Source organism: Mitsuaria sp. RG, assembly GCF_028369275.1.
Taxonomy (GTDB): domain Bacteria; phylum Pseudomonadota; class Gammaproteobacteria; order Pseudomonadales; family Pseudomonadaceae; genus Aquipseudomonas; species Aquipseudomonas peradeniyensis.
In genome coordinates this window covers 1-50,898 of record NZ_JAQMYQ010000040.1, presented here as the reverse complement: position 1 = coordinate 50,898, position 50,898 = coordinate 1, and the positions used below count along the sequence as shown (strand labels likewise).

General features: G+C 65.7%; 45 protein-coding genes and 2 tRNA genes. 26 read left to right on the top strand and 21 right to left on the bottom strand.

Annotated elements, in window-relative coordinates:
* Positions 1 to 30 precede the first annotated feature (30 nt).
* Genes POF53_RS19970 through POF53_RS19960 form a run of 3 tightly spaced genes read right to left on the bottom strand, consistent with a single transcriptional unit; the run spans position 31 to position 2,462 of the window.
* A complete protein-coding gene (locus POF53_RS19970) occupies positions 31 to 723 on the bottom strand; it encodes a pseudouridine synthase (protein WP_498969119.1) in 693 nt (230 codons plus the stop codon).
* 34 nt (positions 724 to 757) lie between these two features.
* On the bottom strand, positions 758 to 979 hold the full coding sequence (locus tag POF53_RS19965; protein WP_203647819.1) for a cysteine-rich CWC family protein: 222 nt from the start codon (positions 977 to 979) through the stop codon (positions 758 to 760).
* The gene (locus POF53_RS19960) at positions 972 to 2,462 is read right to left on the bottom strand and encodes a sensor domain-containing diguanylate cyclase (RefSeq protein ID WP_254464213.1); all 1,491 of its coding nucleotides are present in this window, start codon (positions 2,460 to 2,462) and stop codon (positions 972 to 974) included. Before POF53_RS19960 ends, POF53_RS19965 begins: the two co-directional genes overlap by 8 nt.
* Positions 2,463 to 2,674: 212 nt before the next feature.
* Here POF53_RS19960 and POF53_RS19955 point away from each other — a divergent pair, with 212 nt between their 5' ends.
* Complete coding sequence (locus POF53_RS19955; RefSeq protein WP_232855765.1) at positions 2,675 to 3,112, top strand: hypothetical protein; 438 nt, start codon at positions 2,675 to 2,677, stop codon at positions 3,110 to 3,112.
* Between the two features lie 13 nt (positions 3,113 to 3,125).
* Here the strand turns inward: POF53_RS19955 and dspII are convergent, their stop codons facing one another.
* Entirely contained in the window at positions 3,126 to 4,232 is a 1,107-nt protein-coding gene (gene dspII, locus POF53_RS19950; protein ID WP_498969116.1) for an enoyl-CoA hydratase/isomerase DspII, read from the bottom strand.
* 128 nt (positions 4,233 to 4,360) lie between these two features.
* Between dspII and ung the strand changes: the two genes are divergently transcribed.
* Positions 4,361 to 5,053, top strand: a complete 693-nt coding sequence (gene ung, locus POF53_RS19945; RefSeq protein ID WP_498969114.1) for a uracil-DNA glycosylase — start codon at positions 4,361 to 4,363, stop codon at positions 5,051 to 5,053.
* A 113-nt stretch (positions 5,054 to 5,166) separates the two neighbouring features.
* Here the strand turns inward: ung and POF53_RS19940 are convergent, their stop codons facing one another.
* The 5 genes from POF53_RS19940 to POF53_RS19920 form a co-directional block, all read right to left on the bottom strand.
* Positions 5,167 to 6,195 (bottom strand): AbrB family transcriptional regulator, encoded by a 1,029-nt coding sequence (locus tag POF53_RS19940; protein WP_498969112.1) that lies wholly within the window; start codon positions 6,193 to 6,195, stop codon positions 5,167 to 5,169.
* Positions 6,188 to 7,702 (bottom strand): tripartite tricarboxylate transporter permease, encoded by a 1,515-nt coding sequence (locus POF53_RS19935; RefSeq protein WP_232855768.1) that lies wholly within the window; start codon positions 7,700 to 7,702, stop codon positions 6,188 to 6,190. Before POF53_RS19935 ends, POF53_RS19940 begins: the two co-directional genes overlap by 8 nt.
* A 3-nt stretch (positions 7,703 to 7,705) precedes the next feature.
* Positions 7,706 to 8,164 (bottom strand): tripartite tricarboxylate transporter TctB family protein, encoded by a 459-nt coding sequence (locus tag POF53_RS19930; protein WP_203647814.1) that lies wholly within the window; start codon positions 8,162 to 8,164, stop codon positions 7,706 to 7,708.
* A 176-nt stretch (positions 8,165 to 8,340) separates the two neighbouring features.
* The gene (locus tag POF53_RS19925; protein WP_498969109.1) at positions 8,341 to 9,321 is read right to left on the bottom strand and encodes a Bug family tripartite tricarboxylate transporter substrate binding protein; all 981 of its coding nucleotides are present in this window, start codon (positions 9,319 to 9,321) and stop codon (positions 8,341 to 8,343) included.
* A gap of 31 nt (positions 9,322 to 9,352) precedes the next feature.
* Positions 9,353 to 10,657 carry an OprD family porin gene (locus POF53_RS19920; protein WP_498969108.1) on the bottom strand — a complete coding sequence of 435 codons (1,305 nt, stop codon included), beginning with the start codon at positions 10,655 to 10,657 and terminating at the stop codon, positions 9,353 to 9,355.
* Positions 10,658 to 10,841: 184 nt separating this feature from the next.
* Here POF53_RS19920 and POF53_RS19915 point away from each other — a divergent pair, with 184 nt between their 5' ends.
* The gene (locus POF53_RS19915) at positions 10,842 to 11,513 is read left to right on the top strand and encodes a response regulator (RefSeq protein ID WP_203647812.1); all 672 of its coding nucleotides are present in this window, start codon (positions 10,842 to 10,844) and stop codon (positions 11,511 to 11,513) included.
* Entirely contained in the window at positions 11,506 to 12,885 is a 1,380-nt protein-coding gene (locus POF53_RS19910) for a sensor histidine kinase (RefSeq protein WP_096048587.1), read from the top strand. The genes POF53_RS19915 and POF53_RS19910 overlap by 8 nt, the downstream gene beginning before the upstream one ends.
* Positions 12,886 to 12,992: 107 nt before the next feature.
* Here POF53_RS19910 and POF53_RS19905 read toward each other — a convergent pair whose 3' ends face one another.
* Together POF53_RS19905 and ygfZ are read right to left on the bottom strand one after the other, a co-directional pair.
* A complete protein-coding gene (locus tag POF53_RS19905; protein ID WP_050703963.1) occupies positions 12,993 to 13,799 on the bottom strand; it encodes an HDOD domain-containing protein in 807 nt (268 codons plus the stop codon).
* A 55-nt stretch (positions 13,800 to 13,854) separates the two neighbouring features.
* The gene (gene ygfZ / locus POF53_RS19900; protein WP_475860906.1) at positions 13,855 to 14,796 is read right to left on the bottom strand and encodes a CAF17-like 4Fe-4S cluster assembly/insertion protein YgfZ; all 942 of its coding nucleotides are present in this window, start codon (positions 14,794 to 14,796) and stop codon (positions 13,855 to 13,857) included.
* Positions 14,797 to 14,929: 133 nt separating this feature from the next.
* On the opposite strand from ygfZ, the gene POF53_RS19895 reads away from it, so the two are divergent.
* Positions 14,930 to 15,184, top strand: coding sequence for an FAD assembly factor SdhE (locus tag POF53_RS19895; protein WP_028690159.1), 255 nt, complete (start codon positions 14,930 to 14,932; stop codon positions 15,182 to 15,184).
* The gene (locus POF53_RS19890) at positions 15,168 to 15,620 is read left to right on the top strand and encodes a protein YgfX (RefSeq protein ID WP_203647809.1); all 453 of its coding nucleotides are present in this window, start codon (positions 15,168 to 15,170) and stop codon (positions 15,618 to 15,620) included. The genes POF53_RS19895 and POF53_RS19890 overlap by 17 nt, the downstream gene beginning before the upstream one ends.
* A 3-nt stretch (positions 15,621 to 15,623) precedes the next feature.
* Here POF53_RS19890 and rdgC read toward each other — a convergent pair whose 3' ends face one another.
* Positions 15,624 to 16,544, bottom strand: coding sequence for a recombination-associated protein RdgC (gene rdgC / locus POF53_RS19885; RefSeq protein WP_232855770.1), 921 nt, complete (start codon positions 16,542 to 16,544; stop codon positions 15,624 to 15,626).
* A gap of 216 nt (positions 16,545 to 16,760) precedes the next feature.
* On the opposite strand from rdgC, the gene POF53_RS19880 reads away from it, so the two are divergent.
* The 3 genes from POF53_RS19880 (at position 16,761) to POF53_RS19870 (ending at position 18,790) form a co-directional block, all read left to right on the top strand.
* Positions 16,761 to 16,836, top strand: a tRNA-Val gene (locus POF53_RS19880).
* Positions 16,837 to 16,849: 13 nt separating this feature from the next.
* Positions 16,850 to 16,926: transfer RNA gene (locus POF53_RS19875), tRNA-Asp, on the top strand.
* Positions 16,927 to 17,083: 157 nt separating this feature from the next.
* Complete coding sequence (locus tag POF53_RS19870) at positions 17,084 to 18,790, top strand: molecular chaperone HscC (protein WP_254464211.1); 1,707 nt, start codon at positions 17,084 to 17,086, stop codon at positions 18,788 to 18,790.
* Here POF53_RS19870 and POF53_RS19865 read toward each other — a convergent pair.
* From POF53_RS19865 to pcaQ, 3 genes are all read right to left on the bottom strand, one after another.
* Positions 18,784 to 21,429 carry a hypothetical protein gene (locus POF53_RS19865; RefSeq protein ID WP_498969103.1) on the bottom strand — a complete coding sequence of 882 codons (2,646 nt, stop codon included), beginning with the start codon at positions 21,427 to 21,429 and terminating at the stop codon, positions 18,784 to 18,786. The genes POF53_RS19870 and POF53_RS19865 overlap by 7 nt on opposite strands.
* Positions 21,426 to 22,118, bottom strand: a complete 693-nt coding sequence (locus tag POF53_RS19860) for a DUF1266 domain-containing protein (protein ID WP_203647806.1) — start codon at positions 22,116 to 22,118, stop codon at positions 21,426 to 21,428. The genes POF53_RS19865 and POF53_RS19860 overlap by 4 nt, the downstream gene beginning before the upstream one ends.
* A 63-nt stretch (positions 22,119 to 22,181) precedes the next feature.
* On the bottom strand, positions 22,182 to 23,114 hold the full coding sequence (gene pcaQ, locus POF53_RS19855) for a pca operon transcription factor PcaQ (RefSeq protein ID WP_232855774.1): 933 nt from the start codon (positions 23,112 to 23,114) through the stop codon (positions 22,182 to 22,184).
* A 131-nt stretch (positions 23,115 to 23,245) separates the two neighbouring features.
* Between pcaQ and POF53_RS19850 the strand changes: the two genes are divergently transcribed.
* Both POF53_RS19850 and POF53_RS19845 read left to right on the top strand, forming a co-directional pair.
* Complete coding sequence (locus tag POF53_RS19850; protein WP_234560659.1) at positions 23,246 to 23,671, top strand: DcrB-related protein; 426 nt, start codon at positions 23,246 to 23,248, stop codon at positions 23,669 to 23,671.
* Between the two features lie 24 nt (positions 23,672 to 23,695).
* Entirely contained in the window at positions 23,696 to 24,175 is a 480-nt protein-coding gene (locus POF53_RS19845) for a hypothetical protein (RefSeq protein WP_498969100.1), read from the top strand.
* On the opposite strand, the gene nirD is transcribed toward POF53_RS19845, so the two are convergent.
* The 3 genes from nirD to POF53_RS19830 all read right to left on the bottom strand — a co-directional run bounded on the left by nirD (position 24,168) and on the right by POF53_RS19830 (position 31,329).
* Positions 24,168 to 24,536, bottom strand: coding sequence for a nitrite reductase small subunit NirD (nirD, locus tag POF53_RS19840; RefSeq protein WP_498969098.1), 369 nt, complete (start codon positions 24,534 to 24,536; stop codon positions 24,168 to 24,170). The genes POF53_RS19845 and nirD overlap by 8 nt on opposite strands.
* Complete coding sequence (nirB, locus tag POF53_RS19835; protein ID WP_232855776.1) at positions 24,536 to 27,088, bottom strand: nitrite reductase large subunit NirB; 2,553 nt, start codon at positions 27,086 to 27,088, stop codon at positions 24,536 to 24,538. The genes nirD and nirB overlap by 1 nt, the downstream gene beginning before the upstream one ends.
* A gap of 260 nt (positions 27,089 to 27,348) precedes the next feature.
* On the bottom strand, positions 27,349 to 31,329 hold the full coding sequence (locus POF53_RS19830) for a bifunctional nitrate reductase/sulfite reductase flavoprotein subunit alpha (protein ID WP_498969096.1): 3,981 nt from the start codon (positions 31,327 to 31,329) through the stop codon (positions 27,349 to 27,351).
* A gap of 319 nt (positions 31,330 to 31,648) precedes the next feature.
* Here POF53_RS19830 and POF53_RS19825 point away from each other — a divergent pair, with 319 nt between their 5' ends.
* From POF53_RS19825 to POF53_RS19800, 6 genes are all read left to right on the top strand, one after another.
* The gene (locus tag POF53_RS19825) at positions 31,649 to 31,852 is read left to right on the top strand and encodes a ParD-like family protein (protein ID WP_050703975.1); all 204 of its coding nucleotides are present in this window, start codon (positions 31,649 to 31,651) and stop codon (positions 31,850 to 31,852) included.
* Between the two features lie 8 nt (positions 31,853 to 31,860).
* Positions 31,861 to 32,628 (top strand): type I methionyl aminopeptidase, encoded by a 768-nt coding sequence (map, locus tag POF53_RS19820; RefSeq protein WP_498969121.1) that lies wholly within the window; start codon positions 31,861 to 31,863, stop codon positions 32,626 to 32,628.
* Between the two features lie 192 nt (positions 32,629 to 32,820).
* Positions 32,821 to 33,543 carry a BamJ family beta-barrel-assembly machinery protein gene (gene bamJ / locus POF53_RS19815; protein WP_050703977.1) on the top strand — a complete coding sequence of 241 codons (723 nt, stop codon included), beginning with the start codon at positions 32,821 to 32,823 and terminating at the stop codon, positions 33,541 to 33,543.
* 279 nt (positions 33,544 to 33,822) lie between these two features.
* Positions 33,823 to 34,263 carry a YkvA family protein gene (locus POF53_RS19810; protein ID WP_050703978.1) on the top strand — a complete coding sequence of 147 codons (441 nt, stop codon included), beginning with the start codon at positions 33,823 to 33,825 and terminating at the stop codon, positions 34,261 to 34,263.
* A gap of 90 nt (positions 34,264 to 34,353) precedes the next feature.
* Complete coding sequence (locus POF53_RS19805) at positions 34,354 to 34,698, top strand: helix-turn-helix domain-containing protein (protein WP_203647798.1); 345 nt, start codon at positions 34,354 to 34,356, stop codon at positions 34,696 to 34,698.
* Positions 34,695 to 35,063, top strand: a complete 369-nt coding sequence (locus POF53_RS19800) for a hypothetical protein (protein ID WP_050703980.1) — start codon at positions 34,695 to 34,697, stop codon at positions 35,061 to 35,063. Before POF53_RS19805 ends, POF53_RS19800 begins: the two co-directional genes overlap by 4 nt.
* Positions 35,064 to 35,122: 59 nt before the next feature.
* Here POF53_RS19800 and POF53_RS19795 read toward each other — a convergent pair whose 3' ends face one another.
* Entirely contained in the window at positions 35,123 to 36,880 is a 1,758-nt protein-coding gene (locus POF53_RS19795) for a bifunctional diguanylate cyclase/phosphodiesterase (protein ID WP_498969092.1), read from the bottom strand.
* A gap of 108 nt (positions 36,881 to 36,988) precedes the next feature.
* Positions 36,989 to 39,070, bottom strand: a complete 2,082-nt coding sequence (locus tag POF53_RS19790) for a carboxy terminal-processing peptidase (RefSeq protein ID WP_498969090.1) — start codon at positions 39,068 to 39,070, stop codon at positions 36,989 to 36,991.
* 144 nt (positions 39,071 to 39,214) lie between these two features.
* Here POF53_RS19790 and POF53_RS19785 point away from each other — a divergent pair, with 144 nt between their 5' ends.
* A complete protein-coding gene (locus tag POF53_RS19785) occupies positions 39,215 to 40,177 on the top strand; it encodes an NAD(P)H-quinone oxidoreductase (protein WP_498969088.1) in 963 nt (320 codons plus the stop codon).
* Positions 40,178 to 40,326: 149 nt separating this feature from the next.
* On the opposite strand, the gene nadB is transcribed toward POF53_RS19785, so the two are convergent.
* The gene (nadB, locus tag POF53_RS19780) at positions 40,327 to 41,928 is read right to left on the bottom strand and encodes an L-aspartate oxidase (protein ID WP_203647795.1); all 1,602 of its coding nucleotides are present in this window, start codon (positions 41,926 to 41,928) and stop codon (positions 40,327 to 40,329) included.
* 436 nt (positions 41,929 to 42,364) lie between these two features.
* Between nadB and rpoE the strand changes: the two genes are divergently transcribed.
* From rpoE to era, 8 genes are all read left to right on the top strand, one after another.
* Positions 42,365 to 42,946, top strand: coding sequence for an RNA polymerase sigma factor RpoE/AlgU (gene rpoE / locus POF53_RS19775; protein WP_010220971.1), 582 nt, complete (start codon positions 42,365 to 42,367; stop codon positions 42,944 to 42,946).
* Between the two features lie 31 nt (positions 42,947 to 42,977).
* A complete protein-coding gene (locus POF53_RS19770) occupies positions 42,978 to 43,568 on the top strand; it encodes a sigma-E factor negative regulatory protein (protein WP_203647794.1) in 591 nt (196 codons plus the stop codon).
* A gap of 13 nt (positions 43,569 to 43,581) precedes the next feature.
* Positions 43,582 to 44,547, top strand: a complete 966-nt coding sequence (locus POF53_RS19765) for a MucB/RseB C-terminal domain-containing protein (protein ID WP_232855781.1) — start codon at positions 43,582 to 43,584, stop codon at positions 44,545 to 44,547.
* Positions 44,548 to 44,714: 167 nt separating this feature from the next.
* Positions 44,715 to 46,154 (top strand): DegQ family serine endoprotease, encoded by a 1,440-nt coding sequence (locus tag POF53_RS19760; RefSeq protein WP_232855782.1) that lies wholly within the window; start codon positions 44,715 to 44,717, stop codon positions 46,152 to 46,154.
* Between the two features lie 315 nt (positions 46,155 to 46,469).
* Positions 46,470 to 48,260 carry a translation elongation factor 4 gene (gene lepA / locus POF53_RS19755; RefSeq protein WP_189656960.1) on the top strand — a complete coding sequence of 597 codons (1,791 nt, stop codon included), beginning with the start codon at positions 46,470 to 46,472 and terminating at the stop codon, positions 48,258 to 48,260.
* Between the two features lie 5 nt (positions 48,261 to 48,265).
* The gene (gene lepB, locus POF53_RS19750) at positions 48,266 to 49,120 is read left to right on the top strand and encodes a signal peptidase I (protein ID WP_110739523.1); all 855 of its coding nucleotides are present in this window, start codon (positions 48,266 to 48,268) and stop codon (positions 49,118 to 49,120) included.
* Positions 49,121 to 49,281: 161 nt separating this feature from the next.
* The gene (gene rnc, locus POF53_RS19745; RefSeq protein ID WP_028690123.1) at positions 49,282 to 49,971 is read left to right on the top strand and encodes a ribonuclease III; all 690 of its coding nucleotides are present in this window, start codon (positions 49,282 to 49,284) and stop codon (positions 49,969 to 49,971) included.
* On the top strand, positions 49,964 to 50,866 hold the full coding sequence (era, locus tag POF53_RS19740; protein ID WP_203647791.1) for a GTPase Era: 903 nt from the start codon (positions 49,964 to 49,966) through the stop codon (positions 50,864 to 50,866). Before rnc ends, era begins: the two co-directional genes overlap by 8 nt.
* The last annotated feature ends 32 nt before the right edge of the window (positions 50,867 to 50,898 follow it).

The window sequence follows — 50,898 nt, the reverse complement described above, 5'->3', positions numbered from 1 at the left end:
GGCCGCTCCTACAGGGGCATGCAAATCCGCTCAGACCGAGGCGATTTCCTCGGTGGTCAGCGCCCTGAACGCTCCTGGAAGCAATATCGGGTCCAGTGTGATCGAACCCATGCTTTCCCGATGCAGCCCCACCACCTTGTTCTGGAAGTGCCCGAACATCCGCTTCACCTGGTGATAACGCCCCTCGACGATGACCAGACGTGCGCTGCGCGGGCCGAGGATATCCAGCTGGGCGGGCAGGGTGGTGAGGTCTTCGAAGGCGAAGTAGAACCCTTCGCGGAACCTGTCGACGTAATGTGCGCCGATCTCGTCCTCGGTGTGCACCAGGTAGGTCTTGGGCTGCTTGGTCCGTGGCTGGGTCATGCGTCGCGACCACTGGCCATCGTTGGTCAGGATCATCAGCCCGGTGGTGTTGTAGTCCAGGCGCCCGGCGATGTGCAGGTCATCGCGCAGCTCTGCCGGCAGCAGGTCGAGCACGGTACGGTGCTGCGGGTCCTGGGTGGCGCTGACGCAACCGGTGGGCTTGTGCAGCATCAGGTAGCGCGCCGGACGGCCGGCCTGGAGCACCTGCTCATCGACCTCGACGCGGCTGAATTCACGCACCTCCAGCAACGGGTCGGCGGTCGGCAGGCCATCCACGCGCACGCGCCGCTGCGCCAGCAGCAGGCGTACTTGCTGGCGGTTGTAGCAGGGCAGGTTGCCGAGGAATCGGTCGAGGCGCATGGGGCGGGTCGCTTGCGGGAAATCGGCGCGCAGTCTAGCGGATCGTGTGCACTGGCGCTGCCTTGAGTTGCCCATCGACCTGCGCGCAGCGCGGGCACAGGCAAGCCTTGTCGCGCAGTTCGGTGGGCAAGGCCTCGATCACTGTTGGGTCGATGGCCACTTCGAAGCACCAGCAGCCTTGCGTGGCGTTGCGCGGGTCGGCCAGGCCGCACCGGTTGAGGGCGCCGCAGGCGGGGCAGTGTCGAGGATCAGGCATGGTCGGTTCCGGGCATTTCGCTGCAGACACGGTTGCGTCCGCCTTGTTTGGCACGATAGAGCGCGTGGTCGGCGCGGGTCAGCAGGCTGTGCAGGCTGTCGTCGCGCTGCAGGGCGGACAGGCCGATGCTCACGGTCAGGCGCAGTGGCTGGTCGGCATGGCTGAAGGTCAGTTGCTCGGTGCGCCGGCGGATCTTTTCCGCCACCTCGATGGCCTGGCGACCTTCGGCTTCGCGCAGCAGCACGATGAACTCCTCGCCGCCCCAGCGGCACAGTATATCGGACTGGCGCAGGCTGCCCTGCAGCACATTGGCGAACTGGCGCAGCACTTCGTCGCCGGCCAGGTGGCCGTGGGTGTCGTTGAGGGTCTTGAAGTGGTCGAGGTCGATCAGCAGGGCGACCAGCGGCGCGTTGTCGCGCTGGGCTTCGATAAGGGCCTGGCCGGCCAGCAGGTCGAAGCTGCGGCGATTGGGCAGGCCGGTGAGGCTGTCGAGGGTGGCCAGCGCTTCGGCGTTGTCCTGGTGCCGCTTGACCATGGCATTGAGCAGCGACAGGACCACCAGGGTGATCATGGCGCAGATCGCCAGGTTCAGGTACAGCGACTGGCGGATGCGGTCCAGGGCGCCGGTTTCGCGCTTGTCCACCAACAGGTACCAGTCCAGTTCCGGCAGCAGGCGCACATTGAGGAAGTGACTGTGGCCGTCGTTGTCGGTGTACTCGTGGCTGCCGCTGGCCGGTGTCGGCATGCGTGCCAGCAGGTCCTGCCACTGGCTGCTGTCGGCCAGTTGCTGGCCAGCCCGCAGGCCATGGGGGCCGCCGTCGGAGCCGGTCAGCAGGACCTTGCCCTGGGCATCGGTGAACAGCACCGAGCGCTGGTAGCGCCGTTGGTAGTCGTCGATCAGGCGGACCACCGACTCCACGCTCAAGCCCACGCCGGCGGCGCCGATGAAGCGCTGCTGGTAGTCGAGCACCCGGTGGTTGATGAACACGGTGAGCTTGTCCTGGTTGGCCATGTCCAGGTCGACGTTGATCTCGTAGGGTTTGCTCGACTGGCGCAGGCGAAAATACCAGGCGTCGCGCCAGGCGTCGGCCCGCACCTGCTTGAGCACGCCCTTGGCCTGGTAGTAGGTGAGGCTGCGGTCGGAGACGAAGAAGCTGGTGCAGGTGGCCTGGCTGCCCATCACGGCGCCCAGGTAGCGGGTGATGCGCCCGGTGTCCTGCTCGCCGGCCAGCACCCAGTCGCGCAGGAAGGTATCCTGGGCCATCATCGAGGCGATCAGCACCGGGCGGATCAGGTCCTTCTGGATCTCCGAGTAGACGTTGTCGGAGGTCAGCGGCAGCTCGGTGTTGACGATGCCGTCGCGGATCGCCCCGCGCGAGGCGTAGTAGCCGAGCAGCGAAGTGGCCAGGAAGCCACCGGCCAGCAACAGCAGCAGGGCGAAGATCAGCGAGCGTTGCGAGAACAGGGTGGAAGGCGAGGGCATGATCGTCCCGTGAGGTGTGCCGGTGGCCACATTCTAGAGAGATGACCGAAAAATGACTGCATGTTTTTCGGCGTTACAGGACCTGTTTCAATTTGTTGCGAAAATGGCACTGAACCCGGTTGCCACGGTCTTATCCTGTGTCGACCAACAGCTTGTCGTCGACGCCCGCCAGCGTCGCTGTGCCGGGCATCCCTGCGGTCCAGGAGGCCGCCATGTACCCACGAATCCTGCTCGTCGTCCTGCTCGGACTGCTGACCTCCGCCTGCGCCCCCTATTACGAGAGCGGCGGCTATTACCGCAGCGACTACTACACCAGCGATCGCTACGTTTACCCAGGCTACTACCGCCAGGACCGCTACTACGTGGTGCCGCAGACCCGTTACTACTATCAGCCCGCGCCGCGTTACTACAGGCCGGCGCCGGTGCCGCAATACCGCCCTTATCCGGCGCCCGGCATGCAGCCGCGCTGGCAGGGGAATCCGCGTTACGACTACGGCAACCGCCAGCGCTACGACTACGGGCGGGATCGCGACCGCCACGACTACCGCAATGACGACCGCCGGGGCGATCGCTGGCACTCCAACGGGCAGGGCAACCGTGACCGTCGACCCGATGGGGGCCGGGGTGGCGAGCGGGGCTGGTCGCGGTGACAGGGCACTGACGTCATCCCAGTTCCGCCAACGGATGGCGCCCCTCCCAGGCCTTGCTGAAATGCGCCTCCACCACCGCCGCCGGCACCTGTGCCACATCCGGCCAGTGCCAGTGCGGGGTGTTGTCCTTGTCCAGCAGACGGGCGCGCACTCCTTCGCTGAACTCCGGGTGACGGCAGCAGTTCAGGCTCAGGGTGTATTCCATCTGGAATACCTGGGCCAGCGACAGGTGCCGCGCCCGACGGATCTGCTCCCAGACCAGGTGCGCCGTCAGCGGGCAGCCCTCGCGCAGGCGCTGGCCCGCCGCGGCCAGCAAGGGATCGGTATGGGTGGCCAGGCCGGCCAGGGCCCGCCAGGCCGCCACCGGGTCGGCCACATCGAGTACTTCGTCGATCACGGCGCGGCGTGCCAGCCACTGGCCTTGTGGTAGTTCGGCGCACGCGCGGTGCTGCTCGGCCTTTAGCAGGCTGTTGAGTTGCAGCGCGGTCTGTTCTTGCCAGTTCAATTGCAGCAGTTCCTCGATCAGCGCCTCCTGCTGATGCTCGCCCAGGAAACGATCGGCCAGGTCCAGGTCCAGCGCGTCGCGGGCGTTGAGCGGGGCCCCGGTCAGCCCCAGGAACAGGCCGAGCTTGCCCGGCAGGCGGGCGAGGAACCAGCTGGCGCCGACATCCGGGTACAGGCCGATGCTGATTTCCGGCATGGCCAGGCGGCTGCTGGGGGTGACGATACGTACCGCGGCGCCCTGCAGCAGGCCCATGCCGCCGCCCAGCACATGGCCATGGCCCCAGCACAACAAGGGTTTGGGGTAGGTGTGCAGGCGATGGTCGAGGCGATATTCGCTGGCGAAGAAGGTAGCGGCCAGCGGCGGTACGCTACCGGGGTGTTCGCGGCAGGCCTCGACCAGGGCGCGGACATCGCCACCGGCACAGAAGGCCTTCGGCCCGTTGCCGCGCAGCAGCACGCAGACGATCCCGGGGTCGCTGGCCCAGGCGCGCAGCCGCTCGTCGAGCACTTCGATCATGGGCAGCGTCAGGGCGTTGAGCGCCTTGGGCGCATCCAGGGTGGCGATGCCGATACGGGCGCCGTCGACGCCGGTCAGTACCTCGCATTGAATGGACATGGACTACCTCGCGCAGGTCATCCCCTCAGTATGGCCTGCCGCGGCGAAGCTGCCGGTCGTCGGTCGGATCGATTGACAAGCCGCCCCGGCTTTCCTAGTGTCGCGGCACTTTGCTTTTGGATGCCCCCATGACCGACGACGATCGCATCAAACTCGAACCCAGCTGGAAGGCCGCGCTGCGCGCCGAGTTCGACCAGCCCTACATGCATCAGCTGCGCGAGTTCCTGCGTACGGAATACGCCGCCGGCAAGGAGATCTACCCGCCCGGGCCGCTGATCTTCAACGCCCTGAATTCCACGCCGCTGGAGCAGGTCAAGGTGGTCATCCTCGGCCAGGACCCGTATCACGGCCCCGGCCAGGCCCATGGCCTGTGTTTCTCGGTGCAGCCGGGCATCCCCACGCCGCCGTCGCTGGTCAATATCTACAAGGAGCTGCAGCGCGATCTGAACCTGCCGATCCCCGCGCATGGCTACCTGCAGAGCTGGGCCGAGCAGGGCGTGCTGCTGCTCAACACCACCATGACCGTGGAGCGCGCCAATGCCGCGTCCCACGCGAAGAAAGGCTGGGAGTTCTTTACCGACCGGATCATCCAGGTGGTCAGCGAGCAGTGCCCGAACGTGGTGTTCCTGCTGTGGGGTGCCCATGCCCAGAGCAAGCAGAAACTGATCGATGCCAGCAAGCACCTGGTGCTCAAGTCGGTGCATCCATCGCCATTGTCGGCTTACCGTGGGTTCTTTGGCTGCGGGCATTTCAGCCGTACCAACAGCTTCCTGGAACAACGCGGGATGGCGCCGATCGATTGGGCGTTGCCGCTGCTGTGATTGGCTGAGGGCCTCTTCGCGGGTAAACCCGCTCCCACAGAAAATGTGCTGCCTTTCAGGGGCTGCGCAGTACCTGTGGGAGCGGGTTTACCCGCGAAGAAGCCAGCACATCTCTACTGGCTGGCATTCCAGCGCCGGAACAACGGCTCGGCCAGGAACAGCACGAACAACAGCCGCATCACCTGCATCGCCGTCACCAGCGGCACGGACAGTTGCAGGGTCTCCGCCGTCAGGCTCATCTCGGCGATGCCCCCGGGCATCATCCCCAGCGTCAGCGAGCGCAGGTCCAGGTGCGTCAGCAGGCTCAACGCCCAGGCCGCGCCCGCCGCGATCAGCATGCACAGCGCCGTGGCCAGCAAGGTCCGGCCAAGGAACGACGGCGCCCGGCGGAAGAATGCGCGATTGAAATGACAGGCCAGGCCGCTGCCGATCAGCCACTGGCCGATCTGGCTGGCGCCGTTGGGCAGGCCGATTTGCAGGTTGCCCGCCAGGCTCACGCTGGCTGCCACCAGCAACGGCCCGAACAACCAGGGGTTGGGTTGGCGCAGGCGCTGCCAGAGCAGCGCCACCAGCACCCCCAGCGGCGCGATCAGCGCCAGCCAGCCCCAGCTCACGCTGCCGGCATGGTTCAGCGGCACGCCATCGCCGAGCAAGAACTTGAACAGCGCCGGCACGCACAGCACCACCGCCAGCACCCGCAGGCTCTGCGCCGCGGCCACCTGGCTGAGCACCGCGCCGTTGCGCGCCCCGAGGTTGACCATCTCGCCCGAACCGCCCGGCATGCTGGCGAAGAATGCCGTGGCGCGGTCTTCACCGGTACGCCGCAGCAGCCACACGCTGATCACGCTGGAGAGGGTGGTGAACAACGCGCCGAAGAAGATCAGCGCGAAGTGGCTGGCCACCTGCTCGATCACCGCCGGGGTGAAGTGCAGGCCGATGCCGATGCCGATGATCCATTGCCCGCATTTGCGGCCATTGGGGATTTCGCTGAGCTGCCAGGGGCTCAGGCAACGCACCAGGATGATCGCCAGCAACGAGCCGACCATCCACGGCAAGGGCCAGCCGACCTTGCTGGCGAGAAATCCGCCGGCAAGACCGACCAGCCCGGTGGCCCAGAACAGTGGCAACGACCGATCAGGCATCGGCCATGGCCCGGCGCTGCAGGGCACGTTTGCGCCAGCTGCGCAGCAGCGGCAGGCTCAGCATGCACACCACCAGCACCCAGACGCCCATGCTGATCGGGCTCGACCAGAGGATGCCCAGTTCACCGTTGGAGATCGACAGCGCACGGCGCAGGTTCTGCTCCATCAGCCCGCCGAGGATGAAGCCCAGCAGGATCGGCGACAGCGGGAAGTCCAGCTTGCGCAGGATGTAGCCCATGATGCCGATGCCGACCATCAGGAACAGGTCGAAGGTGGTGGCATGCACTGCGTACACGCCGATCGCGGTAATGATCGCGATTATCGGCACCAGCGCCCAGTTCGGCACGGCGAGGATGCGGGTGAAGACACGGATCATCGGCACGTTGAGGATGATCAGCATCAGGTTGGCGATGAACAGCGAGGCGATCAGGCCCCAGACGATGTCTGGCTGTTGTTCGAACAGCAGCGGGCCGGGGGTGATGTTGTACAGGGTCAGCGCGCCGATCATCACCGCGGTGGTGCCGGAGCCTGGCACACCGAGGGTCAGCATCGGCACCAGGGCGCCGCAGCAGGAGGCGCCGATGGCGGTTTCCGGCGCGGCCAGGCCACGGGCGTCGCCCTTGCCGAACTTGCCTTTGTCGCCGGCGATGCGTTTTTCGGTCATGTAGGCCACGGCACTGGCCAGGGTCGCGCCGGCACCCGGCAACACGCCCATGAAGAAGCCCAGCAGACCGCAACGGATGTTGACGAAGAACACCGACGCCGCTTCCTTGAGGTTGAACAGCATGCGCCCGGTGGCCTTGACCGCTACGTGACCATGGTGGGTTTTTTCCAGCAGCAGGAGGATCTCGCTGATGGAGAACAGGCCCAGCACCAGCACCACGAACTGGATGCCGTCGGCCAGGTGCACGCTGTCGCCGGTGAAGCGGTACACGCCGCTGTTGGCGTCGATGCCCACCGCCGAGAGGAACAGGCCGATCAGCGCGGCGATGAAGGTCTTCAGCGGCTTGTCGCCGGCCATGCCGCCGAGGGCGACGATGGCGAACACCATCAGCACGAAGTACTCCGCCGGCCCAAAGGCGATCGCCCATTTCGCCAGCAGCGGGGCGAACAGCACCATGCCGCAGGTGGCGATGAAGGCGCCGATGAACGAACTCCAGGCCGACAGCGACAGGGCCACGCCGGCCAGGCCCTGGCGGGCCATGGGGTAACCGTCCAGGGTGGTCATCACGGTCGAGGCCTCCCCGGGGATGTTCAGCAGGATCGAACTGATCCGCCCGCCGTATTCACAGCCCAGGTACACCGCGGCCAGCAGGATCAGCGCCGACTCCGGCGGCAGGCCGAGGGCGAAGGCGATGGGGATCAGCAGGGCCACGCCGTTGATCGGGCCCAGGCCCGGCAGCAGGCCGACCACGGTGCCGATCAGGGTGCCGGTCAGGGCGGTGACCAGGTTGTACGGGCTCAGGGCGACGCCGAAGCCCTGGCCCAGGTAGCTCAAGGTATCCATGTGTCAGTTCTCCAGTACGTCGAGCAGGCCGAGGGGCAGGGGCACGTCCATCACGCGGTCGAACAGCCAGTAGAGGAACAGGCTCATGCCGACCACCACCAGGGCACTGTGCAGCCAGCGGCCACCGTACAGGCGGGCCATGGGCACGCCGACCAGGATGGCGCTGAGGATGAAGCCCAGGGTTTCGAAGGTGCTGGCGAAGACGAGCAGCAGGCCGACGCAGGCGGCGATCTTGATCAGGGTCTCGCGGTCCAGTTCCGGTTCGTCGTCCTTGCGCACGATGGGTGTGGGGCGGATCGCCAGGTACAAAAGGCCCAGGCCCATCAGGCCGAGCATCAGCAGCGGGTAGGCGCGCGGGCCCACCGGTTCATAGGAGAAGGCGGCCTGGTAGGGCCAGGCCATCACGGCCAGCACGGCGCACAGCGCCAGCAGGGCCAGGGCGAAGAGGCGTTGCAGGATCATGGAAGAATCCTCGGTAATGTTCGACACGGCGCGGCCCTCTGTAGGAGCGGCCTTGTGCCGCGAAAGGGCTGCACAGCAGCCCCGGCAATTCAAGCTGCGAAGCTGAAATCCTGGGGCCGCTGCGCAGCCCTTTCGCGGCACAAGGCCGCTCCTACAGAGGGAGCTGTGTGAGTGGCTTACTGGATCAGCCCGAACTCACGGGCCAGCGCCTTGTAGTCCGCCACCTGCCTCTTCACATAGCCGTCCAGCTCCTCGCCGGTCATGGCGAACGGGAACAGCTCGCGCTGGTCACGCAGCTTGGCGAAGTCCTCGGAGGCCAGCAGCTTGTCGAACGAAGTCTTCCACCAGGCATAGTCCTCGTCGCTGACCTTCGGCCCCAGGTAGAAGCCGCGCACCACCGGCCAGACGATGTCGTAGCCCTGTTCCTTGGCAGTGGGGATGTCCTTCATTTCCGGCTCGTCCAGGCGCTTGTCGGAGAACACCGCGAGGATGCGCATGTTGCCGCTCTGGATATGCGGCATGGAGTCGGAGATGTCGGTGGAGCCGACCTGGATGTGCCCGCCCAGCAGCGCGGTGGCGATTTCGCCGCCGCCTTCCAGGGCCACGTAGCGCAGGTCGCGCGGGTTGATCCCGGCGGCCTTGGCGATCAGCGCGGTCTGCATCCAGTCCTGGCTGCCGACGGTGCCGCCGGAGCCGATCACCACCTTGCTTGGGTCTTTCTTCAGCGCCGCGACCAGGTCGTCGAGGGTCTTGTAGGGCGAGTCGCTCTTCACCGCGATGGCGCCATAGCTGGTGCCGACGGCCGCCAGCCACTTCACCGCGTTCTCGTCGAAACGGCCGAACTTGCCCTGGGCCAGGTTCAGCAGTGAGCCGCTGGACCAGGCCACCAACGTGCCGGCGTCAGCCGGGCGCTGGGCGACCACCGCGTTGTAGGCCACCGCGCCGACACCGCCGGGCATGTAGGTCACGCGCATGGGCTTGCTGAGGATCTTCTCGTTGACCAGGGCGCTCTGCACCAGCTTGCAGGTCAGGTCGAAACCGCCACCGGGCGAGGCCGGGGCGATGCATTCGGGGCGTTTCGGTTCGGCGGCCAGGGCGTTGCCGGCCAGCAGCAGGCAACCAGTGGCCAGGACGAGGCGGCGCAGTGAAAAGGTCATCGTCTATCTCCGTGAACGTTGTTGTTATGGGTTACCACAGAGCCACGCTGTAGCTCACCAGCAGCCGCACCTCGTCCGCGTCGCGGGTGAAGTTGGAGCGGAAGGTGGCGTTGCGCAGGCGCACGGCGACGTTCTTCAACGGGCCGCTTTGTACCACGTACTTCAGTTCGGTGTTGCGTTCCCACTCCTTGCCCTCGCCACCGGCGGCGCGGCTGACGTTGTCGCCGCTGATGTAGCGGGTCATGAAGGTCAGGCCGGGGATGCCGAGGGCGGCGAAGTTGTAGTCGTAGCGCGCCTGCCAGGAGCGTTCGTCGGCACCGGCGAAGTCGTTGATCTGGACGAAGTTGACCAGGTACGGGTCGGCGCCATCGACGTAGGGGAAGGCGCTGTCGCCGGACAATTGCTGCCAGGCGCCGCTGACCTTGTGCCCGCCCAGGGTGTAGCTGAGCATGCCGTTGACGGTGGTGTTGTCGATCTTGCCGGCCTTGGCCGCGCCGGCGTCGTCGCTGATCGCCAGGCGCAGGTCGGCGCCGAAGGTGCCCGGGCCCCAGGGCTGGGTGGCGAGCAGGCCGATGAAGTGCTGGCGGTAGATGTCGTCGAGCTGGGCGAAGTGGTAGCTGCCGGTGATGCGGTCGGTGAACTGGTAGTCCAGGCCGCCCATGTCGAAGTTGTCGGCACTGAAGGTGCCACCGAAGCGGCCGTTCTTGTTGTTCAGGGCCAGGTCTTCCCAGTTGCTGTCGTCGCGGTCCTTGGCCTTTTCCAGGCGCCCGCCGGTGAAGGTCAGGCCCTTGATCTCCTTCGAGGTGACCAGGCCGCCTTCGAAGGTCTGCGGCAGGATGCGCCCGTCGTTGGGCTGCAGGGTGGGCAGTTCGGGGATCAGCGTGCCGATCTTCAGCTCGGTCTGCGAGACCTTGACCTTGCCGGTGAGGCCCAGCTTGGAGTACTCGTCGGCCGCCTTGCCGTTGTCGTGGGTGGGCAGCAGGCCGGTGCCTGTGCGGTCCTTGCTGGAGTCGAGCTTGACCCCGACCATGCCCAGCGCGTCCAGGCCGAAGCCCACGGTGCCCTCGGTGTAGCCGGACTCGAAATTGAGCATGAACCCCTGGGCCCATTCGTCGCGTTTGGATTGCTGCGCGCTGGTGCCGTCGCGGAAGTCGCGGTTGAAGTACATGTTGCGGGTTTCGAAGGTGGCCGTGCTGTCTTCGAAGAAGGCGGCCTGGCTGATGGGCGCGACACCGGCAAGGGCGACGGCGCTGGCGAGGGCGGAAGGTCGGGCGGCGAATGAACGGATAGGCGCAAACGCCTGCGGCTGCATGGACAGCATCGTCGGTGACTCCATTTATTGTTCTTATGTGTTGCACCTTGCTGGTGCTTTTTGCGGCGCGCGGGGCGACCGTGGTGCGATGCTAGGCAACCAACCTTTCGCTAACCTTTCAGCGTGAAAGGTTTCCGGCGAGGGCTTCACAGCACCCGCCACGGGGTTACACTCCGCGCAAAAAGCCCAGCCGAACAGGGAGAATCCGATGCGTGTGCTGCTGGTCGAAGACCATCTGCAACTGGCCGAAAGCGTGGCCCAGGCCCTCAAGAGCCAGGGCCTGACCGTGGACGTGCTGCATGACGGCGTGGCCGCCGACCTGGCCTTGGCCAGCGAGGACTATGCCGTGGCGGTGCTTGATGTCGGCCTGCCGCGGCTGGACGGTTTCGAGGTGCTGGCGCGGCTGCGCGGGCGCGGCAAGACCTTGCCGGTGCTGATGCTCACCGCCCGCAGCGATGTGAAGGACCGCGTGCACGGCCTGAACCTGGGCGCCGACGACTATCTGGCCAAGCCTTTCGAGCTGACCGAGCTGGAGGCGCGGGTCAAGGCCCTGCTGCGCCGCAGCGTGCTTGGTGGCGAGCGCCAGCAGCGCTGCGGCCCGCTGGTCTACGACCTGGATACCCGGCGCTTCAGCCTGGGCAGCGAGCCGCTGACCCTGACCCAGCGCGAGCAGAGCGTGCTCGAGGCGCTGATCGCCCGCCCTGGCCGGGTGATGAGCAAGGAACAGCTGGCGGCCCAGGTGTTCGGCCTCGACGAGGAGGCCAGCGCCGACGCGATCGAGATCTACATTCATCGCCTGCGCAAGAAGCTCGACGGCCATCCGGTGGCCATCGTCACCTTCCGTGGCCTGGGCTACCTGCTCGAGCACCGCGATGCGTGACAACGGCAGCCTGCGCGGGCGTTTGCTGGGCAACCTGGCGCTGCTGCTGGTGGTGCTGATGCTGGCCAGCGGCCTGAGCGCCTACTGGAACGGTCGCGAGGCCGCCGACACCGCCTATGACCGGACCCTGCTGGCGTCGGCACGGACCATCGCCGCCGGCCTGTCGCAGCGCGACGGCACCCTCAGCGCCGATGTGCCCTACGTGGCCCTGGACACCTTTGCCTACGACAGTGCCGGGCGTATCTACTACCAGGTGCTGGACATCCACCAGAAGCTGATTTCCGGCTACGAGAACCTGCCGCCTCCGCCGCCGGGCACGCCGCGCACCGACGACTATCCGGCGCTGGCGCGCTTCTACAACGCCACCTACCTGGGCCAGGACGTGCGCGTGGTCAGCCTGCTCAAGGCGGTGAGCGAACCGAACATGAACGGCATGGCCGAGATCCGCGTGGCCGAGACCGAGGAGGCACGGGTGCGCATGGCTCGCGGGCTGATGGCCGACACCCTGCTGCGCCTGGGCATGCTGGCCTTCGGCGCGCTGGTGATGGTGTGGTTCGCGGTGAGTGCCGCGCTGCGCCCGCTGGAGCGCTTGCGCACGGCGGTGGAGGAGCGCCAGCCGGACGACCTGCGTGCTCTGCCGGTGGTCCAGGTGCAGCGCGAGCTGGGGCCGCTGGTGCGCGGGCTGAATCACTTCACCGAGCGCTTGCGGGGGCAGTTCGAACGCCAGGCGCAGTTCATCGCCGACGCCGCCCACGAGCTGCGCACGCCGCTGGCGGCGCTCAAGGCGCGTGTCGAACTGGGCCTGCGCTCACGGGAGCCGGATGAATGGCGCAAGACCCTGGAGGCAGCGGCCCAGGGCACCGACCGACTCACCCACCTGGCCAACCAGCTGCTGTCGTTGGCACGGGTGGAGAACGGCGCCCGGGCCATCGCCGAGGGCGGCGCCCAGCGCCTGGACCTGAGCCAGTTGGCCCGCGAACTGGGCATGGCCATGGCGCCCCTGGCCCATGCCCGCGGCGTCGCCCTGGCGCTGGAGGCCGAGGCGCCGGTGTGGCTCAAGGGCGAGCCGACCTTGCTCAACGAACTGCTCAGCAACCTGGTGGACAATGCCCTGGCCCACACCCCGCCCGGTGGCGACGTAGTCCTGCGGGTACTGGCGCCGGCCGTGCTCGAAGTCGAGGACGACGGGCCGGGGATTCCCGAGGACGAGCGTGAGCGGGTGTTCGAGCGCTTCTACCGACGCAGCGCGCAGGGTAGCGGGCTGGGGTTGGCCATCGTCGGCGAGATCTGCCGGGCGCACCTGGCGCAGATCAGCCTGCACGACGGCGAGCGGGGCGGGCTGAAGGTGCGGGTGAGTTTTATCGCGGATTGATGTGTTGTCCCTACAGCCCTATTCGCGGGTAAACCCGCTCCCACAGGGAGGCTGGTGACTGTGGGAGCGGGTTTACCCGCGAAGGGGGCGGCGCATACGGGGCTCGATCAGCGCAGCATGCTGCGCGCATCCAGCAGCTCGGCGATATCCAGCTCGGTGCCATAGGGCAGCCCCAGGTGGCGGTAGGCGGGCAGGGCGGCCAGGGGCCGGCTGCGTTCGCGCTGGCTGATGCAGCGGGCGATCTGCACGATGTCGATGTAGTCGATCTGGTCGGTGCGCCGGTCCAGGTCCTGCACCTGACTGGGCACATTGACCAACTGCTCGGGGAATTCCCAGGCGCTGAGAATCTTGTCGCCCAGCACCGGTTGGATCTGCTCGATCACGAAATGCAGGCAGATCGGGTCGGACAGCAGCTCGTTGTGCTCCTCGGCATAGATCAGCACCGGCAGGGCGCCGATCTGGTGCACCAGGCCGCCGAGGGTGGCCTGGTCGGGCTTGAGCTGGGTGTAGCGTCGGCACAGTTCATAGCTGATGCCTGCGACTTCCAGGCTGTTGGCCCAGATATCCCGCAGCTTGTGTTCCACCGCCGGGGCGCGGGCATGGAAGATCTGCTCGATCACCAGGCCGATGGCCAGGTTGCAGCTGTAGTTGATGCCCAGGCGGGTGATGGCGGTGTGCAGGTCGGTGACTTCGACGGCGGCGCGCATCAGCGGGCTGTTGACCACCTTGATCAGGCGGGCCGACAGCGCGGCGTCGCGGCCGATCACCTTGCTCAGGGCGGAAACGCTGATCTCGCTGTCTTCGGCGGCTTCGCGGATGCTCAGGGCGACTTCCGGCAGCGTCGGCAGGACCAGGTCGTCCCGGTCGATGGCGGCGAGCAGTTGCGCTTGGACCTTCTCGGCCAGCTTGTTCATGGACTTCTCTACGGCAAAGGTGGTGCTGCCCCGGCATAAAGCCGGGGCGGGCTGGTCAGCGCTGGATTTCCCGGTCGCGGTCCAGTTCGTAAGGCAGGTCGAGCAGCGTCAGGCGCGGGCCTTCCAGGCTGCCCAGGTGCAGGTTGTCGTCCGCCACCGCCTCGGCGCTGAGCACGGCCAGCAGTTCGACGGCGCTGCCGGTGCTGGCCCCGATCACCACTTCGCCGACCGACGAGCCGTGGGTCGGCGAGAAGATCTCGGCGCCCGGCTGGGGTACCGCTGTCTCGGCCAGCGCCAGGCGATATTGGCGGCGCTTGAGCTTGCCCAGGTACTGCATGCGGGCGACGATTTCCTGACCGGTGTAGCAGCCTTTCTTGAAGCTCACGCCATCGACGGCCTGCAGGTTGATCATCTGCGGGATGAACAGCTCGCGGGTCGGGCCCATGACCTGGCCGATGCCGGCGCGGACCTGGCCCAGCAGCCAGTCGTTGAGCGTGCCCTCAGGCAGCAAGGCTGCGAGTTTTTCACCAACGGCGGCAGCCTGGTCGGCAGGCGCCCACAGTTCGGCCCGGCCGGCCGAGGCGCGGACGGCGATCAGCCCATCATGTCGGGCGGTCGCGCCGGCCTCGTCCGCCACGGACAGGCCCAGCGCCTGCAGGGCGGCGTCGCCCTGCTGCAGGCCGAAGCGCGTCCAGGCAGCGCTGTCGTCGACCAGCGTGGCCTTGGAGAACACCGCGTACTTCTTCAGGTCGGCAAGCTGTGCCGCGAGCAGTTCGCTGGCCATGGCCAGCAGGTAGCCATTGCCCTCGGGCAGGATACGGAAGCTCGACTGCATGCGCCCCTTGACCATGCAACGGGCGCCAAGGCTCGCGTGCTCGTCGCTGAGGTAACTGATGTTGCAGGTCAGCTGACCTTGCAGGAACTTGCCGGCGTCGGAGCCGCGGACGGCGAGGATGCCCTCATGGGAGAGGGTACAGAAGAAAGCGGAATCGGCCATGGGTCATCGCGGTAGCTAAAGACTGGCGGCCATCATAGAACGCCGGTAACAAAATAGGTAGGTGACTAGACCAACGCCTTGTGCCGCTTTGTCCGCTGCACGGTATACTGCGCGACCACTCGAGGAGGGCCCCATGGTCGAACAAACTGAACTCAACCGGCTTTTCTGGCACAGCCGCCGCGGCATGCTGGAACTGGACGTGCTGCTGGTACCTTTCACCCAGGAGGTCTACCCGAGCCTGAGCGAAGCCGACCGCGAGCTGTATCGTCGCCTGCTGACCTGCGAGGATCAGGACATGTTCGGCTGGTTCATGGAACGCAGCGAGTCCGAAGACCCGGAGCTGCAGCGCATGGTTCGCATCATCCTGGACCGTGTCCAGCCCAAGTGAATGCTTCGAGTGCCGTTGGCAAGGCTCGCGCCTGCTGCTGACGGCCTACCTCGCCAGCCTGGCGCTGGCACTGCTCACCCTCGCGCTGATGGCGCTGCCCGGTTGGCTGCGCGGCCTGCTGGTCGTCGCCTGTCTTGCCCACGCCTGCTGGGCCATTCCCCGGCGAATCCTGCTGATACACCCCGAGGCCATCACCGGCCTGCGCCGTGACCCACGTGGTTGGCTTCTATATAGCCGCGCGCGGGGCTGGCAGTTGGCGCGCCTGTGCAGGGACAGCGTCGCACTGCCCAACCTGGTGGTACTGCGGTTCGTGCCCAAGGGGCACAGGTTCAGCCAGAGCCAGTGCATCCCCAGGGACGCACTGGATCGTGAGGCGCACCGGCGATTGCGGGTGCGCCTGAAGTTCAGCCGGCGCCGCTGGGCCGCGCCGGCCTGACCCTCAGACCCCCTGCGGGATCTCTTCGCCGCCCAGGGCTTCGAACAGCACTGGCAGGAACTCGGTGAAGGTCATCATCATCAGCTGGAAGCTGGCGTCGAACTGTTGCTGGGCCTCGTCGCCGCCATCCTGCTCGGCCTGCTCCTGCAGCAGTTCCTCGAACTTCAGGCGCTTGATCACCATCTTGTCGTCGAGCACGAACGACAGCTTGTCCTGCCAGGCCAGGGCCAGCTGGGTGACCAGCTTGCCAGTGCTCAGGTGCAGCTGGATTTCCTCGCTGGTCAGGTCCTGGCGCTTGCAGCGCACGATGCCGCCGTCCTCGGCGGTGTCGCGCAGTTCGCACTCGTCGAGGACAAAGAAGCCCTCGGCGGCCTTTTGCGACTTGACCCAGTCGGTCATGGTCGCGCTCGGCGCGATCTTCACGGTGGCCGGGCGCACCGGCAGCGAGCCGATCACTTCACGCAGGGTCGACAGCAGGTCTTCAGCGCGCTTGGCGCTGGCCGAGTTGACCAGGATCATGCCCAGGCGCGGGGCGATGGCGGCGAAGATCATCGAGCGGCGGATGAAGGCACGCGGCAGGAAGGCCTGGATGATCTCGTCCTTGATCTGGTCGCGTTCCTTTTTATAGACCTTGCGCATCTGCTCGGTCTCGATCTCCTCGACCTTCTCCTTGACCGCGTCGTTGACCACGCTGCTGGGCAGGATGCGTTCTTCCTTACGGGCGGCGATCAGCATGAACTCGCCACTGACGTGGACCAGGGGGGCATCCTCGCCCTTGCCGAACGGCGCGACGAAACCGTAGGTGGTCAGTTCCTGGCTGGCGCAGGGGCGGGCCGGCTTGCTGGCCAGGGCGGCCTCCAGGGCCTCGGCCTCGAACGGTACTTCCTGGGTCAGGCGATAGGACAGCAGGTTCTTGAACCACATGAGGGGGAATCTCTCCTTAATACATAAGGCGGGCATTATTCTCCGAGCGGCGGTTCCAGGCCAGCCCTGTCAGAGGGCCAGCAGTCTTATATAGAGGAAGAAAATCGCGGCGCGGCTAGGTCTTTGAAAGGCCTGGAAATTTTTTTCAGAAATTTTGAAAAAAGTGCTTGCCAGGGTAGGAGGTCCTCCGTAGAATGCGCGCCACACCGAGACGAAGGGTGATTAGCTCAGCCGGGAGAGCATCTGCCTTACAAGCAGAGGGTCGGCGGTTCGATCCCGTCATCACCCACCACTCGATGTATAGCGCGGCGGTAGTTCAGTCGGTTAGAATACCGGCCTGTCACGCCGGGGGTCGCGGGTTCGAGTCCCGTCCGCCGCGCCATATTTAGCTTCCAGGGCCCACTGAACACCCGGAAGCAACAGAGAAAGCGACCTTAGGGTCGCTTTTTTTGTTTCTGGCATTGCGCCAGAATGCCCCTGTCCGCCGCATGTGGCCAGCAGGCCCCGCGTCGGTTCCTATCGCAAGCCAGAGACCGATCATGCAGGATGCCAGCCTCTCCAACGCCCCCACCCATTCCACGCCACTGCTCGGTATCGACCTCGGCACCACCAACAGCCTGATTGCCGTCTGGCAGGGCGGTGAAGCCCGGCTGATCCCTAATGCCGTGGGTGAAGTGCTCACCCCTTCGGTGGTCAGTGTCGATGACGACGGCTCGATCCTGGTCGGCCAGGCCGCCCGGGCGCGATTGACCACGCACCCCGAGCGCTCCGCGGCGGCGTTCAAGCGCTTCATGGGTAGCGACAAGCGCTACACGCTGGGGGAGCATCGATTCACGCCTGAAGAATTGTCTGCACTGGTGCTGGGTGCGTTGAAACAGGATGCCGAGGCGTACCTGGGCTGCGCGGTCAACGAGGCGGTGATTTCGGTACCGGCGTATTTCAGCGACGAGCAGCGCAAGCGCACGGTGTTCGCGGCTGAATTGGCCGGGCTGAAGGTCCAGCGGCTGATCAACGAGCCGACCGCCGCGGCCATGGCCTATGGCCTGCACGAGCAGAAGTTCGAGCGCACCCTGGTGTTCGACCTGGGCGGCGGCACCTTCGATGTCACCGTGCTGGAGTACGCCTTGCCGCTGATCGAGGTGCATGCCTCCACCGGTGACAATTACCTGGGCGGCGAGGATTTCACCGAAGCGTTGTTGCAGGCCTGCCTGCGCGACTGGAACCTCAAGGTCGAGGAGCTGGCCCCCCAGGCCCTGGCCAGCCTGCATGACGCCATCGAACAGCTCAAGCGCGAGGCGGGCGAGGGCAGCCGCGTGCTGGACTGGCACGATGGCGTGCAGCCCCGCGAGTGGCGGTTGGACGACCTCAAGCTGCAGGCGATCTGGGCGCCTTTGCTGACCCGGGTGCGTGCGCCCATCGAGCAGGCCCTGCGCGATGCCCGGCTGAGCCCACGCGAGCTGGACAGCCTGGTGCTGGTAGGCGGCGCCACGCGCATGCCGCAGGTGCAGCAACTGGTGGCCAAGCTGTTCGGCCGCCTGCCGTACCGGCACCTTGACCCGGACACCATTGTCGCCCTCGGCGCGGCTAGCCAGGCCGCCTGCAAGGCCCGCGACGCGGCCATCGACGAATTGATCCTGACCGATGTCTGCCCCTACACCCTCGGTGTGGCCTCGTCCCGGGGCGAGGACGTCACCGGCGCGTTCTCGCCGATCATCGAGCGCAACACGGTGATCCCCACCTCGAAGGTGCAGCGCTTCTACAGCAGCCACCCGGAGCAGAAGTTCGTGCGCATCGCCGTGTACCAGGGCGAGCGGCCGTGGGTGCGCGACAACATCCTGGTGGACAGTTTCGAGATCCCCTTGCAGTCGACCGGCGAGATCCAGTCGCTGGACGTGCGTTTCAGCTACGACATCAACGGTCTGCTGGAAGTGGATGTGACCTTCCTCGAAAGCGGCCAGAAGCACAGCCACAGCATCGACCGCAGCCCCGCCGGGCTGGATGCCGAGGCGCGCCTGGCCAGCGAGGAGCGCCTGACGCGGCTGAAGATCCACCCGCGCGACACGCTGCCCAACCGGACCCTGCTGGCCCGCCTGGAGCGGGCCTGGATGCAGAGTCTGGGCGACGAGCGCGAGCTGATCGGCAACTGGCTGGACGCCTTCAACGCCGTGCTCGCCGGGCAGCAGGCCGGTGAGATCAGCCGTGAGCGCCAGGCGTTGAGCCAGGCGCTCGACGAGCTGCGCTACTGACCGTTCAGGCGCCGCAGGGTAGCCTGCAGGCTGTCATCGAGCAGCGCCTGCTGGCCCGGTTGCGAGCCGTAGCGGTTCGGCAGCCGGTCACCGGGCAGCCCCAGCAGCAACAGCGGCAATACCGGCAACACCCTGCTCAGCACGAGCAGCAGGATCAGCGCCGGGATACCCTGGCCAAGGTCGCGCAGGCGCCTGAGGAAGGCGCTGATCAACAACAGCACCGTGACCAGCATCATCACCGGCAGTGTGAGCATCATGCTGGCGCAGAGGGCGGCGGCGGCCAGGTTCAAGGCGAATCCTGAGCGGTTCAGGCGGCTATTGAGCTTCCATACGGCCCAGAATTTCGCCGGAGGGTGCTGCAGGGCATTGCGCAGCATGCGCTCGCTCCACGACAGCACGGCCATGATTGCACAACGCAGGCCCGGGTCCTGCTGCGGGTCGTCCTTGATCTTCTGCAAGGCGCGCAGGGCGCGCAGCTTCGGCGGCGCGCAATCGTTGTACAGGCTGTCCAGGGCGTCGAGCACGTCATTGAGCGCACGGCTGTCGACGCCGTGGGCATGGGCGAGTTCGGCCGGTGGATGCTTGGTCTTGCCTTGCAGCAAGCCGTTGCGCAGCGCCTCGAACCATTCGTCCTGCGGGGCCAGCGCTTCCAGGCGCTGGCGCAGACGTTCACGCTGCTCGGTGTCCAGGGAGCGGTCATGGTGCAGCACGGCGCAAAACAGCAGGTAACCCAGAGGATGGTCGTTGCCCAGGCTGCCATCGTCATGCTCCAGGCAGGCCAGCAATTGCGCTGCATCCGGTAGACGTGTGCTGTTCAGGGCTTGATGCAGGGTCAGCAACCGCGCTGAAACCACCGCCTGTACAGGGTCGCGGGTGTCCAGGCTGCCGAGCAGGCCACTGCTGCCGTCGGGGCTGGGCAGCAACTGGCAGAGCAGGGCGTGCAGCGGGGCGAACGGATGCCCGGCCGGGTAGTGCAGCTGGCTCGGCAGGGCCGGGTCGATCAGGGTCAGCCAGCGTGACGGCTGCTCCAGCAGGGCGAGCATGAACAATTGCTGGCGATGCCAGTTCCACAGCGACTCACCTTCAGGCATCGCCGGCAGCAGCACACCGGTCTCGGCGAGGTTGCCCTGCAGTTGCAAGGCGAACGGCGTGGTGAACAGGCGGCGCATGTCGAACCGCACATTCAGGGCATGCAGGGCGTGGGCCGGGTAGACCCGCATGCGCCGCAGCCATTCGCGACAGACCGGGCGGATGGCGTCCTCGGTCAAGGCCTCGGGCAGGGCCGCCACCGGGTCGTCGCTGGCGCAGAAATCCACCAGCGCCTTGACCACCGGGGCCTGTTCAAGCCAGTGCAGTTGCTGGCGGGCCTGGCGCTGGAAGCCTTCGAGGATCAGCGCGTCGAGGGCATCTTCGGCGAGGGGCTGGGCGAGAACCTGGCGCAGCAGGCCGGCTTCCCCGCGTTGTAGCGCCCAGGCCTGCCAGTACAGGCGGTGCAGGTCGTGGTCCTGCGGGTCCTGCAACAGCCAGGCGAGCAGCGGCAGTTCGTCGTCGCCGTCCAGCCGCCAGTCGACAAAGGTCGCGGCGATGCCTTGCAGCTCCAGGCGCGAGGCTTCGGACCAGCGCGCCAGGGTCTGCGGGGATTGCCCGGGGCTGCCCCAGTTCTGCGCGGGGTCGTCCAGCTCGGCGGGCCAGCCGGCCGGGGTGTGCAGGCGGTCGAAGGCCTGGATCAGCAACGGCAGGCGCTGGGGCTGGTGACGGGCGCAGAGGTCGATCAGCCAGCGTTCGGCCTGGGGGTGCTGGTGTTCGCGGTACAGCCGCAGCCAGCAGTCCAGGGCCTGTTGCTCGGCGCCCAGGGCATCGGCCTGGCGGGCCAGCAGGTAGAGCAGGTCGGCATCGTCCGGGGCCTGTTGCTGGCGCGCCTGGAGCAGGTCGTGGAAGGTCCTGCTGGCGATGCCGGCCTGGCAGAATTGCACCAGCAGGCGTTGCACCAGGGCCGGGTCATCCGGCATGGCCAGGCAGGTATGCACGCCGGCGAACTGCTCGTATTCGAACAGTGGGCGCTGCTGGTAGCAGTATTCAAGGCTGCGGAAATACCACAGGCTTTCCATCTGTGCGCTGGCCGGCCAGTCGCGCATGCAGGCGGTGTCGAAGGGGTCGGGCTCTTCCAGGCGGTCGAGGAAAGCTTCCACTTCGTGGCGGTCGTCCAGGCGCAGCAGCTGTTCGGCCCAGCCCAGGCGCCGGGCCAGCAGGCCCGCGCAGTGGTGGGACAGCGGTCCGCAGTCGCGCAGGGTGTGCAGCAGTTGCCAGCCGAGGTCGTCCAGTTCGTCCAGCGGCAACTCGTCCAGTTCGGCGATAAAGCGCTGCCAGGCTTGTGGGTCGAAGCGCAGGGACGGCTCCTCAAGCAGGGTGTGGAACTGCTTGAGTGCTGGATGAGGGGCATTCTCTTCGAGTGTTGGCTCAGCCTCGCTGGGCGCCTGCTCGCGGGCCAGGCGCAGGGCTTCCTCGTAGGCTGCCCGCAGCGCCTGGAAACCTTCGGGGTCGGTTTCCGGGTGGTGCGAGGGCAGGCGGCCGCGATAGGCCAGGCGGATGGTGTCCAGGTCCTGGGTCGGTTCGATCCCCAGGCGAATCCAGCAACTCATGACCAGCAGTCCTCTTCCAGCGTGGTGGGCCGTGCGGGCTCGGGCAGGGGCATGTCCCAGGGCAGCCCGGCCAGCAGGTCATGGGCGCCGAGGCGCAGGTTGAGCACGATGCAGCGATTCCAGTGCTCGCAGCCCTGGCGCTCGAGGTTGGCGGCCAGGGTCTCGTCGCTGCTGTCGCTGGCATTCCACAGCGCCTTGCCGAACAGGTAGCCGGCCAGGTAGCCGTCCCAGCGGTTGTAGTAATGGCGGGCGCGCAGGGCCAGGCGGTAGTGCAGGTAGAGGCTCTCGTCGCGTTCGATCAGGCCTTTCTTGACGCCGGCACGCAACAGGAAACCCATGCGCCCCAGGTCCCAGGCCCGGGTGCCGCCCGGGCCACAGTCGGGGAAGGTGCGGGCGGCGTATTCGTGGCGGATGCGCTCGCGTGGAGACAGGGTGTCGAGCAGGGCTTGCCACTGGCTGGGCAGGCAGCGCTGGTATTGCCAGTAGGCCTCGCTCATCTCGGTGGCGTGGCCGTTGTCGGCCATGCTGAGCATGTCCAGCAACTGGGCGCGGTTGCTGATGCCCCACCAGCGCTCGAGGTCGGTCTGGTCTTCGCCCTCGAAATAGTCGGGGGCGGTGTAGCTGGCGCCGTTGAGGGCGGCCATGGGGGCGGAGAGGGCATGCAGCCAGTGCTGCGCGGTTTCGTCCATGAAAGGGGTCCTGGAGGCGCGGGGAACTGGCGGGGATTGTATAGGAAGATGCCTGCCGGGTTGTCAGGGATAGGTCCCGAGTCGATAGGCCTCGGCCACCTCGCGGAGCACCTCGCACACCCATTGCGCCGGCAGGCTCTGGGGCAGGGCCGCATTGCGGCAGATGCCCACCGACCCGCCCGGTTCGCGCACACCGAGGTCGAGTTCGGCCAACTCACCACGCCCGAAGTCGATCAGCACGGCGTCCCGTGGCGCCACCCAGACCGCCTCGCTGCCCAGCACATAGCGCCTGCTCAGGGCCAGCGACAAGGTTTCCAGGCGCTGTGCCGGCAGCGGGATCGCGCATTGCACGAACAGGCTGTCGGCATGCTGGCGAATGGTCGTCCCCGGTGGTGGCAGCACCAGCGGATAATCACCGACCTGCCTGCGCTCGACGGGCTGCTGCGCCAGCAGTGGATGCCCGGGCCGCACCACCAGGGTCATCGACTCGCTGTACAGGTGCTCGAACGACAGCCCCTGGATCTGCGGGCTGTCGGTCATCCGCCCGACCACCAGTTCCAGCTCCCCCAGGTGCAACTGGCCGAGCAACTGGGCGCTGGCCCCGGTCACCACGCTGATCAGCAACGCCTCGTGACGTTGGTGCAGGCGGCACAGCACCTCGGGCATCAGCAGCCCTTCGACCGTCGACAGCACACCGATGCGCACCTGCGACGGCGCTCGCGCCTCGCCGCGGACACTGCCGACCCCGTCGCGCAACGCCTGCACGCTGGGGCCGGCGTAGCGCATGAAGCGCGTGCCGGCCGGGGTCAGGGTCACGCCGTTGTGGCCGCGCTCGAACAGGCGTGCCTCGAGCAGCTCCTCCAGTTCCTTGAGGGTCTTGGAGATCGCCGGCTGGCTGATCGCAAGCACGTCGGCGGCCCTGGCCAGGCTGCCCTGCCGGGCAATCTCCAGGAAGCACAGCAGGTGCCGGAACTTGATGCGGGTATCGAGGTTCATGCCCGGCAGTGTATCCGTGCGGGCCAGACCTGCAACGTCTGGGTGATCTTCGTCACTGGGCGGCGGTTCCTCCCTTGCAGGCGAAGCCCCGAACCTTTAGCGTGTGCCGCTTCGATGCATGGAGCAGCGCTATGGCCGCCTACCTGACCCAGGACCTGGTCCTTGAACTGGGCGATGAAACGCCCGAAGACACCACCATGAACATGCTGACCTTCCGTCAGCGTGGCACCACCCTGGTGATCGCCCGCAGTCCGCTGGCGGCCGGGCAGACGCTGGAGGCGCTTTACCAGCAGCAACTGGCGCAGTTGCGTGAGCGCCTGGGGGCGGTCATCAGCGAACCACAGCCGGTCAGCGCAGGCGTCGATCATGGCATCCACGGCCTGGAAGTCAGCCTGCAGTTCAAGCGCGGCGAAGTGGTCTCGTACCAGCGTCAGTTGGCCTACGCGCCAAGCGGGCAGGCCCGTTTCGTGGCGGTCAGCTATAGCAAGGAAACACCGCTGGAGGCGGTTGATCTGGCCCATTGGGAAGCCATCAAGGCAGGCTTGCGGCTGAACTGACCCGGGCTGATTCGAGGCTGTAACATGATCGACCTGGAACAAACGCTCGAGCGGATCGGGCAGACTCGATTCTTCGATAATCTGGGCAAGCCCGACATCCACGATCCGCAGGTGATTCTCATCGCCTCGGTCGAGGCGGTGTTCGTGACCCCCTCGGACCAGGCGTTCCAGGGCTTGTACGATGCCACTCAGTGGCTCCCCACCTCGCCGGGCGAAGACGACCCGTACTACCCGCGGCAAGAGTCGCCCAAAGTGCTGAGTGAGCAGCGCATGGCGCTGAACAGGGCAGTGATGGCCGCCACCCGCACGCTCGACAAGGCGCCGTTCACCTGCCGCCCGCACGACTTCAGCGAGGCCGCTCGCGGCGGCGCGGCCTTCGCGTTCCGTCAGTACGCCACCGAGCAGTTCTTCGGTCTGGGCGATCACTGGCGTCGGGTGGTCGACCTGTACCTGGCCGGGCACTGGCCGGTTGGGCATGCCCCCGGCAAACTGATTGTTATCTGAGCCTTTGTCCCAGTTCGACCGTCATCCCACGGATACGCACAGGCCACACCGGCAAGCGCTGTGTCGGATCTTCCAGGCAGTTACCGTTTTGCAGGCAGAAATGTTGCTTGTACAGCGGTGCCGCTACCACCACGGTTGCTCCCAGGCTGCCCACCAGCCCACGCCCGATGATGTTCGCGCCCGAGCGTGGGTCACGGTTGCCGACGGCGTACAGCTCCCGCCCGTGTCCAGGCAGGTAGAACAACGCCACCTGCTTGCCCTCGTGCCACACCACCACCCCGGAGTCGGCGACCAGGTCGCTGGCCTGGCACACCGCCTGCCAGCGGATTTCACTTGCTAAAGCCGTGTTGGACAGGTTCATCACATTGCTTCCTCGTGGGTGGGAATCAGCTGAAGCGGCGCGGCCGGTCGGCGTTGGCCACGCTCGCGCACGAAGTGCACATCCGGATCGGCGCGTTGGTCGTTGACAAAGGTGCGGAAGCGCTTGAGCTTTTCCGGATCGCCCAGGGCGTTGGCCCATTCGCATTCGTAGCGGTCGACCACCAGTTGCATCTGTGCCTCGAGCTCGGCGCCCAGGCCCAGGCTGTCGTCGATCACCACCTGCTTGAGGTAGTCGAGCCCGCCTTCGAGGCCCTCGCGCCATACCGAGGTGCGCTGCAGCTTGTCGGCGGTGCGGATGTAGAACATCAGCACGCGGTCGATCAGCCGTACCAGGGTCTCGTCGTCGAGGTCGGTGGCGAACAGTTCGGCGTGGCGCGGGCGCATGCCGCCGTTGCCGCACACGTACAGGTTCCAGCCCTTGTCGGTGGCGATCACGCCGATGTCCTTGCTTTGCGCCTCGGCGCATTCGCGGGTGCAGCCGGACACCGCGAACTTGAGCTTGTGCGGTGAGCGCAGGCCCTTGTAGCGATCCTCCAGGCGCAGCGCCATGGCCACGCTGTCCTGCACGCCATAGCGGCACCAGGTGCTGCCGACACAGGATTTCACCGTGCGCGTCGACTTGCCGTAGGCGTGCCCGGTCTCGAAACCGGCGGCGATCAGCTCGCCCCAGATCAGCGGCAGTTCATGCAGCTGGGCGCCGAACAGGTCGATGCGCTGGCCGCCGGTGATCTTGGTGTAGAGGTCGTATTTCTGCGCCACCTGGCCGATCACGATCAGCTTTTGCGGGGTGATTTCGCCGCCGGGAATGCGCGGCACCACCGAGTAGGTGCCGTTTTTCTGCATGTTGGCCATGAAGGTGTCGTTGGTGTCCTGCAGCGGCACCAGCGCCGGGTCCATGATCGGCTGGTTCCAGCACGAGGCGAGGATGTTGCCTACCGCCGGCTTGCAGATGTCGCAACCCACGTGGCCCTTGCCATGGCGTTCGAGCAGCTCGCTGAAGGTGCGGATGCCCTCCACCCGCACCAATGCGTAGAGTTCCTGGCGGGTGTAGGCGAAGTGCTCGCACAGGCTCTTGTCTACCGTCACGCCACGGGCGGTCAGTTCGTGTTCGAACACCTGCTTGAGCAGGGCTGCGCAGCCACCACAGCCGCTGGCGGCCTTGGTACAGCCCTTGACGGCGGCAAGGTCGGCGCAACCACTGTCGATGGCGGCGCACACCGCGCCCTTGCTGACGTTGTGGCAGGAGCAGATGGTCGCGCTGTCGGGCAGCGCATCGGCGCCCAGGGCCGGCGCGCCACCGCCTTGCGGCAGGATCAGCGCGGCCGGGTCGGCCGGCAGGGCGATGCCGTTCTGGGCATACTGCAGCAGGGTGTCGTAGTAGCTGTTGTCGCCCACCAGCACCGCGCCGAGCACCTGCTTGCCGCTGGCATCCACCACCAGCCGGCGGTAGGCGCTGTTGGCCTCGTCGATGAAGCGGTAGCTGCGTGCGCCGGGCGTGGCGCCGTGGGCATCGCCGATCGAGCCGACATCCACGCCCAGCAGCTTGAGCTTGGTCGACATGTCGGCGCCGGTGAAGTCGTCTGCCGCCTCGCCCAGCAGCCGCGCGGCCAGGTTGCGCGCCATGGCGTAGCCGGGGGCGACCAGGCCGAACACGCTGCCATTCCACGACGCGCACTCGCCGATGGCGAAGATCCGCGGATCACTGGTCTTGCACTGGTTGTCGATCACAACACCTCCGCGCGCGGCGATCTCCAGGCCACAGGCCCGGCCCAGGGCGTCCTGTGGGCGAATGCCGGCGGAAAAGACGATCAGATCGGTCTCCAGGTGTTCGCCACCGTCGAAGTTCATCCGGTAGCGGTACTGCTCGCCAGCGCTGATCGACTGGGTCGCGCGGGACAGGTGCACGCCCACGCCGAGGGCCTCGATCCGTGCCTTGAGCGCCGCGCCGCCTTCGCTGTCCAGCTGTACCGGCATCAGGCGTGGGGCGAATTCCACCACATGCGCCTCCAGGCCCAGGGACTTGAGGGCGTTGGCCGCCTCGAGGCCGAGCAGGCCGCCACCGACCACCACGCCACGCCGGGCATCCGCGGCGGCGGCGCGTATCGCGTCGAGGTCCTCGAGGGTGCGGTAGACCAGGCGCGCATTGCCGCTGGAGCCTTCGATCGGCGGCACGAACGGGTAGGAGCCGGTGGCCAGGATCAACTGGTCGTAGCCCAGGCGCCCCTCGGCGGTGAGCAGTTCCTGGCGCTCGCGATCGATGTCCAGCACCGCTTCGCCCAGGTGCAGGTGCACGCCGTGGCGGCTGTAGTAGTCCGGGGCGCACAGGGCCAGGGTCTCGGCGCAGCTGCCGGTGAAATACTCCGACAGGTGCACCCGGTCGTAGGCGCGCTGGCGCTCCTCGCCGAACACATGCAGCTCGAAGTGTGCCGTGGCGCCGCGTTCGATCAACTGCTCGACGCAGTGATGGCCGACCATGCCATTGCCGACGATGACCAGTCGTGCTCGTTGTGCCTCGTTCGCTGTTGCCTGCATAGCCGATCCTCGATCACGGAAAACGAAAAAGGCGCCTGGAGCCGAAGCTCCAGGCGCCTTTGCCTGTACTCATCAGTGTGAGGCCCCTGTTGACCGCCGTTGGTCGTTGGGGCTGTTGTGCATTGGGTGAAGCAGGGAGTGTGCCAGGCTTCCGGTCATCGCGGGGCAAGCCCGCTCCCACAAGGGTTGCAGCTTTGGGCGTGTGCTGGCCAGGTGGTGCGGCCGCACAAGCAGGGTGCAGCCCTCACCACCTTGGTGCATCAATACACATCCCGCCGGTAGCGCTTGTCCCGCCCCAGCCCTTCGACATACGCCGCTGCCGCGGCCTCGTCCAGGCCGCCGTGCTGCGCCACCACCTGGCGCAAGGCCGCATCCACATCCCGGGCCATGCGCTGGGCATCGCCACAGACATACACATGCGCGCCGTCCTGCAGCCAGCGCCACAGTTCGGCGCCCTGTTCCAGCAGGCGTTGCTGCACATAGATCTTCTGCGGCTGGTCGCGGGAGAACGCGGTGCTCAGGCGCACATGGCCCTGTGCTTCCCAAGCCAGCAACTGCTCGCGATAGTAGAAGTCGTGCTCCTCGTGCTGCTCGCCGAAGAACAGCCAGTTGCGGCCAGACGCAGCGCGTTCCCGGCGTTCTTCGAGAAACGCCCGGAAGGGCGCGATGCCGGTGCCGGGGCCGATCATTACGATGGGCGTGCCGTCGTCGTCGGGCAGGCGGAAGTGTCTGGATGGTTGGGCAAAGATGGCCACTTCGACGTCCGCAGCACGGTCGGCGAGAAAGGCCGAGCAGACCCCCTTGCGTTCACCGTAGCGCACTGTGGACACCGTCAGGTGCACCTGCCCGGGATGCGCCTTGGGGCTTGAGCTGATCGAGTACAGCCGCGGCTGCAAGGGCTTGAGCAAGGTCAGCCAACGGCTCAGTGGCCATTGCCGGGGAAACTCGCGCAGCACATCGGCCAGTTGCCGGCCCCATAGCCAGTCCTTGAGCGCGGTCTTGCACTCAGGCTGCAACAACTGTTGCAGAGAGGGTGCGTTTTCGCTGAGCGCTTCGAGCTGTCGTGGCGTGACACGGGCAATCTCCAGATGCCGTTCCAGCGCCAGGCTCAGGGGCATCGGCGTCTGACCTTCAAGCTCGACCACGGCCTGGCCATCGAGTTGCATCAGGCTGAGCAGCTCCTGGACCAGCGCCGGGCAGTTGCGCGGCCACACGCCCAGGGCATCACCGGGCTGATAGTCCAGGCCGCTACTCGTGAGGTCGAACACCAGTTGGCGGGTTTCCTTGGTCGAGCCGGGGCCGTTGAGCAGGCGGTTCTGCACCAGGCGCGCAGGCCATGGCTGGTGCCTGCCGTGAGATTCGGCGGTTGCTGGTGCCGATGTCGCGGGGGTGTTTGTGCCGAGGGCCGCCAGCAGGGCCTCGAGCCACGCACTGAATGCGGCATCGAAATCCGGCTCGCAGTCGACCCGCTCCAGCAGGCGCTGGCCGCCCAGTTCCGCCAGGCGCTGGTCGAGCTTGCGACCGAAGCCGCAGAACTGGTCGTAGCTGGAGTCGCCCAGGGCCAGTACCGCATAGGGCAGCTTGACGCAATCGACGTCGCCCGCGCCCTGCAGGGCCTGCCAGAACGAGGCGCCACTGTCCGGGGCGTCGCCGTCGCCGAAGGTGCTGGCAATCAGCAGTACGCTGGCGCAGCCGCGCAGTTGCGCCGGGCTGACACCTTCCATGCTGCTGAGCTCCACCTTCAGCCCTGCCTCGCGCAGGCGTTTAGCGCAGCGCTCGGCCAGCGCCTCGCCGTTGCCGGTCTGCGAGGCCCACAGCACGCGATGGCAAGGTAATCCTGCCTGTGCCTGAGGCTGGGCGAACAGCCCCGCCAGCAGACCATCGACGAACAGGCGTCGGGGCGGCGCCAGCGGTGCGTTAGCCGGCAGGCTTGGCACGCCTTCGGCCCGCGCCTGTTGCAGGCCGAGCAGGAAACCTTGCAGGTAATGCCGCTCCTCCTCGGCAAGCACCGGGGCAGGCTGTGTCTCCAGGCCCAGCAGGCGGGCGAGGGTGGCGGTCGGCATGGTGACGGGCTCCGAAGGAATGGCGACGTTCAGGTCGAGGGCCTCGATGCGTTCGCCCGCGACCCGTTCGAGGGTCACGGCGCAGTACTTGAAGGCCGGTTGCAGCGAGGTGGGGTCGACGGCGTCGCTGGTCAGCGCGTTGATCGCCAACTGCTCGCCGTACAGGTCATTCCAGTGGAACGGCGCGAAGCAGCCACCAGGCAGCACCCGGTTGCTGAGACGGGCCGGCAGCAGCGCCTGGCCACGGCGTGAACGGATTGCCACCTGGTCCTTGTCGCGGATGCCCAGGCGCCGGGCATCGTCGGGGTGGATCTCGACAAAGGGGCCGGGCTCGAGCCGGTTCAGGCTCGGGACCTTGCCGGTCTTGGTCAGGGTGTGCCACTGGTGTTGCACGCGGCCGGTGTTGAGGACAAAGGGGTAGGCGTCGTCCGGCAGCTCGGCGGGCGCCAGCCAGGGCCGCGCATGAAAACGCGCCTTGCCGCTGACGGTCGGAAAGGCCAGTGCCGCTGGCTGGCCGTGTTCGTCGTTGCGATAGCGCAGCGGGCTGCGGTCATCCTCGCGCCCCGGCGCGCAGGGCCACTGCCGGGGGCTGGCGCGCAGTCCGGCATAGTCGATGCCGCGCAGGTCGTAGCCGGTGTCCGGGTTATGGAAGTGGCGGATCTCATCGAACACCGCCTCGGCGTCGGGGTAGTCGAAGGCATGCGCGTAGCCCAGGGCACAAGCGATGCGCGCGATCAGGCGCCAGTCTTCCAGGCTTTCGCCGGGTGGCTCGACGGCGCGGGGCATCAGGGTCAGGTTGCGCTCGCTGTTGATCATCACCCCTTCACCCTCGGCCCACAGCGCCGCCGGCAGGAGAATGTCGGCGTAGCGGTTGGTCTCGGTGTCGAGGAAGGCGTCCTGGCTGATCACCAGTTGCGCCTGGTTCAGGCCGTCGATCACCTGCTGGCGGTTGGCGACGCTGGCCACCGGGTTGCTGCAGATGATCCAGCAGGCCTTCACCTCGCCGCTCTTGAGCTGTTCGAACAGCGCCACGGTGCCTTCGCCGCCCTCGCTGCGCAACGTGCCGGGCGCCAGCTGCCATTGCCGCTCGACGAAGGCGCGGTGCGCCGCCACCTGTGCCGAGCGTTGGCCCGGCAGGCCCGGCCCCATGTAGCCCATCTCGCGGCCGCCCATTGCGTTGGGCTGGCCGGTCAGCGAGAACGGCCCGCTGCCGGGGCGGCAGATGGCGCCGGTGGCCAGGTGCAGGTTGCACAGGGCATTGCTGTGCCAGGTACCGTGGATGCTCTGGTTCAGGCCCATGGTCCAGCAGCTCATCCATTCGTCGGCCTCGCCGATCAGGCGGGCGGCTGCGCGGATGTCGGCCTCGTCCAACCCGGTGATGGCCGCGACCCGCTCCGGGGTGTAGTCCGCAAGAAACGCCGGCAGGTCCTCCCAGCCCTCGGTATGGCGGGCGATGAAATCCGCGTCGGTGTGGCCGTTGGCATGCAGCAGATAGAGAAGGCCATTGAGCAACGCCAGGTCGGTGCCCGGACGCAGTTGCAGGAACAGGTCGGCCTTGTCGGCGGTGGCGCTGCGTCGGGGGTCGACGACGATCAGCCTGGCCCCGGCCTTGAGCCGGTCCAGCAGGCGCAGGAACAGGATCGGGTGGCAGTCGGCCATGTTCGCGCCGATCACCAGGAACACCTCGGCACGCTCGAAATCCTGGTAGCTGCCCGGCGGTCCGTCGGCGCCCAGCGACTGTTTGTAGCCGCTGCCGGCACTGGCCATGCACAGCCGTGAGTTGGACTCGATATGGCGGGTGCCGATGAAGCCCTTGGCCAGTTTGTTGGCCAGGTACTGGGCTTCCAGCGACATCTGCCCGGACACGTACAAGGCCACGGCATCCGCGCCATGGATGTCGATGATCGCGCGCAACCGCGCGGCGGTTTCGCTGATGGCCGTGTCCAGGCTGCGGCGCGCCGGCTGCTGGTTGCGCTGGTCGCGCACGAAGGCGTGGGCCATGCGCCCGGCCTGCAGCGGCACATGGGCACTCTGGCCCTTGGTGCACAGGCGGCCGAAGTTGCTCGGGTGCTGCTTGTCGCCACTGACCTTGACCACCTTGCCATCGCTCATGTGCATGACGATGCCGCAGCCGACCCCGCAATACGGGCACACACTGCGCACTTGGCTGTCGCTCATCGGCAATCTCCTGCTGATGAAACGACAAAGGCGCCGGCTGCCCGGCCTGCAAATGGCAAGCGGGGCAACACGGCGCCTTCGTCGTGATGGGAGGGGACCATCGGCGTTGATGGTCTCGATGCCATATGGGGCAGCAAATCCCGGGCCATGTCATCGCGGGGCAAGCCCGCTCCCACGCCCCGCAGGTGAGCACGCGTGGGCGCGGGCTTGCCCCGCGATGGGCGTGCACCGATACGGGGAGCCACGCACCAGCGGATGGCACATGCAATTGGATGAGTATATGATTCACATACGTTTCATATATGCGAGTAACTGCACCATGGGCATCGTCAAGATCTCCGACGACCTCCACGAAGACCTGCGCGTGGCCAGCGCCGCGCTGTCGCGTTCGATCAACGCCCAGGCCGAGCACTGGATCCGCATCGGCATGCTGGCCGAGCTGCACCCGCAAGCGACCTACCAGGAACTGCTGCGCCAGTTGCTGCGCCAGGAACAGGCCAACCTCAAGGAGTTGCTGCAATGAGCAAGGTCATCCTCAAGGACGCCGCCGAGCTCAAGCTGATGCGCAACGCCGGCCAACTGCTCGCCCGGGTGTTCGCCGACCTCGACGGTTTCATTCGCCCCGGGGTGACCACGATGCAGATCAACGACCGCGCCGAGGCCTTCATCGTCGAAACCCTCAAGGCCCGGCCGGCGAGCAAGGGCCAATACGGTTTCCCCTATTCGCTGAACACCTCGGTGGACCATGTGGTCTGCCATGGCATGCCCAAGGTCGACGAGGTGCTCAAGGAAGGCTCGATCGTCAACGTCGACATCACCCTGGAGCAGGGCGGCTACATTGCCGACTCGTCGAAGATGTACTGCATCGGCCAGATCGGCGACGAGGCCAGGCGCCTGGTCGACACCACCTATGCCGCCTTGTGGAAGGGCATCGAGCAGGTGCGCCCCGGCGCGACGCTCGGCGATATTGGCCATGCCATCCAGGCCCACGCCGAGGCCGCCGGTTACAGCGTGGTGCGCGAGTACTGCGGGCACGGCATCGGCCGGCAGATGCACGAGGCGCCGGAGGTGCTGCACTACGGCCAGCGCGGCCAGGGCATGCCGCTGCAAGCGGGGATGGTGTTCACCATCGAGCCGATGATCAACCAGGGCGGGCGCGGCACGCGCGGGTTGCGCGATGGCTGGACGGTGATCACCCGCGACCACAGCCTGTCGGCGCAGTGGGAACACACGGTGGCGGTGACCGAGGGCGGATTCGAGGTGCTGACGCTGCGAGAGGAAGAGCAGCGGGTTGTATGAAATTCTTCCGGCAACACGCCCTTGAACCGTCAATACTGGCCATTGGCTTCAAGCGCCGAGGATGAACAACCTTTCACCCAGGAACTTCCTGCGCGCAACCCGCTCTTATGTCGGTAGCCATTGGTCGCGGCCGCCTGCTAAGCTCGCGGCTTTACCCTGATTGCCCTCATGGCGCATGAACAAGGAAATTACATGAAACAGCATCGTTTGGCGGCCGCGGTTGCCCTGGTAGGCCTGGTCCTCGCGGGCTGCGACGCCCAGACCAGCAGCGTCGAGCTGAAGACTCCGGCACAGAAGGCCTCCTACGGTATCGGCCTGAACATGGGCAAGAGCCTGGCCCAGGAAGGCATGGACGACCTGGACTCGAAAGCCGTCGCCCAGGGCATCGAGGACGCGGTAGGCAAGAAAGAGCAGCGCATCAAGGACGAAGAGCTGGTCGAAGCCTTCACCGCCTTGCAGAAGCGCGCCGAAGAACGCCTGGCCAAGGCCAGCGAGGAAGCTGCCGCCGCCGGCAAGAAATTCCTTGAGGAAAACGCCAAGAAGCCTGGCGTGATCACCACCGCTTCGGGCCTGCAGTATGAAGTGGTCAAGAAGGCCGACGGCCCGCAACCCAAGCCGACCGACGTGGTCACCGTCCACTACGAAGGCAAGCTGACCGACGGCAAGGTCTTCGACAGCTCCGTCGAGCGCGGCAGCCCGATCGACCTGCCGGTCAGCGGCGTGATCCCGGGCTGGGTCGAAGGTCTGCAACTGATGCACGTCGGCGAGAAGTACAAGCTGTACATCCCGGCTGAGCTGGCCTATGGCGCCCAGAGCCCGAGCCCGCTGATCCCGGCCAACTCGGTCCTGGTCTTCGACCTGGAACTGATTGCCATCAAGGATCCGGCCAAGGCCGACCAGGCACCGGCCAAGTAATACCCGGCCCGTTGCAAGAAGACGCCCCGTTTCGACGGGGCGTCGTCGTTTTCAGTCCGGCTTGACGCGAACCGTCGGCGTCATTCACTGTCGCAAGCAGTAGCCGCGCAGACACGGGTGCCGGTGTCGCAAAACGTTTGCGCGATTGAAACGGTTGTGTAAAAAACGCCCGATTCGTACCTGGCCCTTGCCCGGCGGGCACCACGCGGCGCCAATGTCGCCCTGTTCACAAGGTTATCCACAATAAATGTGGATAACCCCTGCTCCTCTGGAGGTCCCATGAGCGCACCCTGGAATTTCGCCCGCTTCCTGCCCTTGGCCGAGCGCCTGCTCAGTCGTGGCCGGCTGCCGGCCCTGTTGTTCGCGGTGGCCCGCAAGGGGCCGAAGCTGGGCCAATTACGCGAGGACCTGCGCCTGATGCAGGCGCTGTGCCTGGCCTGGTGGCGTGGCGAGTACCGCGCCGTCAGCCCCAGGGCGCTGGTGACCATCGTTGCCGGGCTGCTGTATTTCGTAAGCCCCCTGGACGCCATCCCCGACTGGTTGCTGGGTGTCGGCCTGCTCGATGACATCGCCGTGCTGGGCTGGGTGCTCAAGACCGTGGCCGATGAGCTGGGCCGTTTCAAGGCCTGGCGCGATGCCCAGTCGCCGGAACGGCTGCGGGTGGTCGAGCGCCTGCCTGATACTCCCGAGGCCCTGCGCCTTGAGCGTCCTGGCAGCTGATTCCGCACAGACCCCCGAGGTTGGTAATATAATTGGCATAAGGGTTATGCCTACGGATTACATGCCGTAATCCAACGTCAAGGGGGTTGTATGGGTATTCAGGTCATCAGCCGGGACGGTCAGCCCGAGTACGCAGTGGTTCCCTGGGAGCAATATCAGAAGTTGCTGGCGGCCGCAGGCCAGGCGCCGGCCGTAGCTCCCGACTCAGTCAGTCACAACGAGAGCACTCAACCGAGCGCCAGCCAGTCCTCCCTGGACCAGCTGGCGTCCTTGCGTCAGGCCAAGGGCCTGGCCCCGGAGCAACTGGCACGCAGTGTCGGCATCAGCCCGGCCTACCTGGCGATGATCGAGTCCGGGGAGCGCCGCCCGGACGCTGCGATCCTGCGCAGCCTGGCCTGGCACCTGGGCGTGGCCGGCTGGAGCGAGCCGTCATGAGCCAGGTCAGGATCAGCCGTCAGCAGTGGCAGAGCCTGCTGACCGAGCTCGACCTGGCCCGCCGTCAACGCCACCTGCTCACCTACCGTGCGCTGCTCGAGCGTCTGCAATTGCCCAGCCCGGCCATGCAGACCCTGACGGCGGCCCTCGAGTACCTGGCGACGCTCGACGCCCGCGCCGAGCAGCCGCTGCGCAGCTCGCTGGTGATCAGCCAGGGGGCCAGTCGCCTGCCACGCACCGGGTTCTTCGAGTGCGTCGAGCGCCTGGGGCGGTTTTCCGGACCGGTGGATGGCATGGAGGCGGCATCCTGGCATGCCTCGGAAGTGGTGCGGGTGTTCGAGTATCGCTACCCGGAAGAAGCCTGAAATCGGGGCTGTAGGCTGGATTGCGGGAGCCGGCTTGCCGGCGAAAGGACCGCATAGCGTTAACTCAGCACAGTCGTATCGATCAGGCTCAGGCCTGAGCCACCGCCATCCTTGGCCTGGCGCTTGGCCTGGGAGGCGAGTTCGGCCAGTTGACCGGCATCCAGCCCGTCGCTGCTGTCGGGCTCCAGCCAGACCACGCCGATCGACAGTGACAGCAAGGCGAACGTCTCCCGCTGCCCCTGACGGTTGTGGGCGATGAAGCAGCCGGCCTCCAGGTGTTCGCTACGGTAGAAGCGCCGGCATTGCCGGCCAAAAGCCTCCAGCAGCAATTGCAGGCGCTCGCGCCAGTCCGCCGAACCCAGCACCAGCATGAAGTCGTCGCCGCCGATATGGCCGACGAAATCCCGGCTCGGATCGACGCAGTCGTTCAGGCACTGGGCCAGGCACAACAGCACTTCATCGCCTCGGGCGTAGCCATAGATATCGTTGAAGGGCTTGAAACTGTCGATGTCCACGTAGCACACAGCTGCCTTGCGCTGCTGCAACAGCAGGCGTGCCAGGCACTGCTGGATCGGCACGTTGCCCGGCAGCAGGGTGAGCGGATTGGCGTGCCTTGCCTGCTGGATCTTCTGCTCGGTGATCAGCTTGAGCACGTCGATCACCCGCCCAAGCCCCAGGTAACGCCCATTCTGGGTGATGATGAAGTCTTCCTCGATACGCTGGCGCGCACGGCTGGTAAGCAGGCGGCTGACCTGCTGCAGCGACTGGCCGCGCTCGACGGCGAGAAAATCCTGGCTCATCAGGCGGCTGATCGGCTTGCGCGCGAACAGGTCGGTGCCGAAAGGCTGGAGCAGGACGTCGGCGAGCGAGTGGCGGTGGACGATGCCACAGGGGCGACCTTGCTCGTCCAGCACGGCGAGGGAGTTGAGGTTGGCCTGTCGACGGAAAGCGTCGAGCACCTGCTGCGTGGCGGTGTCGAGGGTGACCGAGGGTTGCTGGATAAGCAGGGCGCTGAGGTCGCGGCTGTCCTCGCACAGCGCAACGCCCGAGCCTGTCACTGGGGGCGGCAGGCCGAGGCTGTCGCCTGCTGGAAACTCCTGAGGGCGGCCGAGCAGGTAGCCCTGGACCAGGGTCACCCCCATGTCGCCCAGCACTGCCAGCTCCTCGGCCAGTTCGATGCCCTCGGCGATCACCTGGGCGCGGGAGGCACGGGCGATCTGCAGGATGGAGCCGACGAACTCGCGCTTGAGCGGGTCCTGGTGGATGCCATCGATGAAATGACGGTCGATCTTCACATAGTCCGGGCGCAGCTCCGACCACAGGCGCAGGCTCGAGTAACCGGCGCCCAGGTCGTCCAGGGCAATGGAGAAACCCATGTCGCGGTAGTGGTGCAGGGCGTTGTACAGCAGCTGGAAGTCTTCGGTAGGCGTCTGCTCGGTCAGCTCGATGACTACTCGGCTGGGTGCCAGGCCGACCTGTTCGAGCATTTTCAGGGTGCGCCCGGACGGGTAGTCGGGCTCGACCAGGGACTCGGGCGAGACGTTGAGGAACAACAGGCCCGGAAGGTTCAGCTCGCTGAAACGGCGGCAGGCGGTTTCACGGCACAGCACCTCCAGTTCGGCGAGGCGGCCGGCCTGGCGGGCGATGGCGAAGAGGTTCAGCGGCGAGTGCAGTGGGCTGTTGGACGGGCCGCGGCTCAGGGCCTCATAGCCGAGGATACGCCTTTCAGAGAGGCAGACGATGGGTTGGAACAGACAGTGGACGCTGCGTTGAGCCAGGATGGCGCTCAATGCGCTGAGCTGTTCGGTGACGGTCATGGACTGCTTCCTGAAGTGAAAAAGGCCGGACGCTTGCACGTCCGGCCCTTACATTTCACGACAGTCCGGTGACTGTTTGATGACAGGTCACATTATTTCGCCATCATTTCAGTGCTTGGCCACCGACGTGCTGAGGCCCAGATAGTCGAGCAGGATGCGACCGGTCTCGGACAGGTAGGCATCGTCCTCTGGCTTGGTGTCGTCCGGCTCGGCAGGCAGGGCGTCCTCGTCTTCCTTTTTAAGTTCCTTGAGCGGCTCTTCACCCTTGGCCTTGCGGCGGATGTTCTCCAGTGCCAGCTGCTTGGCCTCGATCTCGTCGTGGCGGGCGCGACGCTGTTGCTCGTTGAGGCTGACGGTCTTCTCGTTCATCAGCTTCTGGGTCAGCGCCAGGCGATCGCGGATGTAGACGAACTCGGCATCCTTGTCGCTGCGCGCCTCATGCTGCGCCTTGAGCTGGGCCAGGAACGGCTTGAACGGATCGGAAGCCGGCTTGACCACCGGGCGGATGGTGTCCCATGGCATGGCCTCGGGCAGCGCGCTTTCGCCGATTTCCTTGGTATCGATTATCGACGGGTAGGCGATGTCCGGCAGCACGCCCTGGTGCTGGGTGCTCTGCCCGGAAACCCGGTAGAACTTGGCCAGGGTCAGCTTGAGCTCACCATGGTTGAGTGGCTGGATGGTCTGCACGGTACCCTTGCCGAAGGTCTGGCCGCCGATGATCAGCGCGCGGTGGTAGTCCTGCATGGCACCGGCGAAGATCTCCGAGGCCGAGGCCGACAGGCGGTTTACCAGCAGCGCCAGCGGGCCTTTGTAGAAGGCGCCCGGGTTCTCGTCCTCGAGCACGTCGACACGGCCGTCGGCGTTGCGCACCAGTACGGTCGGGCCCTTCTCGATGAACAGGCTGGTCAGCTCGGTGGCTTCCTGCAGCGAGCCGCCACCGTTGTTGCGCAGGTCGATGACCACGCCGTCGACTTTTTCCTTCTGCAGCTCGGTGAGCAGCTTTTTCACGTCGCGGGTGGTGCTCTTGTAGTCCGGATCGCCGGCGCGATAGGCCTTGAAGTCCAGGTAGAAGGCCGGGATTTCGATGATCCCCAGCTTATAGTCACGCCCGTCCTGCTTGAGCTTGAGCACCGACTTCTTCGCCGCCTGCTCCTCGAGCTTGACCGCTTCGCGGGTGATCGAGACGATCTTGCTGGTCTGGTCGTTCGGCGCGTTGCTGGCCGGAATGACTTCCAGGCGCACCACCGAGCCTTTCGGGCCGCGGATCAGCTTGACCACCTCGTCCAGGCGCCAGCCGACCACGTCGACCATTTCCTTGTTGCCCTGGGCCACGCCGATGATCTTGTCTGCCGGGGCGACCTGCTTGGTCTTGGCGGCAGGGCCTGCCGGCACCAGGCGCACGATCTTGACCTGGTCGTTGTCACTCTGCAGCACCGCGCCGATGCCTTCGAGCGACAGGCTCATGTTGATGTCGAAGTTCTCGGCGTTGTCCGGCGACAGGTAGTTGGTGTGCGGGTCGTAGGACTGGGCAAAGGTGTTGATGTAGGCCTGGAAGATATCTTCCGCACGGGTCTGGTCCAGGCGCGCCAGCTGGTTCTTGTAACGCTTGATCAGGGTTTCCTGGATCTGCTTGAGCTCCTTGCCGGAGATCTTCTGGCGCAGCACCTCGTCTTTCACGCGCTTGCGCCACAGGTCGTCGAGCTCGGCCTGGTTCTTCATCCAGGGCGCGTCCTTGCGGTCGACCAGCAGGTCTTCCTTGGCGCTGAAGTCGATCTTGTCGACGCCTTTGTTCAGCTCGCCCAGGGCATAGTCCAGGCGCTGCTTCACGCGGTCCAGGTAGCGCTTGTAGATGGTGAAGCCGGGTTCGAGGTTGCCGCTTTTGAGGAAGTCGTCGAACTGGGTCTTCCACTTGTCGAATTCGGCGATGTCGGCCGCGGTGAAGTAGCTGCGCGACGGGTCGAGCAGCTTGATGTAGCTGTCGTAGATGATGACCGAACGGGCGTCGTCGAGCGGCGGCTTGCTGTAGTGGTGGCGCTTGAGCAGCTCGACGATGTTGAGGCTGGCCACGACCTCGTCGCGGTCCGGCTGCAGGCTGTCCCACTTGTTGGCGGCGGCCGCATTGCCACCGAGCGTGAGGCTGCCCAGGCCGATCATGAGGGCGAGGGCGGTGCTGGGGAGGAAATGCTTCATGCTGATTCGACGTGGAGGCAATTGATCACGCATAGTAGGCCGTCTTTTCCGTTCGCCGGTTCCATCGGAGCCGGACGCATACTGCAAAAAGCCTGGGACGTGCTTATCCCAGGCTCAGTCATATGATTCAACTATGGAGGCACTGTGAAGGCATTGCAAGGCGTTGACGGACATGTGGCGTGGGTCGAGGCCGAGCGCCCGGCCTGCGATGCCGGGCAGGTGCGCATCCGAGTGGCCGCCGCCGGGCTGAACCGCGCCGACTTGCTGCAGCGGGCCGGACTGTACCCGCCACCGCCTGGCGCCAGTCCATATATGGGCCTGGAGTGCTCAGGGATCGTCGAGGAGGTCGGGGCTGGCGCCGATTGGCGCGTGGGCGACCGGGTCTGCGCGCTGCTGGCTGGCGGCGGCATGGCCGAGGAAGTCGTGGTCGACGCCCGGCACGTGCTGCCGGTGCCTGAAGGCCTGAGCCTGCACAAGGCAGCGGCGGTGCCCGAGGTGTATGCCACGGCCTGGCTGAACATCTTCCAGCTGGGCGCGTTGAAAGCCGGCGAGAAGGTGCTGGTGCATGCCGGTGCCAGTGGTGTGGGCTCCGCGGCCATCCAGTTGTGCAAGGCGTTCGGCAACCCGGTGTGGGTCAGTGTCGGTTCGCCGGAGCGCCTGGCCTATTGTCAGTCCCTCGGCGCCGCCGGCGGCGTGGTGCGCAATGACAACCTCGACGATCTGGAGCAGCTCGGGCCGTTCGACGTGATCCTCGACCCGGTGGGCGCCAGCTATGGCCCGCTCAACCTCAAGCTGTTGGCCCGTGACGGGCGCTGGGTGATCATTGGCCTGATGGGCGGGCGCAAGGTCGAGCTGGACCTGGCGCTGGTGCTGGGCAAGCGCCTGGAGATTACCGGTTCGACCTTGCGCAACCGCGATGACGCGTTCAAGGCAGAGTTGTTGCGCGAGCTGCGCCAGCAGGTGTGGCCGCTGTTCGCCGAGGGGCGCCTGTCGCCACAGCTGGTCGACACCTACCCGGTGGCATTCGCCGAGGCCGCCTACGCGGAGCTGGCGAGCAACCAGGTGTCCGGCAAGCTGGTGCTGGTGATCGACCCTACACTTGTGTGATCTGGCGCATGCCCCTGTAGGAGCGGCCTTGTGCCGCGAAAGGGCTGCGAAGCAGCCCCGGCGGTTGATGCGTCAATCGATCAACCCTGGGGCTGCTTCGCGACCCTTTCGCGGCACAAGGCCGCTCCTACAGGGATCGCGCAGACTGCCTACGGCACCAGGATGGTGTCCCGGGCCTCGGGCAGCATCCCCGGGTAGTCCAGGGTGTAGTGCAGGCCCCGGCTTTCCTTGCGCTGCATGGCCGAGCGGATCATCAGCTCGGCCACCTGCGCCAGGTTGCGCAGTTCGATCAGGTCGCGGCTGACCTTGTAGTTGCTGTAGAACTCGTCGATCTCGTCCAGCAGCATGCGCACCCGGTGCTCGGCACGCTGCAGGCGCTTGCTGGTGCGCACGATGCCGACATAGTCCCACATGAACCGCCGCAGCTCGTCCCAGTTGTGGGCGATGATCACGTCCTCGTCCGAGTCGGTCACCTGGCTTGCGTCCCAGCAGGGCAGGGCGCGGGGCATGGCCACCTGCTCCAGGCGCGCCTCGATGTCGGCGGCGGCGGCGCGACCATAGACGAAACATTCGAGCAGCGAGTTGCTGGCCATGCGGTTGGCGCCGTGCAGGCCGGTGAAGCTGGTCTCGCCGATGGCGTACAGGCCGGGCACGTCGGTGTGGCCGTGCTCGTCGATCATCACCCCGCCACAGGTGTAGTGGGCCGCAGGCACCACCGGGATCGGCTGGCGGGTGATGTCGATGCCGAAGGTCAGGCAGCGCTCGTAGACCGTCGGGAAGTGGCTGGTGATGAAATCGGCCGGCTTGTGGCTGATGTCCAGGTAGACGCAGTCCACCCCCAGGCGCTTCATCTCGTGGTCGATGGCGCGGGCGACGATGTCTCGTGGCGCCAGCTCCTCGCGCGGATCGAAGCGCGGCATGAAGCGCTCGCCGTTGGGCAGGCGCAGCAGGGCACCCTCGCCGCGCAGGGCCTCGGTGATCAGGAAACTCTTGGCCTGTGGGTGGTACAGGCAGGTCGGGTGGAACTGGTTGAACTCCAGGTTCGCCACCCGGCAACCGGCGCGCCAGGCCATGGCGATGCCGTCGCCGCAGGCGCCGTCGGGGTTGCTGGTATACAGGTAGACCTTGGCCGCGCCGCCGGTGGCCAGTACGGTGAAGCGCGCGCCGAAGGTGTCCACCTCGCCGCTGTTGCGGTCCAGCACGTAGGCGCCCAGGCAGCGGTCGCCGTCCAGGCCCAGGCGGCGCTCGGTGATCAGGTCGACGGCCACGCGTTGTTCGAGCAGTTCGATGTTCGCGCGTTGCCGAGCCTGTTCCAACAGGGTGGTGAAGATCGCGGCGCCCGTGGCATCGGCGGCGTGGATGATGCGCCGGTGGCTGTGGCCGCCCTCGCGGGTCAGGTGGAATTCGAAGCCGCCGTCGTCGACGCTGTAGTGTTCGTCGCGGGTGAACGGCACGCCTTGCTCGATCAGCCACTGGATGGCCTCGCGGCTGTGCTCGACGGTGAAGCGCACGGCGTCCTCGTGGCACAGCCCACCACCGGCGTTGAGGGTGTCCTCGACATGGGACTGCACGGTGTCGGTGTCGTCGAGCACCGCGGCGACGCCGCCCTGGGCCCAGAAGGTCGAGCCGTTGGCCAGGTCGCCCTTGCTCAGCACGGCGATGCGCAGGTGGCGCGGAAGGTTCAGTGCCAGGCTGAGACCGGCGGCACCGCTGCCGATCACCAGGACATCATGTTGGAATTGTTGGCTCATGTCGGGACACTAGTAATCTTTGGAAGGGGCACGGCACAATAGTCGAGCGCAGATGGCACTGTGAAACTATCGTGAAACCTGGCCGGGATGCCTTTATAGCAGCCCCGGGCGCCTGATTTCCAATGGCGCATACGGGTGGATGGCGATCTTTATGGGAACTTTCCGATACCCCTGGAAATCCTATGAAGGCTGCCCGTACGCCACAGATCGCCGCGGCGACGCAAGGCGGCAGCTCTATCTTGGGCTGGCACCTGCGTAATGAAACCAGATTATCGACGCAGCCGGCCGTGACCGCGCTGCGTCTTTCGTGCGAGCCGACCAAGGGCCGCAGGAAACTTGCTTGGAGGGGAGAACTTTTGCGCAAAGCCCGAGTCTATGGTTGCAAGCCTGAACGATGGCTGTTGCAGCGCTCCTTCGAGATCACTGAGGAGTGTTCATGCTAACCCAGGAAGAGGATCAGCAGCTTGTCGAGCGCGTGCAGCGTGGCGACAGGCGAGCTTTCGATCTGTTGGTGCTGAAGTATCAGCACAAGATTCTCGGGTTGATCGTGCGTTTTGTACACGACACCCATGAGGCGCAGGACGTGGCGCAGGAAGCCTTCATCAAGGCATACCGGGCGCTTGGGAATTTTCGCGGTGACAGTGCTTTTTATACCTGGCTGTACCGCATCGCCATCAACACGGCGAAGAACTACCTGGTGTCCCGCGGTAGACGGCCACCAGACAGCGATGTGAGCTCCGAGGATGCGGAGTTTTACGACGGCGATCATGGTCTCAAGGATCTCGAGTCCCCAGAGCGCGCGTTGTTGCGGGATGAAATCGAAGGCACTGTCCATCGCACCATCCAGCAACTGCCGGAAGACCTGCGTACAGCATTGACGCTGCGCGAGTTCGATGGACTGAGTTACGAGGACATTGCCAGCGTCATGCAATGTCCAGTGGGTACCGTGCGCTCTCGAATCTTCCGCGCTCGGGAGGCCATAGACAAAGCCCTGCAACCTTTGTTGCAGGAAACCTGAGACAGCGGCGACAGCCAAGAGAGGAACCGCCATGAGTCGTGAAGCTTTGCAGGAATCGCTGTCCGCGGTGATGGATAACGAAGCGGACGAACTGGAACTGCGTCGCGTGCTGAACGCCGTCGACGATGCCGAAACCCGTGCCACCTGGTCGCGTTACCAGGTTGCCCGCGCAGCCATGCACAAGGAGCTGCTGCTGCCCAAGCTGGACATCGCCTCGGCGGTTTCCGCGGCGCTGGCCGACGAGGCCGTGCCGGCCAAGGTCAAGCAGGGCCCGTGGCGCAGCATCGGCCGCCTGGCCGTGGCCGCTTCCGTGACCGTTGCCGTACTGGCCGGCGTGCGTTTCTACAACCAGGACGAGATCACTGGTGCCGAGCTGGCCGCCCAGCAGCCTGCCCAGCAGGGCCTGAGCATGCCACAGGCGCAAGGCCCAGCCGTATTGGCAGGCTATAGTGAAGGCAACGAGCAACCGACCGGGCCGATGGCCAACGGTGTGCTGCAGAACCAGGCCGGCTGGGATCAACGTCTGCCGGGTTACCTGCGCCAGCACGCCCAGGAGTCCGCGCTGAAGGGCAACGAGACCGCGCTGCCTTACGCCCGCGCCGCCAGCCTGGAAAACCGCTAAGTTAAGGAGGATCATGCGCGCGCTACCTCTCCTGTCGCTGCTGCTTGGCAGCAGCCTGACGGTGCAGGCCCTGGCCGCCAACTCCTCGCCCGAGGCGAGTGAGTGGCTGAACAAGCTGGCACGGGCCGAGCAGCAGCAGAGTTACCAGGGATCCTTCGTCTACGAACGCAACGGCAGCTTCTCATCCCACGATATCTGGCATCGCGTCCAGGACGGCAAGGTCAGCGAGCGGCTGCTGCAGCTCGACGGCTCGGCCCAGGAAATCGTGCGGGTCGATGGCAAGGTGCAGTGCGTCAGCGGCAACCTGGTCAGCAGCGTGGGCACACCGCCGGACAGCGCCCCGCGGGTGCTTGATCCCCTGAAACTGATGAGCTGGTACGACCTGAGCGTGGCGGGCAAATCACGCGTCGCCGGGCGCGACGCGGTGATTGTCGCGCTCACCCCGCGTGACCAGCATCGCTATGCCTTCGAATTGCACCTGGACCGCCGCACCGGCCTGCCCCTGCGCTCGTTGATGCTCAACGACAAGGGTCAGTTGCTCGAGCGCTTCCAGATGACCCGTCTGGACACCGACAATTTGCCGACCGATGCCGAACTGGGGGCCAGCGCGAGCTGCAAACCGGTCGAGCGCAAGGCTGCCGGCACCGCCGAAACCGTCGCCGGATGGCGTTCGGACTGGCTGCCGCCGGGCTTCGAGCTGGTCAACAGCTCGGTGCGTCGCGACCCTGAGCGCAAGAGCACCGTCAGCAGCCTCATGTATGACGACGGCCTCGCTCGTTTCTCGGTGTTCCTCGAGCCGATCGGCAACGAGGCCGGTATCGATACCCGTGCCCAGCTCGGTCCCACCGTCGCGGTGTCGCGGCGCCTGACCACGCCCAAGGGCAAAGTAATGGTCACCGTGGTCGGCGAGATCCCGCTGGGGACCGCTGAACGTGTCGCCCTGTCGATGCGGGCCCAGGATGCCCAGGCGCGTCAATGACGGCGCGCCTTCTGACAGCTCTTGTTACACAGAGCTGACATGAAATTAAGGCATTGTCATTTGCAATCCTGCCGCAAATTTTCTATAGGTCAGGCTTCTCGGAGTCTGGCCTTTCCTGCGTCTGCGGGAACCTTACTGCTAACTACGCTCGTTGTGACGGGAGCCGTATGTCAATACCACGCTTGAAAACCTACCTATCGATGTTCGCCGCCGTGCTCATGCTCGGCCAGGTGCTCAGCGCCCAGGCCGAAGAGTCCCTGCCGGACTTCACCACCCTGGTCGAGCAGGCCTCGCCGGCGGTGGTCAACATCAGTACCAAGCAGAAACTGCCGGACCGCCGCGTCGCCGCCGGGCAGATGCCGGACCTCGAAGGCCTGCCGCCGATGTTCCGCGAGTTCTTCGAGCGCAACATGCCGCAGCAGCCGCGCTCGCCCCGTGGCGATCGCCAGCGCGAAGCACAGTCGCTGGGCTCGGGCTTCATCATCTCCAGCGACGGCTATGTGCTGACCAACAACCACGTGGTGGCCGACGCCGACGAGATCATCGTCCGCCTGTCCGACCGCAGCGAACTGCAGGCCAAGCTGGTAGGCACCGACCCGCGCACCGATGTGGCCCTGCTCAAGGTCGAAGGCAAGAACCTGCCGATCGTCAAGCTGGGCGACTCGGAGAAGCTCAAGGTCGGTGAGTGGGTGCTGGCCATCGGCTCGCCGTTCGGCTTCGACCATTCTGTGACCAAAGGTATCGTCAGCGCCAAGGGCCGTACGCTGCCCAACGACACCTATGTACCGTTCATCCAGACCGACGTGGCCATCAACCCGGGCAACTCCGGTGGCCCGCTGTTCAACATGAAAGGCGAGGTGGTGGGCATCAACTCGCAGATCTTCACCCGTTCCGGCGGCTTCATGGGCCTGTCGTTCGCCATCCCGATCGACGTGGCGATCGATGTGTCGAACCAGCTGAAGAAGGATGGCAAGGTCAGCCGCGGCTGGCTGGGCGTGGTGATCCAGGAGGTCAACAAGGACCTCGCTGAGTCCTTCGGCCTGGACAAGCCGGCCGGCGCCCTGGTGGCCCAGGTCCTGGAAAACGGCCCGGCAGCCAAGGGCGGCCTGCAGGTGGGCGACGTGATCCTGAGCATGAACGGCCAGCCGATCGTCATGTCCGCCGACCTGCCGCACCTGGTCGGCAGCCTCAAGGACGGCGAGAAGGCCAAGCTGGAGATCATCCGCAACGGCAAGCGTCAGAACCTGGACGTCACCATCGGCGCGTTGCCTGAGGATGACGCCGACATCGGTCTGGGCGCGGGTGCCGATGGCAGCGCCGAGCGCAGCAGCAACCGTCTGGGCGTATCCGTGTCGGACCTGACCGCCGAGCAGAAGAAGTCGCTGGAACTCAAGGGCGGCGTGGTCATCAAGGAAGTCCAGGATGGTCCGGCGGCCATGATCGGCCTGCGTCCGGGTGATGTCATCAGCCACCTGAACAACCAGGCCATCGCCTCGGCCAAGCAGTTCACCGAGATCGCCAAGGAGCTGCCGAAGAACCGTTCGGTGTCCATGCGTGTGCTGCGTCAGGGGCGTGCCAGCTTCATCACCTTCAAGCTGGCTGAATAAGCGGGTTGAACAGTAGGGAAAGGGCAGCTTCGGCTGCCTTTTTTCATGAAATTTCACAATTCTCTGTAGGAGCGGCCTTGTGCCGCGATCGGGCGCGCAGCGGCCGCAGAGGCACCGTCACCGCTCGCCAGGTGCAGCGCATGCTGGATATTGCGGCCGCTGCGCGCCCGATCGCGGCACAAGGCCGCTCCTACAGTGCGTAAGTGCACCCGATAGAGGAATCTCCCATATCCCTCCGGCTTGAGGTACAATTCCCGGCTATTTTTCGGCGGGCGTCCGGCTCGCAGCCTTTTCGAGTGTTGACCTGTGAGTGATTTGAGTCATATCCGCAATTTCTCCATCATCGCCCACATCGACCATGGCAAGTCGACGCTGGCCGACCGTTTCATCCAGATGTGCGGTGGCCTGACTGCGCGCGAAATGGAAGCTCAGGTTCTCGACTCCATGGATCTCGAGCGCGAGCGCGGTATCACCATCAAAGCCCACAGCGTCACGCTGCACTACAAGGCCCAGGATGGTAAGACCTACCAGCTGAACTTCATCGATACCCCCGGCCACGTCGACTTCACCTATGAAGTCTCGCGCTCGCTGGCGGCGTGCGAGGGTGCGCTGCTGGTGGTCGATGCCGGTCAAGGTGTCGAGGCCCAGTCCGTGGCCAACTGCTACACCGCCATCGAGCAGGGCCTGGAAGTCATGCCCGTGCTGAACAAGATGGACCTGCCCCAGGCCGACCCGGACCGCGTCAAGGACGAGATCGAGAAGATCATCGGCATCGACGCCACCGATGCCGTGGCCTGTAGCGCCAAGAGCGGCATGGGCGTCGACGAGGTACTCGAGCGCCTGGTGCAGACCATCCCCGCGCCGGAGGGCGAGATCGATGCGCCGCTGCAGGCACTGATCATCGACTCCTGGTTCGACAACTACCTGGGCGTGGTCTCGCTGGTGCGCGTGCGCCAGGGCCGCGTCAAGAAGGGCGACAAGATCCTGGTCAAGTCCACCGGTAAGGTGCACCTGGTCGACAGCGTCGGCGTGTTCACCCCGAAACACACCCAGACTGCCGATCTGAAAGCCGGTGAAGTGGGCTTCATCATCGCCAGCATCAAGGACATTCACGGCGCGCCGGTGGGCGACACCCTGACCCTGTCCAACACGCCTGAAGTCGAAGTGCTGCCAGGCTTCAAGAAGATCCAGCCGCAGGTCTACGCCGGCCTGTTCCCGGTCAGTTCCGACGACTTCGAGGACTTCCGCGACGCCCTGCAGAAGCTGACCCTGAACGACTCGTCGTTGCAGTACATGCCGGAAAGCTCCGACGCCCTGGGCTTCGGCTTCCGTTGCGGCTTCCTCGGCATGCTGCACATGGAGATCATCCAGGAGCGCCTGGAGCGCGAATACGACCTGGACCTGATCACCACCGCGCCGAGCGTGATCTACGAGCTGGAGCTCAAGACCGGCGAGACCATCACCGTCGACAACCCATCGAAGCTGCCGGACGTCTCGGCGGTCAACGACTTCCGTGAGCCGATCGTCACCGCGACCATCCTGGTGCCACAGGAGCACCTGGGCAACGTCATCACCCTGTGCATCGAGAAGCGTGGCGTGCAGCGCGACATGCAGTTCCTCGGCAGCCAGGTGCAGGTGCGCTACGACCTGCCGATGAACGAAGTGGTGCTGGACTTCTTCGACCGCCTGAAGTCGACCAGCCGCGGTTACGCCTCGTTGGACTACCATTTCGACCGTTACCAGTCGGCCAACCTGGTCAAGCTGGACGTGTTGATCAACGGCGACAAGGTCGATGCCCTGGCCCTGATCGTGCACCGCGACAATGCCGCCTACAAAGGCCGCGCATTGACCGAAAAGATGAAGGAACTGATCCCTCGGCAGATGTTCGATGTGGCGATCCAGGCAGCCATTGGCGGCCAGATCATCGCGCGGACAACCGTCAAGGCGCTCAGAAAGAACGTACTGGCCAAGTGCTACGGTGGTGACGTCAGCCGTAAGAAGAAGCTGCTGGAGAAGCAGAAGGCCGGTAAGAAACGCATGAAGCAGGTGGGTAACGTGGAGATTCCACAGGAAGCCTTCCTTGCCGTGCTCAGGTTGGATAGCTAGGTCCTATGTCGCTAAATTTCCCGCTGTTGCTCGTCATCGCCGTCGCCGTCTGCGGTCTGTTGGGTCTGATCGACCTGCTGTTCCTGGCCCCGCGCCGGCGGGCGGCGATCGCCAACTACCAGGGCAGCGTCAGCCAGCCCGAAATGGCCGTGGTCGAACGCCTGAACAAGGAGCCCTTGCTGGTCGAGTACGGCAAGTCGTTCTTCCCGGTGCTGTTCATCGTGCTGGTGCTGCGTTCGTTCCTGGTCGAGCCGTTCCAGATCCCGTCGGGGTCGATGAAGCCGACGCTGGAAGTGGGCGACTTCATCCTGGTGAACAAGTTCTCCTACGGCATTCGCCTGCCGGTGATCGACAAGAAGGTCATCGAGGTGGGCGATCCGCAGCGCGGGGATGTGATGGTGTTCCGCTACCCAAGCGACCCCAACGTCAACTACATCAAGCGTGTGGTCGGACTGCCGGGCGACGTGGTGCGCTACACCAGCGACAAGCGACTGTTCGTCAACGGCCAGTCGATCGCCGAGCAACTGGTCGGCAGCGAGCCGGGTACCCTGGGCAGCGCCGAGCTGTACAAGGAAAAGCTCGGTGAAGCCGAGCACCTGATCCGCAAGGAAATGACCCGCTACCGCATGCCGCCGGACCAGCAATGGACCGTGCCGGCCGGTCATTACTTCATGATGGGCGACAACCGCGACAACTCCAACGACAGCCGCTTCTGGGATGACCCGAATATTCCCAAGGAGCTGCACGGCATGGTTCCTGACCGGAACATCGTCGGCAAGGCGTTCGCGGTGTGGATGAGCTGGCCGGAGCCGAAACTCAGCCACTTCCCGAACCTGTCGCGGGTCGGGCTGATCCATTGAGTAACGACGGCGCTGTCCACGGACAGCGCCGATTGCATTTCTGACATAGGCTGTGTTCTCAGGGAGCGAGAGCTTTCGCCGTTTCCGGCGACAGACCGCAGTCAAACCGTCTTTCAGGATGTTGATTTGAACAACGCGTTGAACATTGCACGGGTGGCCCCATGAGCGCTTCCCTGGCCCGCCTGGAGCGCAAGCTCGGCTACACCTTCAAGAACCAGGACCAGATGCTGCTGGCCCTGACCCATCGCAGCTATGCCGGGCGCAATAACGAGCGCCTGGAATTCCTTGGCGATGCCATCCTCAACTTCGTGGTCGGCGAGGCGCTGTTCGAGCGCTTCCCGCAGGCCCGCGAAGGCCAGCTGTCGCGCCTGCGTGCACGCCTGGTCAAGGGCGAGACCCTGGCCCGTCTGGCCCGTGGCTTCGACCTGGGCGAGTACCTGCGCCTAGGCTCGGGCGAACTCAAGAGCGGTGGCTTTCGTCGCGAGTCGATCCTCGCCGACGCCCTCGAGGCCCTGATCGGCGCCATCTACCAGGACGCCGACATGCAGACCGCCCGCGAGCGTATCCTGGCCTGGCTGACCGATGAGTTCGACGGGCTGACCCTGGTCGACACCAACAAGGACCCCAAGACCCGCCTGCAGGAGTTCCTGCAGTCGCGTGCCTGCGAGCTGCCACGCTACGAAGTGGTGGACATCCAGGGCGAACCGCACTGCCGGACCTTCTTCGTCGAATGCGAAGTGGTCCTGCTGAACAAGAAAAGCCGCGGCCAGGGCGTGAGCCGGCGTATCGCCGAGCAGGTCGCCGCTGCCGCCGCATTGATCGCCCTGGGCGTGGAGAATGGCAATGACTGAGAACACTTCGACCCGCTGCGGCTATGTCGCCATTGTCGGTCGCCCCAACGTGGGCAAGTCCACGCTGCTCAACCACATCCTCGGGCAGAAGCTGGCGATTACCTCGCGCAAGCCGCAGACCACCCGCCACAACATGCTCGGTATCAAGACCGAGGGTGACGTGCAGGCGATCTATGTCGATACCCCCGGCATGCACAAGGCCAACGACAAGGCGCTCAACCGCTACATGAACCGCAACGCCTCGGCGGCCCTCAAGGACGTCGACGTGGTGATCTTCGTGGTCGACCGTACCAAGTGGACCGACGAGGACCAGCTTGTGCTGGAGAGGGTGCAGTACGTCACCGGCCCGTTGATCATTGCGGTCAACAAGACCGACCGCATGGAAGAGAAGTCCGAGCTGATCCCGCATCTGCAATGGCTGCAGGAACAACTGCCGAACGCCGAAGTGATGCCGATCTCCGCGCAGCAGGGGCACAACCTCGAAGCGCTGGAAGCCCAGATCGCCAAGCACCTGCCGGAGAACGAACACTTCTTCCCGGAAGACCAGATCACCGACCGCAGCAGCCGCTTCCTCGCCGCCGAACTGGTGCGCGAGAAGATCATGCGCCAGCTGGGCGCGGAGCTGCCGTACCAGATCACCGTGGAAATCGAGGAGTTCAAGCAGCAGGGCCATGTGCTGCATATCCATGCGCTGATCCTGGTCGAGCGTGACGGGCAGAAGAAGATCATCATTGGCGACAAGGGCGAGCGTATCAAACGCATCGGTTCCGAGGCGCGCAAGGACATGGAAGTGCTGTTCGACTCCAAGGTCATGCTCAACCTGTGGGTCAAGGTCAAGGGTGGCTGGTCCGACGACGAGCGCGCCCTGCGGTCGCTGGGTTACGGCGACCTGTAAAGCCTGTACCCCCTCTGTAGGAGCGGCCTTGT

Coding starts and splice junctions, on each gene's coding strand:
- POF53_RS19765 (WP_232855781.1), top strand. CDS start 43,582: ATGCGCGCGCTACCTCTCCTGTCGCTGCTGCTTGGCAGCAGCCTGACG.
- POF53_RS19920 (WP_498969108.1), bottom strand. CDS start 10,657: ATGGAGTCACCGACGATGCTGTCCATGCAGCCGCAGGCGTTTGCGCCT.
- POF53_RS19795 (WP_498969092.1), bottom strand. CDS start 36,880: ATGACCGTCACCGAACAGCTCAGCGCATTGAGCGCCATCCTGGCTCAA.
- nirD (WP_498969098.1), bottom strand. CDS start 24,536: ATGAACCTGTCCAACACGGCTTTAGCAAGTGAAATCCGCTGGCAGGCG.
- POF53_RS19770 (WP_203647794.1), top strand. CDS start 42,978: ATGAGTCGTGAAGCTTTGCAGGAATCGCTGTCCGCGGTGATGGATAAC.
- POF53_RS19895 (WP_028690159.1), top strand. CDS start 14,930: ATGGTCGAACAAACTGAACTCAACCGGCTTTTCTGGCACAGCCGCCGC.
- rdgC (WP_232855770.1), bottom strand. CDS start 16,544: ATGTGGTTCAAGAACCTGCTGTCCTATCGCCTGACCCAGGAAGTACCG.
- POF53_RS19790 (WP_498969090.1), bottom strand. CDS start 39,070: ATGAAGCATTTCCTCCCCAGCACCGCCCTCGCCCTCATGATCGGCCTG.
- POF53_RS19955 (WP_232855765.1), top strand. CDS start 2,675: ATGTACCCACGAATCCTGCTCGTCGTCCTGCTCGGACTGCTGACCTCC.
- POF53_RS19850 (WP_234560659.1), top strand. CDS start 23,246: ATGGCCGCCTACCTGACCCAGGACCTGGTCCTTGAACTGGGCGATGAA.
- POF53_RS19845 (WP_498969100.1), top strand. CDS start 23,696: ATGATCGACCTGGAACAAACGCTCGAGCGGATCGGGCAGACTCGATTC.
- rnc (WP_028690123.1), top strand. CDS start 49,282: ATGAGCGCTTCCCTGGCCCGCCTGGAGCGCAAGCTCGGCTACACCTTC.
- POF53_RS19970 (WP_498969119.1), bottom strand. CDS start 723: ATGCGCCTCGACCGATTCCTCGGCAACCTGCCCTGCTACAACCGCCAG.
- POF53_RS19865 (WP_498969103.1), bottom strand. CDS start 21,429: ATGAGTTGCTGGATTCGCCTGGGGATCGAACCGACCCAGGACCTGGAC.
- POF53_RS19960 (WP_254464213.1), bottom strand. CDS start 2,462: ATGCCCTCGCCTTCCACCCTGTTCTCGCAACGCTCGCTGATCTTCGCC.
- POF53_RS19965 (WP_203647819.1), bottom strand. CDS start 979: ATGCCTGATCCTCGACACTGCCCCGCCTGCGGCGCCCTCAACCGGTGC.
- POF53_RS19810 (WP_050703978.1), top strand. CDS start 33,823: ATGAGCGCACCCTGGAATTTCGCCCGCTTCCTGCCCTTGGCCGAGCGC.
- POF53_RS19910 (WP_096048587.1), top strand. CDS start 11,506: ATGCGTGACAACGGCAGCCTGCGCGGGCGTTTGCTGGGCAACCTGGCG.
- POF53_RS19830 (WP_498969096.1), bottom strand. CDS start 31,329: ATGAGCGACAGCCAAGTGCGCAGTGTGTGCCCGTATTGCGGGGTCGGC.
- POF53_RS19940 (WP_498969112.1), bottom strand. CDS start 6,195: ATGCCTGATCGGTCGTTGCCACTGTTCTGGGCCACCGGGCTGGTCGGT.
- ygfZ (WP_475860906.1), bottom strand. CDS start 14,796: ATGGCCGATTCCGCTTTCTTCTGTACCCTCTCCCATGAGGGCATCCTC.
- dspII (WP_498969116.1), bottom strand. CDS start 4,232: ATGTCCATTCAATGCGAGGTACTGACCGGCGTCGACGGCGCCCGTATC.
- POF53_RS19800 (WP_050703980.1), top strand. CDS start 34,695: ATGAGCCAGGTCAGGATCAGCCGTCAGCAGTGGCAGAGCCTGCTGACC.
- POF53_RS19935 (WP_232855768.1), bottom strand. CDS start 7,702: ATGGATACCTTGAGCTACCTGGGCCAGGGCTTCGGCGTCGCCCTGAGC.
- POF53_RS19905 (WP_050703963.1), bottom strand. CDS start 13,799: ATGAACAAGCTGGCCGAGAAGGTCCAAGCGCAACTGCTCGCCGCCATC.
- pcaQ (WP_232855774.1), bottom strand. CDS start 23,114: ATGAACCTCGATACCCGCATCAAGTTCCGGCACCTGCTGTGCTTCCTG.
- nirB (WP_232855776.1), bottom strand. CDS start 27,088: ATGCAGGCAACAGCGAACGAGGCACAACGAGCACGACTGGTCATCGTC.
- lepB (WP_110739523.1), top strand. CDS start 48,266: ATGTCGCTAAATTTCCCGCTGTTGCTCGTCATCGCCGTCGCCGTCTGC.
- POF53_RS19930 (WP_203647814.1), bottom strand. CDS start 8,164: ATGATCCTGCAACGCCTCTTCGCCCTGGCCCTGCTGGCGCTGTGCGCC.
- bamJ (WP_050703977.1), top strand. CDS start 32,821: ATGAAACAGCATCGTTTGGCGGCCGCGGTTGCCCTGGTAGGCCTGGTC.
- POF53_RS19805 (WP_203647798.1), top strand. CDS start 34,354: ATGGGTATTCAGGTCATCAGCCGGGACGGTCAGCCCGAGTACGCAGTG.
- POF53_RS19825 (WP_050703975.1), top strand. CDS start 31,649: ATGGGCATCGTCAAGATCTCCGACGACCTCCACGAAGACCTGCGCGTG.
- POF53_RS19870 (WP_254464211.1), top strand. CDS start 17,084: ATGCAGGATGCCAGCCTCTCCAACGCCCCCACCCATTCCACGCCACTG.
- ung (WP_498969114.1), top strand. CDS start 4,361: ATGACCGACGACGATCGCATCAAACTCGAACCCAGCTGGAAGGCCGCG.
- era (WP_203647791.1), top strand. CDS start 49,964: ATGACTGAGAACACTTCGACCCGCTGCGGCTATGTCGCCATTGTCGGT.
- POF53_RS19760 (WP_232855782.1), top strand. CDS start 44,715: ATGTCAATACCACGCTTGAAAACCTACCTATCGATGTTCGCCGCCGTG.
- rpoE (WP_010220971.1), top strand. CDS start 42,365: ATGCTAACCCAGGAAGAGGATCAGCAGCTTGTCGAGCGCGTGCAGCGT.
- POF53_RS19915 (WP_203647812.1), top strand. CDS start 10,842: ATGCGTGTGCTGCTGGTCGAAGACCATCTGCAACTGGCCGAAAGCGTG.
- nadB (WP_203647795.1), bottom strand. CDS start 41,928: ATGAGCCAACAATTCCAACATGATGTCCTGGTGATCGGCAGCGGTGCC.
- POF53_RS19925 (WP_498969109.1), bottom strand. CDS start 9,321: ATGACCTTTTCACTGCGCCGCCTCGTCCTGGCCACTGGTTGCCTGCTG.
- POF53_RS19860 (WP_203647806.1), bottom strand. CDS start 22,118: ATGGACGAAACCGCGCAGCACTGGCTGCATGCCCTCTCCGCCCCCATG.